General features: G+C 69.1%; 40 protein-coding genes. 21 read left to right on the top strand and 19 right to left on the bottom strand.

Annotated features, from left to right (window positions below; translation table 11 throughout):
* The 6 genes from Q8N19_RS05060 to Q8N19_RS05035 form a co-directional block, all read left to right on the top strand.
* Positions 1 to 1602, top strand: a 1602-nt coding sequence (locus Q8N19_RS05060; protein ID WP_305588527.1) for an ATP-binding protein, incomplete at its 5' end; no start/stop codon positions are given.
* A 251-nt stretch (positions 1603 to 1853) separates the two neighbouring features.
* Positions 1854 to 2810 carry a sulfate adenylyltransferase subunit CysD gene (gene cysD / locus Q8N19_RS05055; protein ID WP_305588526.1) on the top strand — a complete coding sequence of 319 codons (957 nt, stop codon included), beginning with the start codon at positions 1854 to 1856 and terminating at the stop codon, positions 2808 to 2810.
* Positions 2810 to 4699 (top strand): sulfate adenylyltransferase subunit CysN, encoded by a 1890-nt coding sequence (gene cysN, locus Q8N19_RS05050; protein WP_305588525.1) that lies wholly within the window; start codon positions 2810 to 2812, stop codon positions 4697 to 4699. Before cysD ends, cysN begins: the two co-directional genes overlap by 1 nt.
* A 124-nt stretch (positions 4700 to 4823) precedes the next feature.
* Positions 4824 to 5171 (top strand): helix-turn-helix transcriptional regulator, encoded by a 348-nt coding sequence (locus Q8N19_RS05045; RefSeq protein WP_305285334.1) that lies wholly within the window; start codon positions 4824 to 4826, stop codon positions 5169 to 5171.
* The gene (locus tag Q8N19_RS05040) at positions 5168 to 5647 is read left to right on the top strand and encodes an SRPBCC domain-containing protein (RefSeq protein WP_305285336.1); all 480 of its coding nucleotides are present in this window, start codon (positions 5168 to 5170) and stop codon (positions 5645 to 5647) included. Before Q8N19_RS05045 ends, Q8N19_RS05040 begins: the two co-directional genes overlap by 4 nt.
* A 90-nt stretch (positions 5648 to 5737) precedes the next feature.
* Positions 5738 to 7156: a response regulator gene (locus Q8N19_RS05035; RefSeq protein ID WP_305285337.1), complete on the top strand. Its 1419-nt coding sequence runs from the start codon at positions 5738 to 5740 to the stop codon at positions 7154 to 7156.
* Positions 7157 to 7180: 24 nt separating this feature from the next.
* Here the strand turns inward: Q8N19_RS05035 and Q8N19_RS05030 are convergent, their stop codons facing one another.
* Positions 7181 to 7648: a GFA family protein gene (locus Q8N19_RS05030; protein ID WP_305285338.1), complete on the bottom strand. Its 468-nt coding sequence runs from the start codon at positions 7646 to 7648 to the stop codon at positions 7181 to 7183.
* 172 nt (positions 7649 to 7820) lie between these two features.
* Between Q8N19_RS05030 and Q8N19_RS05025 the strand changes: the two genes are divergently transcribed.
* A complete protein-coding gene (locus Q8N19_RS05025) occupies positions 7821 to 10304 on the top strand; it encodes a TonB-dependent receptor (protein ID WP_305285339.1) in 2484 nt (827 codons plus the stop codon).
* 42 nt (positions 10305 to 10346) lie between these two features.
* Here the strand turns inward: Q8N19_RS05025 and Q8N19_RS05020 are convergent, their stop codons facing one another.
* Positions 10347 to 11363, bottom strand: coding sequence for an NAD(P)-dependent alcohol dehydrogenase (locus Q8N19_RS05020; protein ID WP_305285340.1), 1017 nt, complete (start codon positions 11361 to 11363; stop codon positions 10347 to 10349).
* A gap of 79 nt (positions 11364 to 11442) precedes the next feature.
* Between Q8N19_RS05020 and Q8N19_RS05015 the strand changes: the two genes are divergently transcribed.
* Positions 11443 to 12057: a hypothetical protein gene (locus Q8N19_RS05015; RefSeq protein ID WP_305285341.1), complete on the top strand. Its 615-nt coding sequence runs from the start codon at positions 11443 to 11445 to the stop codon at positions 12055 to 12057.
* Here the strand turns inward: Q8N19_RS05015 and Q8N19_RS05010 are convergent.
* Both Q8N19_RS05010 and Q8N19_RS05005 read right to left on the bottom strand, forming a co-directional pair.
* Positions 12038 to 13201 (bottom strand): MFS transporter, encoded by a 1164-nt coding sequence (locus Q8N19_RS05010; protein WP_305285343.1) that lies wholly within the window; start codon positions 13199 to 13201, stop codon positions 12038 to 12040. The two genes, Q8N19_RS05015 and Q8N19_RS05010, sit on opposite strands and share 20 nt — an antisense overlap.
* A 48-nt stretch (positions 13202 to 13249) precedes the next feature.
* Positions 13250 to 14281 (bottom strand): DUF1176 domain-containing protein, encoded by a 1032-nt coding sequence (locus Q8N19_RS05005; protein WP_305285345.1) that lies wholly within the window; start codon positions 14279 to 14281, stop codon positions 13250 to 13252.
* Positions 14282 to 14408: 127 nt separating this feature from the next.
* Here Q8N19_RS05005 and Q8N19_RS05000 point away from each other — a divergent pair, with 127 nt between their 5' ends.
* Positions 14409 to 14783 (top strand): DUF423 domain-containing protein, encoded by a 375-nt coding sequence (locus tag Q8N19_RS05000; RefSeq protein ID WP_305285346.1) that lies wholly within the window; start codon positions 14409 to 14411, stop codon positions 14781 to 14783.
* Here Q8N19_RS05000 and Q8N19_RS04995 read toward each other — a convergent pair.
* Positions 14780 to 15982 carry a multidrug effflux MFS transporter gene (locus Q8N19_RS04995; RefSeq protein WP_305285347.1) on the bottom strand — a complete coding sequence of 401 codons (1203 nt, stop codon included), beginning with the start codon at positions 15980 to 15982 and terminating at the stop codon, positions 14780 to 14782. The genes Q8N19_RS05000 and Q8N19_RS04995 overlap by 4 nt on opposite strands.
* Before the next feature lie 101 nt (positions 15983 to 16083).
* Here Q8N19_RS04995 and Q8N19_RS04990 point away from each other — a divergent pair, with 101 nt between their 5' ends.
* Complete coding sequence (locus tag Q8N19_RS04990; protein ID WP_305285348.1) at positions 16084 to 17079, top strand: alpha/beta fold hydrolase; 996 nt, start codon at positions 16084 to 16086, stop codon at positions 17077 to 17079.
* An 8-nt stretch (positions 17080 to 17087) separates the two neighbouring features.
* The gene (gene pip / locus Q8N19_RS04985; RefSeq protein WP_305285349.1) at positions 17088 to 18080 is read left to right on the top strand and encodes a prolyl aminopeptidase; all 993 of its coding nucleotides are present in this window, start codon (positions 17088 to 17090) and stop codon (positions 18078 to 18080) included.
* A gap of 19 nt (positions 18081 to 18099) precedes the next feature.
* On the opposite strand, the gene rodA is transcribed toward pip, so the two are convergent.
* The 9 genes from rodA to Q8N19_RS04940 form a co-directional block, all read right to left on the bottom strand.
* Positions 18100 to 19254, bottom strand: coding sequence for a rod shape-determining protein RodA (gene rodA, locus Q8N19_RS04980; RefSeq protein ID WP_305285351.1), 1155 nt, complete (start codon positions 19252 to 19254; stop codon positions 18100 to 18102).
* Positions 19251 to 21230 (bottom strand): penicillin-binding protein 2, encoded by a 1980-nt coding sequence (mrdA, locus tag Q8N19_RS04975; RefSeq protein ID WP_305588524.1) that lies wholly within the window; start codon positions 21228 to 21230, stop codon positions 19251 to 19253. Before mrdA ends, rodA begins: the two co-directional genes overlap by 4 nt.
* A 12-nt stretch (positions 21231 to 21242) precedes the next feature.
* A complete protein-coding gene (locus Q8N19_RS04970; protein WP_370868359.1) occupies positions 21243 to 21704 on the bottom strand; it encodes a hypothetical protein in 462 nt (153 codons plus the stop codon).
* Positions 21705 to 21751: 47 nt separating this feature from the next.
* Positions 21752 to 22864, bottom strand: a complete 1113-nt coding sequence (gene mreC, locus Q8N19_RS04965) for a rod shape-determining protein MreC (protein WP_305285355.1) — start codon at positions 22862 to 22864, stop codon at positions 21752 to 21754.
* Positions 22865 to 22928: 64 nt separating this feature from the next.
* Positions 22929 to 23972: a rod shape-determining protein gene (locus Q8N19_RS04960; protein WP_293319783.1), complete on the bottom strand. Its 1044-nt coding sequence runs from the start codon at positions 23970 to 23972 to the stop codon at positions 22929 to 22931.
* A gap of 301 nt (positions 23973 to 24273) precedes the next feature.
* Positions 24274 to 25155, bottom strand: a complete 882-nt coding sequence (locus Q8N19_RS04955) for a DMT family transporter (RefSeq protein WP_305588523.1) — start codon at positions 25153 to 25155, stop codon at positions 24274 to 24276.
* Between the two features lie 37 nt (positions 25156 to 25192).
* Entirely contained in the window at positions 25193 to 26767 is a 1575-nt protein-coding gene (locus Q8N19_RS04950; RefSeq protein WP_305588522.1) for a 2-isopropylmalate synthase, read from the bottom strand.
* 253 nt (positions 26768 to 27020) lie between these two features.
* Positions 27021 to 27749 carry a TVP38/TMEM64 family protein gene (locus Q8N19_RS04945; protein WP_305588521.1) on the bottom strand — a complete coding sequence of 243 codons (729 nt, stop codon included), beginning with the start codon at positions 27747 to 27749 and terminating at the stop codon, positions 27021 to 27023.
* Positions 27750 to 27812: 63 nt separating this feature from the next.
* A complete protein-coding gene (locus Q8N19_RS04940) occupies positions 27813 to 28214 on the bottom strand; it encodes a hypothetical protein (protein ID WP_305588520.1) in 402 nt (133 codons plus the stop codon).
* Between the two features lie 138 nt (positions 28215 to 28352).
* Here Q8N19_RS04940 and Q8N19_RS04935 point away from each other — a divergent pair, with 138 nt between their 5' ends.
* Positions 28353 to 29555: a pyridoxal phosphate-dependent aminotransferase gene (locus Q8N19_RS04935; RefSeq protein WP_305588519.1), complete on the top strand. Its 1203-nt coding sequence runs from the start codon at positions 28353 to 28355 to the stop codon at positions 29553 to 29555.
* A gap of 45 nt (positions 29556 to 29600) precedes the next feature.
* On the opposite strand, the gene Q8N19_RS04930 is transcribed toward Q8N19_RS04935, so the two are convergent.
* Positions 29601 to 29837: a DUF2171 domain-containing protein gene (locus Q8N19_RS04930; protein ID WP_305588518.1), complete on the bottom strand. Its 237-nt coding sequence runs from the start codon at positions 29835 to 29837 to the stop codon at positions 29601 to 29603.
* Between the two features lie 56 nt (positions 29838 to 29893).
* Entirely contained in the window at positions 29894 to 31603 is a 1710-nt protein-coding gene (locus Q8N19_RS04925) for a CHASE domain-containing protein (protein ID WP_305588517.1), read from the bottom strand.
* Positions 31604 to 31717: 114 nt separating this feature from the next.
* Between Q8N19_RS04925 and Q8N19_RS04920 the strand changes: the two genes are divergently transcribed.
* Entirely contained in the window at positions 31718 to 31912 is a 195-nt protein-coding gene (locus tag Q8N19_RS04920; protein ID WP_305588516.1) for a DUF4169 family protein, read from the top strand.
* Here Q8N19_RS04920 and Q8N19_RS04915 read toward each other — a convergent pair.
* Positions 31909 to 32679, bottom strand: a complete 771-nt coding sequence (locus Q8N19_RS04915) for a Coq4 family protein (RefSeq protein ID WP_305588515.1) — start codon at positions 32677 to 32679, stop codon at positions 31909 to 31911. The two genes, Q8N19_RS04920 and Q8N19_RS04915, sit on opposite strands and share 4 nt — an antisense overlap.
* Positions 32680 to 32779: 100 nt before the next feature.
* Here Q8N19_RS04915 and Q8N19_RS04910 point away from each other — a divergent pair, with 100 nt between their 5' ends.
* A complete protein-coding gene (locus Q8N19_RS04910) occupies positions 32780 to 33001 on the top strand; it encodes a ribbon-helix-helix domain-containing protein (protein WP_305588514.1) in 222 nt (73 codons plus the stop codon).
* On the opposite strand, the gene Q8N19_RS04905 is transcribed toward Q8N19_RS04910, so the two are convergent.
* Together Q8N19_RS04905 and Q8N19_RS04900 are read right to left on the bottom strand one after the other, a co-directional pair.
* Complete coding sequence (locus tag Q8N19_RS04905; RefSeq protein ID WP_305588513.1) at positions 32998 to 34632, bottom strand: amidohydrolase family protein; 1635 nt, start codon at positions 34630 to 34632, stop codon at positions 32998 to 33000. The two genes, Q8N19_RS04910 and Q8N19_RS04905, sit on opposite strands and share 4 nt — an antisense overlap.
* An 88-nt stretch (positions 34633 to 34720) precedes the next feature.
* Positions 34721 to 36328, bottom strand: coding sequence for an amidohydrolase family protein (locus tag Q8N19_RS04900; protein ID WP_305588512.1), 1608 nt, complete (start codon positions 36326 to 36328; stop codon positions 34721 to 34723).
* Between the two features lie 632 nt (positions 36329 to 36960).
* Here Q8N19_RS04900 and Q8N19_RS04895 point away from each other — a divergent pair.
* The 7 genes from Q8N19_RS04895 to Q8N19_RS04865 all read left to right on the top strand — a co-directional run.
* Complete coding sequence (locus Q8N19_RS04895; RefSeq protein WP_305588511.1) at positions 36961 to 39714, top strand: TonB-dependent receptor domain-containing protein; 2754 nt, start codon at positions 36961 to 36963, stop codon at positions 39712 to 39714.
* Between the two features lie 135 nt (positions 39715 to 39849).
* The gene (locus Q8N19_RS04890) at positions 39850 to 41475 is read left to right on the top strand and encodes an amidohydrolase family protein (RefSeq protein WP_305588510.1); all 1626 of its coding nucleotides are present in this window, start codon (positions 39850 to 39852) and stop codon (positions 41473 to 41475) included.
* A gap of 69 nt (positions 41476 to 41544) precedes the next feature.
* Positions 41545 to 42534, top strand: a complete 990-nt coding sequence (locus tag Q8N19_RS04885) for a MoxR family ATPase (protein ID WP_305588509.1) — start codon at positions 41545 to 41547, stop codon at positions 42532 to 42534.
* A gap of 9 nt (positions 42535 to 42543) precedes the next feature.
* Complete coding sequence (locus Q8N19_RS04880) at positions 42544 to 43452, top strand: DUF58 domain-containing protein (RefSeq protein WP_305588508.1); 909 nt, start codon at positions 42544 to 42546, stop codon at positions 43450 to 43452.
* Complete coding sequence (locus Q8N19_RS04875) at positions 43449 to 44474, top strand: VWA domain-containing protein (RefSeq protein ID WP_305588507.1); 1026 nt, start codon at positions 43449 to 43451, stop codon at positions 44472 to 44474. The genes Q8N19_RS04880 and Q8N19_RS04875 overlap by 4 nt, the downstream gene beginning before the upstream one ends.
* Positions 44471 to 46204 (top strand): VWA domain-containing protein, encoded by a 1734-nt coding sequence (locus tag Q8N19_RS04870; RefSeq protein ID WP_305588506.1) that lies wholly within the window; start codon positions 44471 to 44473, stop codon positions 46202 to 46204. The genes Q8N19_RS04875 and Q8N19_RS04870 overlap by 4 nt, the downstream gene beginning before the upstream one ends.
* A partial coding sequence (locus tag Q8N19_RS04865) for a BatD family protein (protein ID WP_305588505.1) occupies positions 46198 to 48018 on the top strand: 1821 nt, incomplete at its 3' end. The genes Q8N19_RS04870 and Q8N19_RS04865, both read left to right, overlap by 7 nt.

The raw sequence follows: 48018 nt of genomic DNA, 5'->3' as shown, positions 1-48018 counted from the left end.
GGGCCGCCTGAGAGCTATCGCATGTCGATCCCCGCCGCGCCCCAGGGCGACCTGAGCGATCTCGCCCCCTACGGCCTCGTGCGGCTCAGCCCGTCCTTCGACATCTTGCAGGCCAACCCCTACCTCCTCGACCTGGTGGGGGCGACCCAGGCGGACATCGACGCCGGGCTGAAGCTCCATCAGTTGCTCAGCGTCGCCGGAAAGATATTCCTCCAGACCCGGCTGCAGCAGGAACTCGCCCTGACCGGACGGCTGGAGGAGTTCGCCCTCGACATCGTTCGCCGTGATCGTGTGCGCATTCCCGTCCTGCTCAACGCCGTGCAGCGGCTGAACGAGGAGGGTCGTCCCAGCGAGATCGTCATGGCGCTGGGCCCGGCCGCCAGCAAACGCGCCTATGAGGCCGAGGTGCCCAAGGCCAGACTGGCCGCGCAGCAGGCGGTTCAGGTGAAGGCCGACTTCCTGGCCAATGTCAGCCACGAGATCCGCACGCCCCTGAACGGGGTGATCGCCGTGGCCGGGGTGCTCGGCCGCACGCCGCTCAACGCCGACCAGCGGGAGATGGTCGACCTGATCCAGTCCTCCGGCGCGATGCTGGAACGCCTGGTCTCCGATATCCTCGACCTGTCCAAGGTCCAGGCTGGCGGCCTGACCCTGGAGGCGCGGCCGTTCCAACTGTTCGAGGAATTCGGCGGCCTGATCGACATGATCCGCCTTCGCGCCCGGGAGAAGGGCCTGGACTTCCACCTGGACTGCCCGCCCGACCTGGACGGCCGCTATATGGGCGACGCCGTGCGGCTCAAGCAGGTGCTCGGCAACCTCACCGGCAACGCCATCAAGTTCACCGAACAGGGCGAGGTCCGCCTCACCGTGGCCAGGACCGCCGGCGGCCTGACCTTCGAGGTGCGCGACACCGGCATTGGCTTCGACGAAGAGATCGGCGACACCCTCTTCCAGCGGTTCCAGCAGGCCGACGCCGGCATTACGCGGCGGTTCGGCGGCACCGGCCTTGGCCTGTCGATCACCAAGTCCCTGGTCGACCTGATGGGCGGGTCGATCGCGGTGAAGTCCCAGCCCGGCCAGGGTAGCCGCTTCACCGTCACCCTCCCCCTCGAGCAGATCGAGGCGGGGCCCACGGCCCCGGAAGCCGGGACCCCGGTCTTGGAGAGCGACGCCGCAGACGCCCCCTTGCGGATCCTGCTGGTAGAGGACAACCCCACAAATCAGCGGGTGGTGCAGCTGATCCTGGCCCCATTCGATATCGCCCTCACCGTGGCCGACAACGGCGCCCTGGGCCTGGACGCCTGGCGAACGGGCGCGTTCGATCTGATCCTGATGGACATGCAGATGCCGGTGATGGACGGGCTGAGCGCCATCATCGAGATCCGCCGCCTGGAAGCCCAGTCCCCGGGACGTCCGCGGACCCCGATCGCCATGCTCAGCGCCAACGCCATGGACCACCATCGGCAGGACGCCGTGCGGGCCGGCGCGGACCTGCATCTGGCCAAGCCCATCACGCCCGAACGCCTGCTCGCCGGGATCAGCGAAGCCCTGGACCAGAGCGCCAGCGCTGAGAAGGGCGCCGTCAACGCCGCCCTGGGCTGATCGCCCCGCGCCCAGATCGGGCGCCTGCGTCATCGGACTGTGCGATTGACGCGCTATGGGACGGCGCCGCTCACCGGTCTGGCCTGGAACTTGAACTGGAGGTTGCGCCTGTTCTTGCTTTGGGCGCCGCTGTCCCTTAACTGACCGGTAAAGGGCCAGTGCGCGCGCCGAACACCAACGGCGGGCGGAATTACTTTGTACGTCGCAGCACCATTCAGGCCCAGATTCCACCCATGCAAGGTTCTAACGTCATGGACGCCCGCCAAGCCGAGGCCGCGAAATCGCGCCTCACGCCCGGCTTCGACGCCGATACGCTGACGCACCTCCAGCGCCTGGAGGCCGAAAGCATCCACATCATGCGGGAGGTGGTGGCCGAGGCCGAACGCCCGGTCATGCTCTACTCCGTCGGCAAGGACTCCGCGGTGATGCTTCACCTGGCGGCCAAGGCCTTCTACCCGTCCAAGCCGCCCTTCCCTCTGCTGCACGTGGACACGACCTGGAAGTTCCGGGCGATGTACGAGATGCGCGCGCGGATGGCCGAGACCCTGGGCTTCGAGCTGCTGGTTCACCGCAATCCCGAAGCCCTGGCCAAGGGCATCAATCCGTTCGACCACGGCTCGGCCCTGCACACCGACATGTGGAAGACCGAGGGCCTGAAGCAGGCCCTGGACAAGTACGGCTTCGACGCGGCCTTCGGCGGCGCCCGCCGGGATGAGGAAAAGTCCCGCGCCAAGGAGCGGGTCTTCTCCTTCCGCTCGGCCCAGCACCGCTGGGACCCCAAGAACCAGCGGCCTGAGCTGTGGAACCTCTACAACGCCCGCAAGGCGCAAGGGGAAAGCATGCGGGTCTTCCCGATCTCCAACTGGACCGAGCTGGACATCTGGCAATACATCCACTTGGAGAACATCCCCATCGTGCCCCTCTACTACTCGGCCGTCCGGCCGGTGGTGGAGCGCGACGGCGCCCTGATCATGGTCGATGACGACCGCATGCCGCTCCGTCCCGGCGAGACCCCGATGATGAAGTCGGTCCGTTTCCGCACGCTGGGCTGCTATCCGCTCACGGGCGCCGTGGAGAGCACCGCGGCCACCCTGCCCGAAATCATCCAGGAAATGCTTCTCACCACCACGTCCGAGCGCCAGGGCCGCGTGATCGATCACGACCAGGCCGCCTCGATGGAGAAGAAGAAGCAAGAGGGCTATTTCTGATGTCCCACCAGTCCGCACTCATCGCCGAAGACATCGAGGCCTATCTCAAGGCCCATGAGCACAAGAGCCTGCTGCGCTTCCTGACCTGCGGGTCGGTGGACGACGGCAAGTCGACCCTGATCGGGCGGCTGCTCTACGACTCCAAGATGATCTTCGAAGACCAGATGGCCGCCCTGGAGGCCGACTCCAAGAAGGTCGGCACCCAAGGGGGCGAGATCGATTTCGCCCTGCTGGTGGATGGCCTGGCCGCGGAGCGGGAACAGGGCATCACCATCGATGTCGCCTACCGCTTCTTCTCCACCGACACCCGCAAGTTCATCGTCGCCGACACCCCCGGCCACGAGCAGTACACCCGCAACATGGTCACCGGCGCCTCGACGGCGGACGCGGCCATCATCCTGATCGATGCGCGCAAGGGCGTGCTGACCCAGACGCGGCGGCACTCCTATCTCGTCTCGCTGCTGGGCATCCGCCACGTGGTCCTGGCCATCAACAAGATGGACCTGGTGGGCTGGAGCCAGGAGGTGTTCGACTCCATCCTGGCCGAGTATCACGACTTCGCCGCCCAGATCGGGATCAAGGCCTTCACCGCCATCCCCATGTCGGCGCTGAAGGGCGACAACATCACCGAGCCCAGCGACAAGGCGCCCTGGTACAAGGGCCCGCCCCTGCTGCCGCACCTCGAATCTCTCGATGTCGAGGACGACCTGCGGGAAAAGCCCTTCCGCATGCCGATCCAATGGGTGAACCGCCCGGACCTGGACTTCCGCGGCTTCTCCGGCCTGATCGCCACCGGAACCATCACCCCTGGCGACCGGGTCAAGGTGTTGCCGTCCGGCCGCGAAAGCACCGTGGCGCGCATCGTCACCATGACCGGCGACCTGCCCCGCGCGGTGGCTGGCCAGTCGGTGACCATCACGCTGACCGATGAGATCGACATCAGCCGCGGCGACGTGCTGTCCATCGCCGGCCAGCCGCCGGAAGTCGCCGACCAGTTCGAGGCGACCATCGTCTGGATGGATGACGAGGGCATGCTGCCCGGCCGTCCCTATCTGATGAAGATCGGCACGCGCATCGTCGGCGCCAGCATCACCGAGCCCAAGTACAAGGTGAATGTGAACACCCTCGAACACCTGGCCGCCAAGCGGCTGGAGCTGAACGAGATCGGCGTCTGCAACCTGTCGCTGGACGCCCCCATCGCCTTTGACGCCTACCAGGACAACCACACCCTGGGCGGCTTCATCCTGGTGGACCGGATCTCCAACCGGACCGTGGGCGCGGGCATGCTGCACTTCGCGCTCCGCCGCAGCCAGAATATCCACTGGCAGGCGCTGGACGTGTCCAAGGCCTCTCGCGCCGCGCAGAAGGGCCAGAAGGGCCGCGTGGTCTGGCTCACCGGTCTCTCGGGCGCCGGCAAGTCGACCATCGCCAACCTGGTCGAAAAGCGCATGCAGGCCGACGGCCGCCACACCTATCTGCTCGACGGCGACAATGTCCGCCACGGCCTGAACAAGGATCTGGGCTTCACCGAGGAGGACCGGGTGGAGAACATCCGCCGGGTGGCCGAGGTCTCCAAGCTGATGGTCGATGCAGGACTGATCGTGCTGGTCTCCTTCATCTCGCCCTTCCGGGCCGAGCGCCGGATGGCCCGCGAGCTGATGGAGGACGGCGAGTTCGTCGAGGTCTATGTCGCCACCCCGCTGGCGGTGGCCGAGCAGCGCGACGTCAAGGGCCTCTACGCCAAGGCCCGGGCCGGCGAGCTGAAGAACTTCACCGGCATCGACTCCCCTTACGAGGAGCCGGAACACGCCGAGATCACCGTCGACACCACCACCCTGTCGCCCGAACAGGCGGCCGAGGAAATCGTCGCCTGGCTGGCCAAGAACTAGGGTCAGGACGAAGCAGACGACAGAAGGGCCGGCGCCGCAGGGCGCCCGGCCCTTTTTCGTTTTGGGCGCCGTCTGCGATGCGTCGGGCTTGACTCCTGTCCGGGTCGTCGCAAAACTTAAGTGAATGCTACAGCATCAAGACAGCCCCCTCGACCTCGCCTTCCAGGCGCTCGCCGATCCCGGCCGCCGGGCCATGGTCGAACGCCTGAGTCTTGGCCCCGCCTCGGTGAGCGAGCTGGCCGAACCCCTGCCCATGACCCTGTCAGCGGTAGTCCAGCACCTGAAGATCCTGGAGGCCGCAGGCCTGGTGACGACAAAGAAGGTCGGCCGGGTGCGCACCTGCGCCCTGAAGGGCGAGGCCATGGCCAGGGTCGAGCACTGGATCGCCGAGCGCCGGCGGTTCTGGACGCAGCAGTATGACCAGCTTGAGGCCTACCTGGCCAACACCGCCCCCAAGACGAGGGACCCATGACGATCACCCATCACACCTTCACGCTGGAGCGGCGGCTGAACGCCACGCCGGCCCGGGTCTTCGCCGCCTATGCGACCCTTGAGGCCAAGAGCGCCTGGTTCGGGGCGATCGCCGACATCGAAACCCTGGACCGCGACTTCGATTTCCGGGTGGGCGGCAGGGAGCGCTTCCATGCCCGTTGGCCCGGCGGACGGGTCAGCGACTTCCAGGCCATCTATCACGACATCGTCGAGGCCCAGCGGATCATCCTGGTCTACGACATGTTCCTGAACGGTGAGAAGCTGTCGGTCTCCCTCCAGACGCTGGAGTTCCACAAGGAAGACGTCGGGACCCGGCTGATCCACACCGAACAGGGCGCCTATCTGATTGGCGGCCCGGAGGCGGCGCAGGGCCGCGAACATGGCACGGCCTGGGGCCTCGACAATCTCGCAGCCCTGATCGAAGGGCGCGCCCCGGAGCCCCTGGCTCCCACCTGAGCGCTGTCCGCGCGGCGGGACAGCTTCACCAGAAATTTAGGCTGGCAGGACCACGGTCGGGCTCACGTTCCATCAGCGGACACCGCAGACATGGCTCCACATCGGTTCGGCGCGGGATGGGACCGGTTGCGGCGGCCTGTCTGGCTGTATGATCCGCGGACCGGACAGAAGCCCTACGCCAATCCGGCCGCCCTCTCCCTTTGGGGGGCGGAGAGCCTTGCGGCCCTGGCCGACCGCGACTTCTCGGCGCAATCGCCGGCCATGAAGACCCGCATTCAGCGGCTTGTGGAGCAGACCGCCCAGGGCGCGGCGGTGAGCGAGCGCTGGGTGTTCTTCCCGCACGGCCAGCCGGTCACGACCCAGGCGGTTGTCTCAATGTTCGTCGATGACGACGGCCAGGCGTTGCTGCTGTTTGAAGCCACGGTTGAGGATGTCCCCGTCGAGGAGCGGCGGGCCGCCGAGGCCCTGCGGCACGCCTCCACCCTGATCAGCCTGTTCGACATCGATGGAACGAGGCTCTTTTCCAATCCTGCCGCCTTCCGCGCCTATGGCGACATGGAGGGTGATTTCGCCGCCCGCTTCGCTGTGCCCGAAGAAGGCCAGGCCATGCTCACGGCCGCGGCCGAGGGCTCGGTCTCAGAACTGCGCGCGGTGATCACCCGGGACGGCCCACGTTGGCACCATATGGGCGCCCGGCCGGTGCCAGACCCTGTGACCGGGCGCACCTGCATCCTGCTGGACGAGCAGGATGTGACGCTCCGGGTCGAGGCTGAGATCGCCAGGAGCGCGGCCGAGCAGAAGGCCAGCATGGCCGAGGCCCGGCAACAGTTCCTGACCGAGATGTCCCATGAGCTCCGCACGCCCCTGAACGCCGTGATCGGCTTCTCCCGGCTGCTGGCGGACGCCGATTTGCCCACCGCCGCCAGCGATCAGGCCCTTCGGATCCACGGCGCAGGCCTTGGGCTGCTGGAGGTGGTCAACCAGATGATCGCAGACCCCCTGGGCCAAACGGTTCAGCCCCTGCCGCACCCCGCGGCGTCCGCTGACATCCCCGGGGAGGAGGCCGAACAGGGCCTCTCCAACGGCGGCGAAACGGGTCTGCGAGCCCTCTATGTGGACGACAATGAAAGCAACCGCACCCTGGTCCAAGCCATGTTCGCCACCATGGGCTTCGTCTGCGAGACGGCTGTCGACGGCCGCGCCGGCGTCGAGGCGGCGAAGTCCGGGGACTGGGACGTCATCCTGATGGACATCCAGATGCCTGTGATGGACGGGGTGACGGCGACGCGGATGATCCGGGCGCTGGAGGGCGCTGCGGCGTCCACCCCCATCATCGCCGTGACCGCCAATACGCTGCCTGATCAGATTCAGACCTATGTCGAGGCCGGGATGGACGATTGCGTCGCCAAGCCGATCAACATGGTCGAGCTGCTGACCAAGGTCTCACACTGGGCGCAAGGGTGCTGGCGCGAGACGGCCTTGGCGGGACCGACCGCCACGGCGTCCTGATCCCGGCTCTTCCGCCGTCCGCCTTTAGCCCCTGACCTCCCACGCCTCCGTGTCGTGGTCGGGGTGCTGGTAGGACACGATGCCCGCCAGGTAGACCGCCGCCTTAGGCTCCTCCACAGGGTGGACCGGCAGGCTCGCAAGGTCGTCGAGCTCAGCGACCTGCGCCGGCGAGGCCAGTTGCTCGGTCAACCGCGCCTCGGCGGGTCGGTCCAGGGCGCCGATGGCCAGGCTGACATGCCCCTCTCCATATTCGAAGGTCAGCGGCGTGCCGCAATCGCTACAGAATCCGCGGCGGACCTTGTTGGAGCTCTGGAAGCGCTTGGGCTCGCCACGGGTCCAGACCAGGGCCTCGAACGGCGCCCCCACATAGGGCCCGAACAACCCGCCCGTCGCCTTCTGGCACATGCGGCAATGGCAGATGGAGCCCTCGCCGAGCTCACCCTCTACGCGGAACCGCACGGCCCCGCACTGGCATCCGCCGGTCATGGTCATCGGGACGCCTCTCTACCCCAAGGGCTTCAGACCCGATGGTGGCATAACAGCCCCGGACGTCAACGCCACCGCCTCGCTTGCGCCGTGATCGCGACGGATATGGCGGGGTCGTGCGTGACAGCTTCATGGGCGGTCTCCCCGCCGCCCGGGTCAGCATCAGGAATTAAGTGCTTTGCGTCTGCCTCCCCGTCGTCGTCCCCCCGCCCGCCTGCGCGCCAGCCTGCTGGCCGGCGCAGCCTTCGCCAGCCTGTCCGCCGCCGCCATGGCTCAGGAGGTGGGCGACTATGATGATGTGGAGGTGCAGGAGCTCGTGGTCAGCGGCGCGCGGCCGGCAGGCTCAGTGATCGGCGACATCACCCCCGAGCTCACCCTCTCGCCCCAGGAAATCCGCGCCTATGGGGCGGCCAGCGTCAGCGAACTGCTGGAGGCGCTCTCTCCCCAGATCGGCAGCGGCCAGGGCGGCGGGCGTCCCGTCATTCTGATCAATGGCGGCCGCATCTCGGGCTTTTCCGAGATCCGCGACCTGCCCACCGAGGCCATCGCCCGGGTGGAGATCCTGCCCGAGGAGCTCTCCCTGAAGTACGGCTATCCCGCCGAGCAGAAGGTGGTGAACATGGTCCTGCGGCCCCGGTTCCGCGCCACCCTGGTGGAGGGCACGGTCAGGACGCCGACCCAGGCCGGCGGCGGCGAGACCCTCGGCGCGCACGGCGCGCGGCTCGACATCCTGCAGGGCCGTCGCCTGACGGTGGACGGCAAGGCCAACTGGACCAGCTCCATCGAGGAGAGCGACCGCGACATCACCGGCGGCGAAGGCGCCTTCCGCTCGCTGCAGCCCCAGTCCAGCGACGTCGCCCTGAACGCTGTCTATGCCCGGCCGCTGGACAACGGCGTCTCGTTCTCGGTGAACGGCCTGTTGGAGACCAGCGAGAGCGAATCCCGCCAGGGCCTGTCGCCCTTTGGACCCGAAGCCCAGCTGAGAAACACTGAGCGCCAGACCGCCCGCCTGGCGGCCTCGGCCAATGGCGCCCTGGCCGGCTGGCAGTGGTCGACCACCGCCGAGATCGAGCGCGGCGAGGTGGAGACCGATACCGACCGGGCCTCGGGCGGGCGGGCCTTCCAGGACACCGCCCGCACGGTGACCACCTCCGGCGCGGCCGATCTGGTGCTGAATCGCGCCTTCGGGGAGCTGCCGGCCGGCCAGATCAGCACCGCCCTGACGGCCAGGGCCTCGGCCACCGAACTGGAGAGCGAGGCCACGCGACTCGGCGCCTTTCAGGCCAGCGATCTGTCGCGGACCGTGGGCGAGCTGCGCGGCAATTTCGACATCCCGCTGACCCGGGCCGGCGAAGGCCTGGGCGAGCATATCGGCCGCCTGTCGGCGAATCTGAACCTGGGCGTCGAGCAGGTCTCCGACTTCGGCGCCCTGGAGACCTGGGGCTATGGCCTGAACTGGCGGCCGACCCCGGAGCTGCGCCTGCTCGGATCCTTCAGCCGCAGCGGCGAGGCGCCGACCATGAACCAGCTGGGGGACCCCGTGACGGTCACCACCGGGGTTCGCGTCTTCGACCTGACCCGCGGCGAGACCACCGAGGTCGCCCGCACCACCGGCGGCCTGGCCACCCTGGACGCCGGCCAGAAGGACGTCTTCAAGCTTGGCGCCACCTACCAGCCTTTTGACGAGATCAATCTGCGGCTGCAGGCCAACTACGTCTCGAGCCGCACCCACGACGCCATCGTCGCCTTTCCCTCGGCCTCGACCCAGGTTGAGGCGGCCTTCCCCGACCGTTTCACCCGCGACACGTCGGGCGCCCTGACCGCCATCGATGCGCGGCCGGTCAACTTTGCCCTGCAGGCCCGGGACGAGGTGCGATGGGGCCTGACCTATTCGCGCCAGATCGGCTCAGAGCCCACCGCCGATGAACGGGCCGAGATGCGGCGTCGCTTCGAGGCCGCCCGCCCGGCCGCCGCAGCGGGAACCGAGGCTCAGACCCCCGCCCGGGGCGGCGCGCAGGCAACCGCCGAACGCCCGCCGTCCGGCGAGGGTCCGCCTGATGGCCCCCCGCCCGGCGATGGCGCGGGCCCTTCGGGTCCCCCCGGCGGCGGCATGGCCATGGGTGGTCGAGGCCCAGGCGGCCCTGGCGGCGGCTTTGGCGGCTTCGGCGGCGGCGGGCCCCGCAGCGGGGTCTTCCAGGTCGGTTTCTATCACACGCTCGCCCTGCGCGATGAGGTGCAGATCGGCGCCGGCATGCCCAAGCTCGACCTGCTGGATGGCGCAGCCCTGGGGTCGGGCGGCGGCTCGCCGCGCCATCAGCTGGAGCTGCAGACCAACTATTCCAAGGCAGGTGTCGGGGTGGCCATGAACGCCAACTGGCAGAGCGCCACCACGATCTCCGGCAGCACACCGGAAGGAGATCTGGAGTTCTCCGACCTGGCCACAGTCAGCCTACGTCTGTTCGCCGATCCCGGCCGCCAGCGCTGGGCGCGAGACTATCCCTGGCTGCGCGGCGCCCGGGCGACCCTGTCGATCGACAACCTCTTCGACGCCCGCCAGGAGGTGCGCACCGGCGACGGCGCGATCCCGATCACCTACCAGCCGGACCTGCTCGATCCTGTGGGCCGGACGGTTCGGCTGACCGTGCGCAAGCTGATCTTCTGAAGATAAGAGCGGCCGGCCTCAGCCGCCGGCCGCTCCCGCGCCCTAGAACTCCAGGACGATCTTGCCGAAGTGTTCGCCGCCGGCCATGGCCGCAAAGGCCGCCTTGGCCTCGGTCCAGGGGAAGACCTTGTCCACCACAGGGGCGATGCGATGGAGCTCGATCGCCTTGCACATGGATTCGAACATGTCGCGGGAGCCGACGAAGACCCCCTGCATCTTCGCCGCATTGCCGATCAGGACCGCCGGATTGATGCCGGCGCCGCCCTGGGCGACCACGCCGATGATGGCGATATGGCCGCCGATGCGGATGGCCTTTAGGCTCTGGTCGATGGTGCCCTGGCCGCCCACCTCCATGATGAAGTCCGCCCCCACCCCGCCGGTCGCCTCGCGCACGGGCTTGGCCCATTCCGGGGTCTGGCGGTAGTTGACCAGGTGATCGGCGCCCAGGTCCTTGGCCCGGGCGAGCTTCTCGTCGGAGGACGAGGTGATCAGGGCCCGCAGGCCCGCGGCCTTGGCGAACTGCAGGCCGAAGATCGACACCCCGCCGGTGCCCTGCAGGACCACCGTGTCGCCCAGCTGCAGGTCTGCGTCCTCGAACAGGGCCCGCCAGGCGGTCAGCGCCGCGCACGGCAGGGTCGCCACCTGTTGGTCGGTCAGGAAGTCCGGAACCTTGGACACACCTTCCTGGCTGAACACCGCCAGTTCACGCCCCGCGCCTGGGATCGGCGAGCCCAGCGCCGTCATCGCCTTTTCCAGGGTCGGCGGCCCAGACAGCCAGCCCTGGAAGAACAGGGTGGCCACCCGATCGCCGACCTTCACCCGGGTCACGCCCTCGCCCACGGCCTCGATCACCCCGCAGCCGTCCGAGAACGGGGTCACTGAGCCGCCGGTGGCCGAGCCGCGGCTGTACATGCCGTTGATCATCAGCCAGTCGCGATAGTTCAGGGAGACCGCCTTCATCCGCACCAGCACCTCGCCAGGGCCGGGCTTGGGCTCGGGCGCCTCGACGATCGTCAGGTGGTCCAGGCCCCACGGTTCAGCCGCTTGCAGTGCGCGCATGGTCTTCATCTCCACTGTTTTCGCCAGTTTCGTCGGGCGCCCCTGGGGCATTCAAGGCCGCGTGGGCTATATTGGCTCCATGTCCCCTCGCCTCCTCCTCGCCGGTTTCGGCAGTTTTCCGGCCGCGCCGCTCAATCCGTCGGCCGCCGTCATCGCCACCCTGGCCCGTGAGGGCTGGGCGCCGCCCGGCTCAGAGATCGACTACCTTACCCTGCCCGTTCAGTGGCAAGGCGCAGCCGAGACGATCCTGCGCGAGGTTCAGGCGCGCCCGGTTGGCGGCATTCTGGTGGTCGGCGTGGCGGTGGAGGCGCAGACCTTCCGCGTCGAGACCCTGGGTCGCAACTGCGCCAGTCCCGACCGCCCCGATCAGGCCGGCCGGGTCTGGGGCTCGGCCTGCGTGGCCGAGGCGGGTGAGGACGTGATCGCGTCCACTGCGCCCTGCCAGGCCATGGCTTCGGCCCTGGAGACCGAGGGCCTGCCGGTCACCCTGTCGGAGGATGCTGGCGACTATCTCTGCAACTTCACCCTCTACCGCCTGCTGCACACCAAAGCGGCCCCAAAGGTAGGCTTTCTGCATGTGCCCCAGGCTCGGGAGTGTGCGGAGACGGCGACCTTCGACCTCGCCCAGATCCGCCAGGCGGTGAGCGCCACAGCCGCCGCCTTCTGCGCCGAGCTCACCCGTCCAGCCGCCTGACTCCGTAGAGCCGCAGGGCGCCGGCCAGGCCCAGCGCCGACATGGCGGCCATGGCGAAATAGCCATAGGCGCCGACCGCGTCATAGAGGCCGCCGGAGACGATGGTGGCCAGGCCGATCAGCAGGCCGCCGGAAAAGGCCGAGTTCATGGTCTGGGCCGATGAGGCGTTGGCCGGGGTCGACAGCCGCTCCACCAGCTGCAGCGAGGCCATGAAGGTGGCGGCGAAGCTGAGCGCATGCAGGGCCTGGATGGGAAACAGCAGCCAGAGCGGCGGCGACAGGGCCAGCGTCCCCCAGCGCACCACCGCGGCCGCCCCGCCGATCACCAGCAGCCGCCGGGGCCCGATGGCGCGCCGCCAGGGCTCCATGAACCACAGGAAGCCGATCTCCACGGCGACCCCGAAGCCCCAGAGGACGCCGGTCAGGCTTTCGGGGATCCCCTGCGCCTTCCAGACCAGGGCCGAGAAGCCGTAATAGAAGGCGTGGGCCGATTGGATCAGTCCCACCGAGACCACCGCCAGCATGAAGCCGCCGTCGCGCACCAGGGAGCCGAGACCGGCCAGGCTTTCCGACAGGGCCGCGCGGCCGCCCTCCTCGCGCACCGGATCTGGGGGCAACAGGAAGCGGGTGCCCACCGCCGTCAGCAGGGCGGCCACGACGATCCAGATCAGCACCAGGTCGGCGGGTCCCTGAACCAGCATCACCCCCATGACCACATTGGCCAGGATGAAGGCGGCCGAGCCGATGCCCCGGGGCCAGCCATAGTTGAAGCCGTCCCGCCGGGCCCGGGCCAGCACGATGACGTCGGTCAGCGGCGAGACCGTCGAGATGGCCGAGGCGGCCACGAACCAGACGGCGAACCACCACCAGAAGCCGAACGGCGCGGCCAGCAGGATGTAGGCCACAGTGGCCAGCGCCCCCATGAGCATCAGCGGCGTGCGGCGCAGGGCAAAGCTGTCGGCCCAGACCCCGATGGCCGGCGCGGTGATCACACGCGCCATCATCGGCGCTGAGAGGATCAGGCCGATCTCGGCGCCGCTCAGGCCATGGCGGGCGAACCAGATGGGAATGTAGGGCGCGCTGGCGCCGGTGCCCACGAAGATGGCCGAATAGAACAGGCCCAGACGCAAGGGCAGCGAGGGCATGGGTCAAGCCTGTGGGGCGGTTGGCGCCCCTCAGGCTCTAATCTGAGTCTAGCGTGACCGGTAGCTGACCGGCCAATCGTCGCTCATCACCCCCTGGCACTCCGGCATCAGCACCTGATGGGCCACGGCGAAAGCTTCGCCGGTCCAGATCCACTCGGTGATCGCACCGCAGTCGCCCAGCCCGCGGCCCTTGTCGAAGTTCATCAGGGTCTGGGTCTTGGGGTCGAAGCTGATGTTCATCAGTTCGGACGTCGTCTCGTCGCTGGGATAGGAGAGCTCGAGGGGGCGGACATCGCCGCCGCGCTCATCGGTGAGAAACAGGCGGTAGATGACGTTGTAGGCCCCGCGGGAGCAGACCACCCCCCAGAATAGCCGCCCCTGGCCAAGCCTGGCCACCTCCGGCGCAAAACCCAGGTCAGCGATGTCGTCGTCGCAGTCGCGCAGCTGCGCCTGCATGGCCGGCGACGGGGTCGTGGGCAGCCGGGCCTGGCTGACGGCGGGCGCGGCCTTGATCGCGGGCGGCTGGGACGGCGCTGGAACGGCCGAAGCGGGCCGCGCCCCCCGGGCCACCAGGGCGGTGACCGTGCCGGCCCGCTTCTGGCGATCATCCATGAACCGCATGGCCGCGCTCGATCCTGCCAGGGAGATGGTGGCGGCGGGGTTCTGGCCCTCCATCAGGGTCAGGGTGCGACCATTGACGAGCACCGCCAGCAGGGCGCGGGTCTGGGCGGGCGTCAGTTCGGTCACGCGACGCTCGGGATCCTCCGCCATCGGCGTGGCGGGCACAGCGGCCAGGCCGCTCGGCGAGGCGCCGTCCACCGCCAGGCGCAGGGTGGCCGCCGCAGTTCCCGCGGTGATCACGCTGATGGTCGGCTCGGCGCCCGGTCCCGTCTCGCGGCGTAGCTTCAGCAGGGCGGAACTGCCCATCTCCCCCAGTTCGCCAAAACCCATGGCGGTGCAGACCTGGACATTGTCGCAGACCACGGCCCAGTGGCCGAAGCTGCCGCTGTCGGCGGTCGCGCCGCCGCCGAGGCTCAGGGTGAACGCCGCTGCGGCCAGTCCCAACTTCCGCAAGTCCATGACCTGTCTCCTTGCGCCCAGCGCGATTTCCTCAACCTATGGCGCAGGGCTGAGTCAGCCTTGCACCGTCCTTGGCGCGGCCGTCGCCGGCGCGCCTCAAGGCGCCCACATAACGCAGGAGGACGCCATGGGTGTCGACCGATTCTGGCTGGGGCTGGCGGCCCTCGGGGGCTTTCTGTCGGTGGCCCTCGGCGCCTTCGGAGCCCACGCGATTGCTGATCCTCAGGCCAAGGCCTGGATGGACACCGGCGCCACTTATCTGATGGTCCACAGCCTGGCGGTGTTCGCCGCCGCTATTGTTGCAGGTCAAGGCGGGTGGCTGGCCCGGATCGCGCCGCCCTTCTTCCTCGGCGGCGGGATCATCTTCTGCGGAACCCTGACCGCCATGGCGCTCGGCGCGCCGCGCATCCTCGGCGCCGTCACCCCGATCGGCGGACTGATGTTCCTGGTCGGCTGGCTCGTCCTGGCCGTGGCCGCCTTCCGCCTGAAGCCCGCAGCCTAGCTGCGCCCCGGCAGGGCCAGGGTCCGCAGGGCCAGCGCCGATCCCGCCAGGGCCAGGGCCATGGCGATCCCCATGGGACCGGGGGTGCCGTCATAGGCCAAACCCGTCAGGCTGGCGGCCACCGCGCCCACCCCGAAGGAGGCCCCGCCCATCAGGGCGGAGACTGAGCCCGAGCGGCTGGCATCGACGCTGAGCGCCCCGGCCATGGTGTTGCCCTGGATGAAGCCATAGGTCGCCAGGATCAGGAACAGCAGGGGCAGCACGGTCCAGCGCTCGCCAATCCCGGTCACCGCCGCCAGGGCCAGCAGCGCCCCGAAGCCCACGGCAATCAGGCTTGCCCGCGCCAGGACCTGATCGGGCCCGACATACTTCAACAGGTAGCGGTTGGCCTGGCTGGCCCCGATGACGCCGGCGGCGTTCAGCCCGAACACCCAGCCGAAATTGGCCGGCGAGATCCCATAGACCTCGATCAGCAGGACCGGCGAGGCGGCGATATAGGTGAACAGGGTCGCCCCATTGAGCGCGCCGGCCAGGGCGTAGCCCACCAGGCGGCGCTGGCGCAGGAGGGCTGCGAAGGCGGCGAACGGGTTCTCCGCCCGGGCCTGGACGGCGGTGGCCTCCGAGCGGCTCTCTTCCAGCCGCAACAGCGCAAAGGCGCCGACGATCAGGCCAAAGGCCAGCAGCACCCAGAAGATGGCCCGCCAGCCGGCGACCTGCAGGATCACGCCTCCCACCAGCGGCGCGACAATGGGGGCGATCCCCATGATCAGCATCAGCAGGGACAACATCCGGGCCGTCTCGGTGTGATCGAACCGGTCGCGGACAATGGCCCGGGCCACCACCCCGCCAGCGCATCCGCCGAGCGCCTGGACGAAGCGGGCGGCGATCAGCATGTCGGGGCTCGTCGCCAGAGCGCAGGCTATGGTGGCCAGGGCGTAGACGGCGATGCCGGCCAGGATCGGACCCCGGCGGCCAAAGCGGTCCGAGGCGGGGCCATAGATGAACTGGCCGATGGCCATGCCGGCGAAGAAGGCGGCCACCGTGGCCTGGGTCTGGGCGGCGCTGGCTCCCAGGCTCTGGCCGATCTGCGGCAGACTCGGCAGATACATGTCGATGGACATTGGCGCGAACGCCGTGAGCGCGCCGAGCAGGATCACAAGACCCCAGGGGGTGGGCGCGGCGGCGGCGGCTTTGGTCATGCCCCTATCTAACCCTCCGGCCCCACAGGGGAAGGGCGCAAGGCTTGCCTCCCCGCCCATATCCCCCCAAATGCCGGGATCAGACCTGTCCGGAGCCCCCCATGGCGATCGCCCTGCCCCCTGCCCTCGCCGCCGCCATGCCCCCGGTTCAGACCGCCCAGGTGAACGGCATCGAGATGGCCTATTACGAGGCCGGCCCCAAGGATGGTCCGGCCATCGTGCTCTGCCACGGCTTCCCGGAGACCGCCTTTTCCTGGCGCCATCAAATCCCGGTCCTGGCGGAGGCGGGCTACCACGTCATCGCGCCAGACCAGCGCGGCTATGGCCTGAGCTCGGGTCCGGAGGCCGTGGCCGATTACGACATGGAGCACCTGACCGCCGACCTGGTCGCCCTGCTCGATCACCTGGGCCTTGAGAAGGCGGTGTTCGTCGGGCACGACTGGGGCGGCTTCGTCGTCTGGCAGATGCCGTTGATGCATCGCGAGCGCTGCGCCGGGATCATCGGCCTCAACACCCCCTACCAGCCCCGCTACCGGGCCGAGCCCATCGAACTGTTCCGCCAGGTCTATGGCCCGGACATGTACATCGTCTGGTTCCAGACCCCGGGCGAGGCCGACCAGACGCTAGGCGCCGACGTCAACAAGACCATGCGCTTCTTCCTGCGCAAGCCTGCGGCCCTGCGCCAGTCCAGCGAGACCAAGAAGGGCGGCTCCAGCTTCGCGTTCGCCGCGGGCCTGGCGGCCTATGACCCGGCCGCTGATCAGAGCCAGTTCCTCAGCGACGAGGAGATGGCGGTCTATGTGGCCCTGTTCGAGCACAGCGGCTTCACCGGCCCGATCAACTGGTACCGCAACTTCACCCGCAACTGGGAGCGGGGCGCCGACCTGCCCACCCGGATCGATGGCCTGCCCTGTCTGATGATCATGGCCGAGAAGGATGCGGTCCTGCCGCCCGCCATGGCCGACAAGATGGGCGACTACATTTCCGACCTCGAGAAGGTGCTGGTGACCGACTCCGGGCACTGGACGCAGCAGGAGCAGCCAGAGGCGGTGAACCGCTACATCCTCGACTGGATGCGCAGGCGTTTCCCGGCGTAAATACAGACATGGATCGCCCCTCCCCTTTCACCGCCGTCTCATCGCCCGCCCAACGTCGTGGGCTGTTCCCCGAGAACGAGCCCTTCGCCCATGGCTGGCTCGCCACCGAGAGCGAGCACGAGGTCTATTATGAGGAGTGCGGGAACCCCGACGGTAAGCCCTGCCTGATCCTGCACGGCGGCCCGGGCGGCGCGATCAACCCGACCATGCGGCGCTTCTTCGATCCCTCGAAGTGGCGGATGGCGCTGTTCGACCAGCGGGGCTGCGGCCGCTCTCACCCCAACGCCCGGCTGGAGCACAACACCACCTGGACCCTGATCGCCGATATCGAGCGGCTGCGGGTCAAGCTGGGCGTCGAGAAGTGGACCGTGTTCGGCGGCTCCTGGGGGTCGACCCTGGCGCTCGCATACGCCATCACCCATCCCGACCGGGTCGAGGGCCTGGTCCTGCGCGGGGTCTTCCTGCTCACCGAGAAAGAGCTGCGCTGGTTCTATCAGGACGGCGCCTCCATGCTGTTCCCCGACGCCTGGGCCCACTTCCTGGCGCCGATTCCGGAGGAGGAGCGCCACGATCTGATGGGCGCCTATCACCGGCGCCTGACCCATGCCGACCGCCGGGTGCAGGCCGAGGCGGCGACGGCCTGGAGCCAATGGGAAGGCGACACCATCTCCATCCGCGGGCCCGAGGCGCGGCCCTCCAAGTTCAACGAGGTGGACTTCGCCATCGCCTTTGCGCGGATCGAATGCCACTACTTCGTCAATCGCGGTTTCTTCCCGGAAGACGGCTGGATCCTGAAGAACATCGACAAGATCCGCGGCATTCCCGGCTGGATCGTCCAGGGTCGGTTCGATGTCGTCACGCCGATGGACGCCGCCTGGCGTCTGAGCCAGGCCTGGCCAGAAGCTAAGCTGGACGTGGTCTGGGATGCCGGCCACGCCTCCACGGAGCCCGGCGTCGTGGACGCCCTGGTGCGCGCCACCGACCAGGCCCTGGCGGGTTAGCGCCAGCCGGCTAGCGCCTTTAGACGAACGCGCCCTTGCCGCTGGTGACCTCGGTATAGCGGTGCACCCGCACCGACTGGACGAGCCCCCAGCCGATCATCACGGTCAGCATCACCGTGCCGCCATAGGAGAGCAGCGGCATGGGCACCCCCACCACCGGCGCCAGACCCATGACCATGGCCCCGTTGATCAGCACATAGAGGGTGAAGGTCGCCGTCACCCCAGCGGCCGCCAGCCGTCCGAAGTGGCTGTGGGCCAGGGAGGCGGTGCGCAGGGCCATGAAGATGACCGCCGCGAACAGGGCCAGCACCAGGGCGCACCCCAGGAAGCCGAACTCCTCGGCCAGGGTGGCGAAGATGAAGTCGGTGTGCTTCTCGGGCAGGAAGTTGAGCTGGCTCTGCGAGCCCAGCCCATAGCCCTTGCCGAAGAAGCCGCCGGAGCCCAGCGCGATCTTCGACTGCAGGATGTGATAGCCGGAGCCGGACGGGTCGCTCTCCGGATCGAGGAAGGTCAGCACCCGCGCCCGCTGATACTCGTGCAGCACGAACATCACCATGATGGGTACGGCCGCGACGAAGGAGATCACGGCTGCGCCGATGATCTTCCAGGACAGCCCCGCCAGGACCACCACCGCGGCCCCGGTCAGCGCGATCAGCATGGCGGTCCCCAGGTCCGGCTGATGGGCGACCAGCAGGACGGGGGCGGCGATCATCAGCGCCGGGATAATCAGCCACCAGGACAGGCGCGCGTCCTCAGCCGAGATACCGTGATAGAACCGCGCCAGGGCGAGCACGATGCCGACCTTCATCACTTCTGACGGCTGGAAGCTCATGAAGCCGAGATCCAGCCACCGGGTCGCGCCCATGCGCGTGTCGCCCACGAACTCCACCGCCAGCAGCAGCAGCAGCCCCAGCCCGTAGATCGGATAGGCGAGCGCGAACCAGACCCGCACGTCGAACAGGGCCAGCGCGATCATCAGGACGAAGCAGAAGCCGAAGCGGAACAGATGCGGCCCCGCCCACGGCTCCCAGGAGCTGCCGGCCACCGAGAACATCATCAACGCCCCCGTCCCGGCCAGCAGGCAGAGCGCAATGGCGAAGGTCCAGTCGATCTGGGTGAACTTGACCACCAGGCGGTCGCGTTCGCCCGGACGGCTCAGCGCGCTCATGGTCATGTGGGTTCACCTGGATCAAGGGGCGGCGGCGCGGCCACCGCGCCTTCCGGCGCCTCCCCCACGGGAGGCAGGTCGGTGACATCAGGCAGCGGCATGGGCTGGACGATACGGGCCCGGATCTCCGGGTCTTTCAGCAGGGCCACCCGCATGACCTCCCGGGCCCGCGGCGCGGCGGCCGTGGCGCCGCCCAGCCCGCCGTGCTGGATGATCACCGAAATCGCGTAGCGCGGCTGGTCGATGGGCGCGAAGGCGACATAGAGGTTGTGGTCCTTCAGCCCCCAGCGGACGCTGCGGCTGTCACGGTTGGCCACCCCGTCATAGCTGCGGACCTGGGCAGTGCCGGTCTTGCCGGCCATCAGCACGTCGCCGAGGCCCAGTTGGCTCTGCCGAAAGGCCGTGCCGCTGCGGTCGTTGGCCACGGCGATCATGCCGGCGCGCACATAGTCCAGATGCTCCTGCGAGAACGGCAGGTTCGGCACCTCGTCCCCAGGCGGCATCTCGACACCGCCCACCGACTTGACCAGTCGTGGGTTGAGCTGTTTGCGGCCATTGGCCAGTCGGGCGGTCATCACCGCCAGCTGCAGGCCGTTGGCGGTGATGTAGCCCTGGCCGATCCCGTAGCTGACCGAATCGCCGGGATGCCAGGTGGGGTCGCGCTTGACCTGGGTGCGCTTCCACTCGGTAGAGCCCACCACGCCGGTGCGCTGACCGGGTATGCCGATGTCGAAGGCCTGGCCGAAGCCCAGGGCCTTGGCCGCCCGAGCGATGTGGTCGGGGCCCATTCTGAGGGCCACCTGGTAGAAGTAGACGTCGCACGAGTTCTTGATGGCGTCGTGCATGTTCTGGGCGCCGTGCCCGCCATGGCGCCAGCAGCGCCAGGTCCGCCCCCCGAACCGCCACCCGCCCGAGCAGTGAATCCGCTCCTCAGGATTGATGCCGGCCGCCAAGGCCGCCAGCGCCGTGGTCATCTTGAAGGTCGAGCCAGGCGGGTAGGTGCCGCTCATGGCCTTGTCGAGCAGGGGCCGGCGCTCATAGTCCGCCAGGGCCCGGTACTCGGCGGTGGAAAGGCCGCGCACGAAGCGGTTGGCGTCGAAGCTGGGCGCCGACACCATGCACAGCAGGTCGCCCGACCGGCAGTCCATGACGACGATGGCGCCGCTCTCGTCGCCCATCACCTCCAGAGCCCGGTTCTGAATGTCCACATCCAGGGTCAGCTCGACCGTCTTGCCTGGGGCTGCGGGGATGTCCCCGTCGGTGTCGTTGCGGATCTCGCGGCCGCGGGCGTCCACCTCGACCTTCCTGGCGCCGGTGCGACCGCGCAGGTCCAGATCAAAGGCCTTCTCCACCCCCTGACGACCGATCCGGAAGCCCGGATGCAGCAGGATGGCCTCCGAATTCGGGCCGGTCTCGGTGAGGTCCTCGCGGTTCACCTTGGCTACATAGCCGATGACGTGGGCGAAGGCGCCGCCGTGCGGATAGACCCGCACCTCGCCCATATCCGCGGTGACATTCGGCATTTCCGGCGCGCGGACATTGATCGCCGAGAACTGCTCCCAGGTCATGTCCTCCATGACCGACACCGGGGTGCGGTTGGGGGTGCGCTCGAACTCGCGCATCAGGCGCTCCTGGCGGGCCTCGTCCAGGGGCACGAAGTGGGCCAGGGTCTTGAGCGTCTCGCCAGGCTCGTGCTCCCCGTCCTTGACCACCAGGAGGCGGAAGTTGGGGCGGTTGGTGGCCAGGACCGCGCCGTTGCGGTCGACGATCAGCCCCCGCGGCGGCGGCACCAGACGAAAGTTGAACTGGTTGGAGGCCGAGAGCTTCTGATAGCGCTGGGCTTCCAGGAGTTGCAGGTGGGCCAGACGTCCGCCCAGGGCCAGCAGCCCGGCCCCGGCGAACCCGCCCAGCAGGAAGCTGCGGCGGTGGAAGGCCCCCTGCCGTTCATTGACCTCGGAGAAAAAGATGGACGGCTCGCTCAACGCCGTCGCCCCCTATCGGAACCGCACGTCGGCGTCATCGAACCTGTCGATCAGCCGGTGCGCAAATGGATACAGCAGGATTGTGGCGAGGAATTGCCAGAGCATGGCCAACAGGTTCGGGGTCGCCCGGACATCGAGCTGGGTGACCAGGAAGCCCACGGTCTGGGCCACGGCGCAAGCCGCCGCGAACCAGATCCACATCATGGGCCGGCTCTGTCCCACCATCATGTTCCGCGCGCCCAGCACCGCGCCATAGGCCACCAGCAGGGAGAGCGCCCAAAGTCCGAGCGGGCCGCCCCAGAAGATATCCAGGAACAGGCCCATGGTCAGCACCCCGAAGGGCGCGGCGATGGAGGGCCGGATCATAGCCCAGGCGAAGGCCGGCGCCATGCAGAAGACGGGCTCGGGCAGACCCCAGCCGAACACCCGGATTGGCAGGCTGAAGAGGATGGTGGCGGCCATGCACTGGAGCATCGGCGCGCCGAGCCAGCGCCAGGGGTCAAGCCTCGTCGCCGTCAGGCTCAAAAGACCGGCTCCTCGACCGGCGGCGGCGCGGCGGCTTCAGGGGATGGCGCAGGCTGGTTCGGCGCCGGCGCAGGCGCCGCCTTGGCGGCCGGCGCCTTGGGCGCGGGGGTCCTGGGGGCTGGGGCCTGGGCCGCAGGCGGGCGGGCGGCTGGCGCAGACGTTGCCGGCGCAGGGGTCGGCGGCGGCGGCGAGGTCACGCCCACGGCCGGCAGGACGCCATCGGCGGGGGGCTCGCTGCGGGCGTTCAGTTCGTCCTGGTCGACCAGCTGGGCGAAGTCCTCGAACAGCAGGATGCGCACGAAGTCGATGGCGCCGGCCTCAGAGCTCAACACCACCCGCCAGGCGCCGTCGACGCCCTTGACGGCGACGCCCACCGGCAGGCCCCGGGGCATCAGCCCCCCGTCGCCGGAGGTGACAATGCGATCGCCTTCCTTCACCGGGTCATGGCCGCGGAGATATTCGAGCTTGGGGTTGGGGCCGCCGTCTCCGGCCAGGATGGCCCGGGCGTTGGTGCGGTCAACCATCACCGGCGTGCGCGAGGCGATATCGGTGAGCAGCAGGACGCGGCTGGCGCCCCGGGTCACACCCACCACCCGACCCACAAGGCCATATTCGCTCATCACCGGGTTGCCCACCCGCACCTGCCGCTCGCGCCCGGCGTTGGCCAGGCGGGTGTTGGCGAAGGGTCCCCGGGAGTCGCTGACCACCCGGGCCGACACCATGGGGATCGGCGGATCGGTCTGCAGGCCCAGCAGGTCGCGGTAGCGCTCGTTCAGGTCCCGCAAGCCCAGGACCTCCTGGCGCAGCTGGGCGGCCTCTTCCAGCTCGGCGCGCAGGCGGCGGTTCTCGGACACCGCGAAAAAATACTGGCTGATCCCGTCCGAGAGGGCGCCGAACCAGTGGACGGGCGCCGACACCACCCCCGACACAGGCGCGGCTACGGCGTCGCTGACCTCGCGGGTCACGCCATAGGCCTCATTGCGCAGGGTCTCGCGGCGGTCGCCGAGCAGCAGGGTCACCGCCACGACGACGGCCACGACCAGGGCGACGCCGGCCGTCCAGACCAGCGGCACCCGGATTTCACCCAGAGGATTGTCCCGGAAGGACACCTAAGATCGTCTCCCCGCCAGAGGCAATTGGGCTGTGGCCGTACCGTCTTCGATCAAGCAAGTCCTAGGCCAGGGTAGATTCCAGAACGCCCTTCATCCACTTGGGATGTTCCAGGACCTTGCCGCAGCCCAGAGCCACGCAGGACAGGGGATCGTCGGCCACCGTCACTGGCAGGCCGGTATGGTCGCGGATCTCGGCGTCCAGGCCGCGCAGCAGGGCGCCGCCGCCGGTCAGCATGATGCCCTTGTCGGCGATGTCGGAAGCCAGTTCCGGCGGGGTGGCTTCCAGCGCCATCTTCACCGCATCGACGATCTGACCAACGGGTTCCGACAGGGCGTCGGACGCCTGCTTCTCGCTGATGCGGACCTCGCGGGGCACGCCCTGCATCAGGTCGCGGCCCTTGACCTCGATGGACAGGCCTTCGCCGTCAGCCGGCGCCCGGGCGGTGCCGATCTCCTTCTTGATCCGCTCAGCCGTGGTCTCACCGATCAGCAGATTATGGTTGCGGCGCATATATGAGATGATCGCCTCGTCCATCTTGTCGCCGCCGACGCGGACCGAGCGCGAATAGACGATGCCCGACAGGGACAGCACCGCCACCTCGGTGGTGCCGCCGCCGATATCGACCACCATCGAGCCGGTGGGCTCATGAATAGGCAGACCCGCCCCGATGGCCGCGGCCATGGGCTCGTCGATCAGGCCCACGCGACGGCCGCCGGCGTTCAGGCAGGAGTCGTTGATCGCCCGGCGCTCGACGGCGGTGGCGCCTGACGGCACGCAGACGATGACCTTGGGGTTCACAAAGCCCTTCCGGTTGTGAACCTTGCGGATGAAGTACTTGATCATCTCCTCGGCGACTTCGAAGTCGGCGATGACCCCGTCGCGCATGGGACGGATGGCCTCCATGTGGCCCGGCGTCCGGCCCAGCATCTGCTTGGCCTCGATGCCCACGGCGTGGACGACCTTTCGGCCGCCGATATTTCGCAGCGCCACCACGGAGGGCTCGTTCAGAACGATGCCCTTGCCCTTCATGTAGATGAGCGTGTTGGCGGTGCCGAGATCGATGGCGATGTCGTTCGAGATAGCGCCGAAGAGGGACGAGATCATGCAGTGCCCTGATGACTGGGGGGCTTTAATGGGCGACTCGGGCGAAATCCGGATCCGTCGCGCGCCGGGGGGCGAACGGGCGGAACAGGCTGTCGCGAGAAGGACTTGTGGTTCGTGTGCCCCGCCCCTTTGTTGATTTCAAGGCTTATTCACCTAACGCCCCGAGACCAGCGTTCTGCGGCCATGCCAGGCCCCTTCGATTCAACCCTCGGGGGATTTGAGCGCGCGTTCATGACGCGGCGGGTTGAGCCGCCCGGCGAGGTGATTCTCCGGGCGCAGGCGCCCGCCGACGGAGCTGCCCCTAGCCCAGAGCCGTCAGAATCACGCCGAGGGCGGTGGCCGATCCCGCCAGAACCTGGCGCAGGCTGAGGGTCTCCTGAAACAGTCGCCGGCCGGCGGCCGCGGCGATCGGCGCTTCAATGACGCCCACGGCGCGGACCATGCCGGCCGGCGCCAGGGCCAGCGCCGAGAACCAGCAAGCCGAGGCCGCCGCCCCGAAGAAGCCGGCGCCCAGGGAGGGCCGCCAGGCCCGCGCCACCGCCCGCAGGGCCTGGGGACGGGCGATGGCCAGCCAGACCCCCAGGACGAGGGTCTGCAGGGTCTGGGCGACGCAGACGGCGGCCGTGGCCGCATAGATCGGATAGTCCGGCTCCAGGGCCAGACCCGCCTGGCGATAACCGTTCAGCGCCACCGCGAAGGCCGCGCCCGACGCCAGGCCAAGCGCGCTGCCGACCAGGGCCCCGCGCGACGCCGCCCGCCCGGGCCAGGACAGGGCCGCCAGGCCCGCCGTGGTCAGGGCCACGCCGCCCCAGGCCTGGAGACCCATCTGATCGCCGAACAGGACCAGCCCCATGAGGGCGGCCAGCGGCAGGGAGGCCTGTTGCATGAAGGTGGCAACCGCAAAGCCGGCCCGCTTCATGGCCCCCAGCAGGGCGGCGGTGGCCAGCACCTGGCCCAAAGCCCCAGCGCTGACCGTAACCCAGAACCTGGGCGTCGCGGTGGGGTCGGCCGCAGGCGTCAGGCCGGCGACCACAGCGAAAATGGCCAGGGCGAACGGCAGGCCGAACAGGAAGCGAACGAGGGTCGCGCCCCACGGCCCAGCCTCGGCCATCAGGCCGCGCTGCAGGGCGTTGCGCGCCACCTGCAGGGGCGCGGCCGCGATCGTCAGGGCGATCCAGAGCATGGGAAATCAGGGGCGCCGGCGAGGGCCGGCCCGCCCCCTAGAACCCGCTAGCGATCGCGTCGGGGGCGGTCTTTTCCTTGCGCGCAAAGAGGTTGTTCAGCGCATTCACATAGGCCTTGGCCGAGGCGGTCAGGGTGTCGGTGTCGGCGGCCTGGCCGGTGGCGATGCGGCCATCCTCCTCCAGACGGACCGAGACCTGGGCCTGAGCGTCGGTGCCCTCGGTCACCGCATGCACCTGGAACAGACGCAGGATGGCGGTGTGCGGCACCACCTGGTGAATGGCGTTGAACACCGCATCCACCGGGCCGTCGCCCGTGGCGGTGGCGGCGCGCTCGACGCCTTCGACGGTCACCGTCAGATGGGCTTCCTGCGGACCTTCGGTGCCGGCGATCACCCGCAGATGCTTGACCTGGATCCGGTCGGCGCCGGAGGCCAGGGCGTCGTCCACCAGGGCGACGATGTCGTCGTCGAAGACGTGCTTCTTCTTGTCGGCCAGGTCCTTGAAGCGCTGGAAGGCCTCGTTCAGGGCGTTCTGGCCCAGCTCATAGCCCAGGGCCTTCAGCTTCTCGCGGAAGGCGTGGCGGCCCGAATGCTTGCCCATCACCAGGTTGGAGCCGCCCTGCCCGACGCTTTCCGGCGTCATGATCTCGTAGGTGCCACGGTCCTTCAGCATCCCGTCCTGGTGGATGCCGCTCTCGTGGGCGAAGGCGTTCTTGCCGACGATCGCCTTGTTGAACTGCACCGGGAAGCCGGTGATGGCCGACACATAACGGCTGGCCCGGGTGATGTGCTGGGTCTCGGCGCCGGTGAAATAGGGCAGCCGGTCGCCGCGCACCTTCAGCGCCATGACCACTTCTTCCAGGGCCGCATTGCCGGCCCGCTCGCCGATGCCATTGACCGCCACCTCAACCTGACGCGCCCCGCCCTGCACGCCGGCCAGGCTGTTGGCCACGGCCAGGCCCAGGTCGTTGTGGCAGTGGGTGGACAGGATGATGTTCTCGACGCCGGGGACGTTCTCCACCAGGTCGCGGAAGATGGCCTCGTATTCCGAGGGATAGGAATAGCCCACCGTGTCGGGGATGTTCACCGTCTTGGCCCCGGCCTTGATGGCGGCCTCGACGCAGCGGCGCAGGAAGTCCTGCTCGGTGCGGGTGGCGTCCTGGGCCGACCATTCCACATCGTCGCACAGGTTGCGGGCATGGGTCACCGAGCGGGTGATGGCCTCCAGGATGTCCTCCTGGCTCATCTTCAGAATGTGGTCGCGATGCGAGGGGCTGGTGGACAGGAAGGTGTGGATCCGGCCGCGCTTGGCCGGACGGATCGCCTCGGCGCAGCGTTCGATGTCGATGGCCGCGGCCCGCGCCAGACCGCAGACCGTGCTCTCGGTGACGATTTCGGAGATCTGCCGTACCGCCTCGAAGTCGCCGTTCGAGGCGATGGGGAAGCCGGCCTCGATGACGTCGACCCGCATTTCCTCGAGGATCTTCGCCAGCTCCAGCTTCTCCTCCAGGGACATGGAGGCGCCGGGCGACTGCTCGCCGTCACGCATGGTGGTGTCGAAAATGATGACGCGGTCGCGTTCAGACGCGGCGGTGGAAGCTTGGGAAGTCATGTCAGGATCTCTTCGCGGGAGCTCATTCTAGGAAGGTCGGGCGGCGGGGTCATCCCCTGAGCGCCCGGCTCCGCGAGGTTTCGCGCAAGCCTACAGGGGCGCCCAGGGGCGGCTAAGCCCCAGCGGAAGGCCAAGAAGCAGGCTGTGGAAACCGTTGGTCATGGACGTTTTCTACTCAAGAACGCACTGCGCCGCAACGCTCTTGCGTCGATCCGGCCAAAATCGCCCTCTGACGGCAAGAAACGTGCGCCCCTCAAGCCGCCCGGTCGCCCTCGCCTGCGGCCGCCTCGCGGGACTTGAGCCATTTGCGGGCGAACCAGCCCATGAGAATCCAGCCCGCGGCGATGGCGACGAGGAGGGCGATGTGCCCTGACCCGCCGCCGCGCATGGCCTGGGCGATGGTGTTGCCGGCGAAGGCTGTGACACCGATCTTGGGAATAATGCCCAGGGCGGTTCCGGCCGCGAAGTGGGTCAGGCGCATGGGCGTGACGCCGGCGGCCATGTTGACCACGATGAAGGGGGCAGACGGCACCAGCCGCACGATCAGGCTGGCCCAGAAGCCGTTGCGCCCTACCAGCCGCATGAACTGGCGAACCCCTTCGCCGGCAAACGCGTCCAGGGTCCGCGCGCCCGCCAGCCGGCCGAGATAGAAGCCCACCAGCGACGAGACCATGGTGCCGATCCAGCTGTAGGCGAAGCCGGTCCAGGCCCCGAACGCCACAACGGCGGCGGCGATCAGCACGAACTGCGGCACCCCGACAAAGGCCAGGATGGCGAAGGCCGCCACCGCGCTCGGCAGGGCCCAGGGACTGTGGGCGGCCATGCCCAGCCAGTGCTCGACCGTGGCCTCGCCATCAAAGCCCAGCACCTGGGCGCCGAACAGGAAGACGAGCCCTACCCCGCCGAACAGCACGAAGGAGACCGCCACGCCCCGCCAGGCGCGCGCGTCCATATTGGTCAGAAAGCTGATCAGGCGGCGCATGGCGCACGCCTCGCCGATCCGCGGGCGCGGGTCAAGTTAGGGCCGGGCCTGCCTCCACTGCGATCAGGGACAGCGGCTGAGCGGCGGGGGATCGTCGAACGGGCCGCCGCGAACGCGCAGGGTCTGCCCATTGGCCCCGAGGCTGAGGTTGAGGCGATGGGACTGGGGCGGCCCTTCAGCGGTGCACGCGGCGGCGATCTCGTAGCCATCATCGAGCGCGGCGACCCCTTCGAACCGGCAGGAGACCTCGCCAGCCGTGCTCAGGCCGTCATGCCGGAAGGTCCAGGCGCCGTCCGAACAAAGAGCCTGTGTCGCGGCCCAGCGGCCGACATAGGCCGGCATGGCCGCGTCGGGCGCTTCGGCTGGCGGGGTCGCAGCCGGGGCCTCAGCAGGCGCGGCGGGCTCTTGCGCCCCGCAGGCCGAAAGGGCGGCGGCCAGGGCGAATGTCAGGACAGGTCGGATCACGGGAGGCCCCCTTCTGTGGCTCCGGTGCAAACGGGTCAGCTTAACTGGTGTTCCGCCGAGCGCCGGGTTTGCGGCGCGGGGGCCTTCAAGTTAAACCCCGCACTCCTTCCCCACCCGCTCCAAAGGGAGTCTGCGCCCATGTCGCTGCAATCGTCCACGCTCGCCCGCGTAAAGCCGTCCGCCACCATGGCGACCGACCAGAAGGCGCGTGAACTGAAAGCCCAGGGCCGCGACATCATTAGCCTCGGCGCCGGGGAGCCCGACTTCGATACGCCTCAGAATATCAAGGACGCGGCGATCAAGGCCATCCAGGACGGCAAGACCAAGTACACCACCGTCGACGGCGTGCCTGAGCTGAAGGAGGCCATTGTCGCCAAGTTCGCCCGGGAGAACGGCCTGACCTACAATACCAGCCAGGTGAACGTCTCGCCCGGCGGCAAGCCGGTGATCTTCAACGCCATGATGGCGACCTTGAACCCCGGCGACGAGGTGGTGATCCCGACCCCCTACTGGGTCAGCTATCCCGACATGGTGCTGCTGGCCGGCGGCACGCCGGTGTTTGCGCCGACCACGGCGGAGACCGGCTTCAAGCTGCGACCCGAGGATCTCGACAAGGCGATCACGGCCAAGACCCGCTGGGTCTTCCTGAACTCGCCGTCCAACCCCTCTGGCGCGGCCTATACGCGGGCCGAGCTGAAGGCCCTGGCCGATGTGCTGATGCGCCATCCCCAGGTGTGGATCCTCACCGACGACATGTACGAGCACCTGCTGTTCGACGACATGGAATTCACCACCATCGCCCAGGTGGAGCCCGCCCTCTATGAACGCACCCTGACCATGAACGGGGTCTCCAAGGCCTATGCGATGACGGGCTGGCGCATCGGCTACGCCGCCGGGCCAGAGCCGCTGATCAAGCTGATGGCCAAGGTGATGAGCCAGTCCACCTCCAACCCCTGCTCGATCTCGCAATGGGCGGCGGTGGAGGCCCTGAGCGGGCCGCAGGATTTCATCAAGCCCAACGCCAGGCTGTTCCAGGGCCGTCGGGATCTGGTGGTGTCGATGCTGAACCAGGCCACCGGCCTGAAGTGCCCGACGCCGGAGGGCGCCTTCTATGTCTATCCGTCCTGCGAGGGGCTGATCGGCAAGACCGCGCCCAGCGGCAATGTCATCGCCTCGGACAAGGACTTCGCCAACGAGCTTTTGGAGGCCGAAGGCGTGGCGGTGGTGTTCGGCGAGGCGTTTGGCCTGTCGCCCTTCTTCCGCATCTCTTACGCCACCAGCAATGCGGTGCTCGAAGACGCCTGCGGCCGCATCCAGCGCTTCTGCGCGTCGGTGAAATAGGACGTCAGCCCCTCCAGCGATGGAGGGGCCATCCTACGCCTTGCCTCAGGCCTTTTCGCGCCAGGACGACTTGGCGGCGTCCTTCGTCAGGTTGAGGCAGACCTTGTCGTCGGCCACCCGGTCCACCCAGGTCATCGGGATCATGTGGTGCTTCAGGCCGGCGCCCATGTCGAACTTGGCCAGCTCGATCTCGGTCTCAAGGACGAGGTCCACCCGACCGACGTGCCCGCCGTCCGAGCCGACGACTTCCATGTGTTCCTTGATTTCAGAGGCTTGGATCATCGGGGGTCTCCTTCTGAGGTCTGGAGACCAGGGAACGGCTCAACCCGCCCGCGGGTTCACGCCGCAGCGCCCACCGAGAGCATATCGCTGTCCACCTGGCGGGGAACATCGAAGCTGATCGTGCAGCGCACGCCATCGGGGGCGAAGTCCAACTTCACATCCCCGTCCAGCTGATGGGCCAGGCCCCCGACGATCAGACGCGTGCCGAACCCTCGGCGCGTGGGCGGCGTCACCGGCGGCCCGTCCATCTCGCGCCAGCTCAAGGTCAGGCGCTCGGCGTCCGCATTCAGCTCGGCCAGGACCCAGTCGAGAACGATCCTCCCTTCCGGAACTGACAGGGCGCCGTACTTCACCGCATTGGTGGTCAGCTCATGCAGGGCCATGCCGAGCGCCACGGCGGTGTTGGGCGCGAGCCAGACGGCTGGACCCTGCATCTCGATCCGGTCGTCGGCCGGGCCGCAATAGGGGCGCAGTTCGGTCAGCGCCAGCTCGGCCAGATTGGCGCCGCGCCAGCCGTCTCGGGTCAGCAGGTTGTGAGCCTGAGACAGGGCGATCAGCCGGTTCTCGAAATTGGCCCGCACGCTCTCCACATCGCTGGCCTCGCGCAGGCTCTGGGCGGCGATGGACTGGACGGTGGCCAGGGTGTTCTTCACCCGGTGATTCAGTTCGTCGAGCAGCAGTTTCTGGCGGGCCTCGATCGCCTTGCGGGCGGCGACCTCCCGCTCGGCGGCCATCCGCGCCATGCCTTGCCGCCAGGTCGCCGCCGCCACCAGGATCGTGGCCAGGACACCCCCGAACAGGAAGGCCCAGACAAGCTGGCGCGCGGCGCTGGCCACATAGTCGGGTCCGGCTCGGTAGACCACCGTCCAACTGCCGCCTGCCACCTCGATCTGGCGGATCGCCAGCGGGCCGAAGTCCACCCAACCCGCCCCCGGATCTGACCGGAAAAGCAGATTCTCCGGGCGAACCGGGCCGTGATAGACGGCGTAGCGATAGGGACGATGCGAAATGGTGTCGAACACCGCCTGGAGCAGGTCGCCCGCGCGGAACGGCGCATAGACGAAGCCGATCAGATCCTCTCGTCTGGCCTCCACCGTCGGAGGAACACGACCCCCAGCATAAACGGGCTCATAGATGAGGAACCCCGCCTGCGGGTTTTCATCGATCTCCTGGACCAGCCGCACCTTGCCGGACATGGCCGCCTGGCCGCTGTCCCGGGCGCGGGCCATGGCTTCGCGCCGCACGGGCTCGGCATACATGTCAAAGCCCAGGGCGAGCTGGTTGCGCTCGTCCTCCGGCTCCAGGAACAGAATGGCGTGACGTTCCTCCTCCCCAGCCCGGGGCGGAGGCTTCAGGGTGAAGTCGGCGCGGCCGGCGGCGCGCATCTCCGCCTGCAGCGGCTCGGCGCCGCCCGCCGGGATACGGGCCGAAAAGCCGATCCCCTGGATGCCCGGATAGCGCTGCGTCAGCTGCACCCGGTCGGCGAAGCTCCGAAACTCTTCATGATTGACCCGCTCGCTGGCGGCGAACAGGCCAGCGCTGGCCTGCAGCACCGCCACATAGGTGGCCAGCCGATCGGCGATCGTGCCGTTGGCCTGGTCGACCAGGGACGCAAACCGCTGCCGTTCGCGGGCCTCGGCCAGCCGCTCGATCACCAGGGCGCCGGCGACACTGGCGACGAGACCAAGCACCAGGATCAGGACCGGCAGGCCCGGGACCCTGGACCTCAGGCGCGCCCAGGGCGCCATGGGTGTCGTCTTGGCCACATCGGCCCCCTCGCTACACCCCTTCTGACTGCCCTATTCGTCCGGGACTGTCGAGAACGGCGCCCTGGTCCCGCTTGCCCGGAGCCGGCGACTGGCGCAGGATTTCACCCACCGATGGAAAGGGTTCCCATGGGCGAGATCGTCAATCTGAACAAGGTTCGCAAGGCCCGCGCCAAGGCCGCGGCCGGCGACCAGGCCAAGGTCAACCGGGCGAGTCACGGCCGCACCAAGGGCCAGACCCTGGCCGAACAGCTGGAGGCCGAGCGCCAGCGCCGCAAGCTCGACCAGGCCCGTCGCGACGACGACTAGGTCTTCGGCGCCTCATCCCGCGCTTCGGGAGGAATGGCGTCATAGATGGTGGGCGGGGTGATGTTCAGCCGTCGCCGGGCGGCGTCCAGGGGCTCGGCCATCAGGGCCTCGTAGTCCTCGCCCAGCAGCCAGGCGGCCGCCTTGCCCCGCTGATAGCCCTGCCAGATCGCTCTGGCGTAGGGGTGCTTGGCGTTGCGGCCCCGCAAGGCGCCGCCCACCGCGATCAGCGCCCAGCCCAGGCCGCGGGTCTGGGCATAGGAAAAGGCCACCAGGCACCCCTCCCCCAGACCGTCGCGGTGATAGCCGCTGAGCACGTGCCAGATGTCGTGGACATCGCGGGTGCGGCGGCCAAACCAGGCATAGGGATGCATGACCTCGATCGGCTTAGCGCCCTGGCGGCTGATCTGCGCCAGACCCTCGGCCGACAGCTGCTCGCTGCGGATGAAGTCGCGATAGGCGTGACCGACGGAGCCCTGCGGGAGGCTGTCGAGCCAGGCGTCGTCCATCAGTCGGGCCTCCAGCTCCACGCGCTCATAGGCGATGCGGCCGCCCTGCGGGGTCTCCAGCAGGCGCTGATAGCCCCAGGCCGAGGCGCCGCCGTTCAGGGCGCGCATGATCTCGAAGACCTGGACCGTGTCTTCCTTGTCCGCCAGCAGCCGGCGGAGCGCCTTCAGGGCCGCACCCCATTGCAGGCGGGGCTTGGGCAGCCGCTGGGCCGCGGGCGCCCGGGCGGTATGCGGGGCGTAGCTGTCGGTGGCGAGGCTCATGGTCGTCTCCCGTCGCAGGCGGCAAAGATGACGCGGGCGTCAGGCTCAATCAATGCCCTGCGAACCTTGCCGCGGCGTTTCCCGTGCGCAAGAAAGGACCATGGCGCGCCTGAAGAAGCGATCAATCCTGCTGGCCGGCCACGCCACCTCCGTGGCGCTGGAGCCCGCCTTCTGGGCGGCCCTGGAGGACCTGGCCTCAGATCGCGGCCTCAGCCTGTCCGCCCTGGTCACCGAGATCGACCTGGCCCGCGGCGACCAGGGCCTGGCCTCATCCTGCCGCCTGGCCGTGCTGGATCACCTGATCGCGCAGCAGCGTCCCTAGGAGGTTGGACACCCCGGCGTCGTCGGATCGGGCCGCACGGCGTTCGGACGCGCAGGCCCCAGCAGCGGCCGGCCGGGCATGGCGCCGGTCAGGGCGCCTGAGCGGATCACGGGCGCGCCGTTGATGACCACATGTCGGATGCCGACGGCGTACTGGTGCGGCTCATCGAAGGTGGCCTTGTCGGCGATGGTCTCGGCGTCGAAGACGGTGATGTCGGCGAACATCCCCTCGGCCAGGCGCCCGCGCTCCGTCTGGCCGATCTGGTCGGCGGCGAGCGAGGTCATGCGGCGCACGGCGTCCTCCAGGGTGATGACCTTCTGCTCGCGAACATAGCGGGCCAGCACCCGGGGAAAGGCGCCATAGGTGCGCGGATGCGGGAAGCCGTCGCCGAAGCCCACCGGGTCGCCATCGGTCTCGATCATGGCCAGCGGGTGCTGCAGGATGCGCACCACATCGGCCTCGTCCATCACGTGATAGATGGCCGTAAACCCGCCCTTGAGCTGCAGCTCGATCAGCAGCTGGATCGCGTCCTCCGGCGTACCCGCCAGCCCGCGATCTCTGGCCAGATCGGCCAGGGTCTTGCCGTTATAAGCGGGGTCGGCGGCGAGGCTGCGGAACTGCAGGCGCGTCAGGTCGGCCCCGCCCCGCTGGACCATCAGGATCCGCATCATCTCGGCCTCGACCCTGGCCCGGACCTCCGGATCCTCCATCCGCGCCTTGAAGCCGTCTGGGCCGCCGGCCAGGGCCCAGGCGGGGAACATCACCGCCGAGGAGGAGCTGGAGGCCGCATAGGGATAGAGGTCGTGGGTGATGTCGAGGCCCCGGGCGCGGGCCGCGTCGATCATGGCCAGGGTCTTGACGCTCCAACCCCACTGGGTGGAGCCCATGGCCTTGTGGTGGTTGATCTGGCCCGGCAGCCCGGCCTGTTCGGCGACGTCGATCACCTCGGCCACGGAGTCCAGCACGCCGGCGCCTTCATCACGCATGTGCGAGACATAGATCCCGCCCCAGCAGGCGGCGACCTTGGCCATGGCGATGACCTCTTCGGGCCGGGCGTAGTTGGCCGGCACATAGACGAGGCCCGTGGACATCCCCAGGGCCCCATCGGCCATGGTGTCGGCGATGATCTTCTGCATCCGCGCCAGCTCGGCAGCGTCCGGCGCCCGGTTGGCCATGCCCAGCACCTGGGTGCGGGCGAAGCTGTGGCCGGCGAAGAAGCCGACATTGGGGGCGACCTTCAGGGCCTCCAGATAGGGCTTGAGCGGATAGGGCTGCGGCCCGCTGTGCAGGCTGGCGATGATGCTGGTTATGCCCTGGCGGACGAAGTTCTCGGCCAGGGGAAACTCGTGGATGTTGTCGGCGATGTGGGCATGGTTGTCGATGAAACCGGGCGCCACGATCAGGCCGCGGGCGTCGAGGGCAGCGTCGCCATCCTCGGCCTTGAGCCCGTCCGGGGCGATCTTCACGATCCGGTCGCCCTTGATGGCCACGACGGCGCGATAGGCAGGCTTGCCTGTGCCATCCACCACCTGCCCGCCCAGGATCACCAGGTCGAACTCGGCGGCCTGGACGCCGCCCGCCCCCATCAGGGCAGTGGCGAGCAGCAGGGATCTCAAGGTCGCGCGGCGCATCGGCGGGCTCCTGGACTGAAGGGGTGTCGAAGAAGGTTCGGACCGGCGCCGCCTGTGGGGGAGACGGCGCCAGCCCTGGCCGGCGCGGCTAGCGGCCGCGCAGGATCACCCGGCCGGCGCGTTCGGCGGTCACTTCGCCTTGCGCCAGGGCCGCCTTGCCGTTGACGAAGACGTAGGTCATGCCTTCCGAATAGGCGTGCGGCTTGGGATAGGTGGCCACGTCGCGCACCGTCTCCGGATCGAAGACCAGCACATCGGCGTAGTAGCCAGGCTTGATCAGCCCGCGATCGGGGATGGCGAACACCTGCGCCGGCAGGCCGCTCGACGAGTGGATCGCCTGGGCCATGCTGATCACGTTCCGGTCAAGCACATAGCGCCGCAGCTTGCGGGGATAGGCGCCATAGGCGCGGGGATGCTCAGCCCCCTCGCCAAAGGTCACCAGGGCGCCATCGGACGAGGTCATCATCCAGGGCTGCTTCATCAACAGCTCCAGGTCTTCCTCATTCATGTTGAACGAGACGATACCGGCCCCGCCCTTGATCAGCAGGTCGATAGCGGTGTCCAGCGGGTCCTTCAGGTTGCGCCGCGCGATCTCGTCCAGGCGCATCCCCTCCAGGGACGGATCGGCGCTGTAGCTCGAGATCATGATGGCGTTGGCGCCGGCCCGGCGGGCCAGATTCTCGACCATGCCCTCGCGGATCAGGGCCCGCTGCTCGGGGTTCTGCAGGCGCTTGGACAGGGCGTCCTGCCCGCCCTCCTGCGCCCAGCCGGGGATCAGGGCCGCCGAGAGGCCGGTGCTGGAGGCGGCATACGGATACTGGTCGGCCCAGATGGACAGGCCCTCGGCCCGGGCGGCCTCGATCATCTCCACCGCATCGTCCGACAGACCCCACACCGTGGGGCCCAGCATCTTCATATGGCTGACCACGCCGGTGATCCCGGTCTGGCGGGAGACCTCGATCAGTTCGGCCACCGAGGCCAGCACGCCGATGTCATAGCTGGACTCATCGCGGATATGGCTGGTGTGAAAGGCGTTCGGAAACTCCGCGGCCACCTTGGCTAGGGCGGCGATCTCGGACGTGTCGGAGTACTTGCCCGGCACATAGAAGGGACCGCTGGACATGCCGAGCGCGCCAAAGGTCATGGCCTCGCGCACCAGGCCCTGCATTTCCGCAAGCTCCGCGGCCGTGGGCTTACGGTTCTCAAGGCCCATCACCTCGCGGCGAACCCCATTGTGGCCGATCATCGGGATGACGTTGACGCCCGGCTTGTTCGCCTCGATGGCCGCCACCTGTGGGCGCAGGTCAGCTGGGCCGCCGCCGTCCGGATTGATCATCGCCGTGGTGATCCCCTGGGTGAGGACCGAGATGGCCGGCGCCAGTTCCGGAGTCTCGATGCCGGGGGCGGCGTGGGAATGGGTGTCGATGAAGCCCGGAGAGACGTACTTGCCCGAGGCGTCGACCACGGTGGCGGCCGTCGCGCTCGCCGCAATCTCGCCCACCTCGACGATCCGGTCGCCCTTGATGGCCACGTCGGCCACGCGGCCCTCCGCGCCCGTGCCGTCGAACAGCAGGCCGCCGCGGATCAGGACGTCATAGTCCTGGGCCTGGGCGAGCGAACCGCCCGCCGACAGGAGCCCGACGGCGAGGCCGGCCGCCATCAGCCGGCGGCGAAGGGATTGGGGCTTGGTCGTCATCATCGATCCTCGTCCAGGTTCGCCGGCCCGCGCCAGTCACCGCACGCTGCGGCGCTATATTGACATCGGGCATGCACGAATCTTCTCGCGCCATCGCAACAAGGACGAACGTCCGTCCCCGAAGTGTTCGCAGCGTGTCAGCGGGCTGACTCTAGTGTCAATCAAGATAGCCCTTCCGAATATTGCGCCATCAATAGCCTGACGACATGGCGGCCAGGTCCGGCGTCGCCGGCGCCCTGACCCGCAGCCGGCCCCGCATTCAGCCCCCGCGCGGTCCCAGGGCGAGGCTATATGGCCCCCCAGGGGCGGGCGACTCCGCGAAATCGGAAGGTGTCGAAACCGAGGCGGCGTAAGGCGCAACGCAGTGTCGCGGGTCATCCGGGCGTCTCCACCCATGACTGAGGGTTATGGGCCGCGCAATATTCCGAAGGGGAGCCGGCGTTGACACCCGCGCAGGGGGCCGACAACCTCATATCGAATACGAACGCAGATCGTCGCTATGCCGGGGATGCATAATAAACCGGGTCGCGAAAAGAACAATCTGCTTATCGTCAATTCCGAGGGGGCTAGTCATGTCAAGAAATGTTCAAATGCGCGTTGCGCAGACTCAGGGCTGGAAATCTGCTCAAAAATTGGGCCTGGCCAGCGGGGCGTCGCTGATCGCCCTGGTGATCGGAGCTGCGGCGGCCGGCTCGGCCCAGGCCCAGACGGCCCCGGCCAGCGTCGAAGAAGTGGTGGTCACCGGCACCCGGGTCGTCCGTGACGGCTATCAGGCGCCGACCCCGCTCACCGTAATCAGCGAGACCGAAATCCTGGCCGCGGCCCCCTCCAACGTCGCCGACTTCGTCAACGACATCCCCTCCATCGTCGGCAGCGCCACGCCGCAGACCTCCAACGCCTCGATCAGCGCCGGCACGTCGGGCGTGAACGCGCTGAACCTTCGCGGCCTGGGGGGCACCCGGACCCTGGTGCTGCTGAACGGTCAGCGGTCGGTGGGCTCGACCATCACCGGCGCGGTGGACGTCAACACCTTCCCGCAGGGGCTGATCAGCGGCGTGCAGATCGTCACCGGCGGCGCCTCGGCGGCCTATGGCTCCGACGCCGTGAGCGGCGTGGTCAACTTCATCCTCGACACCAACTACCAGGGCTTCAAGGGCTCCATCGAGGGCGGCCAGACCACCTATGGCGACGATGACCAGTATCGGGTCAACCTGACCTATGGGACCGCCTTCGCCGGCGGCCGCGGCCAGCTGCTGCTCAATGGCGAGATCGCCGACCGCGAGGGCATCTACGGGGTGCCGCGGGACTGGAACAACGACGGCTGGTACATCATCACCAACCCGGCCTATGTCCCCGGCAACGGCCAGCCCGAGCGTCTGGTCACCAGCGGGGCGGGCCTGTCCAACGCCAGCCCGGGCGGCATCATCGTCAATACTCCCCTGCGCGGCACCACCTTCGGGGTTGGCGGCGTGGTGGGCCAGCAGGCCTACGGCGTCACCCGCGATCCGTGGATGATCGGCGGCGACTGGCGCGCGGTCCAGGTGAACGACAAGCAGTCCCTGAACGCCGACGACCGCCGCAAGGGGATCTTCGCCCGGGTCAGCTATGACATCACCGACAATATCGAGGTGTTCGCCCAGGCGTCCTACAACACTCACGCCTCCCTGGGCTGGACCGGCGTCCAGTTCAATCAAGGCAATGTCACCATCCGGTCGGACAACGCCTTCCTGCCGGCCAATATCCGCCAGCAGCTGGCCGCCCTGAACATCGCAAGCTTCAGCCTCGGGACCACCAACGCCGACCTGCCGATCCGCAAGACCGACAATGAGCGGACGGTCACCCGTTATGTCGTCGGCGCTGAGGGCGACTTCACCGCCTTTGATCGCGCCTGGCGCTGGGACGCCTATTATCAGCGCGGCGAGACCGAGACCCTCGAGATCGCCCGGGACATCACCAACAACGCCCGCCTGGCTCTGGCCCAGGACGCGGTCTTCGCCCCCAATGGCCAGATCGTCTGCCGCTCGACCCTGACCAACCCGACCAATGGCTGCGTGCCGTTCAACCGGATGGGCATCGGCGTCAATTCCCAGGCCGCCCTGGACTACATCCTGGGCAACCCGCAGCGGGAGCAGTTCTTCACCCAGCAGGTCGCGGCCGCCAACATCTCCGGCGACCCCTTCTCCACCTGGGCGGGTCCGGTCTCCATGGCCGCAGGTATCGAGCACCGGAAGGAAGAGGTGTCCGGCTTCGTGCCCACCGAGTTCCAGTCGGGCTGGTTCGTGGGTAACTATCGCCCGACCTTCGGCTCCTACACGGTGACGGAAGCCTATGTCGAAGCGGTCATCCCCCTGGCCGAGGGCTTCGATCTGAACACGGCCATCCGCGGCACCGACTACAGCACCTCGGGCTATGTCACGACGTGGAAGGTGGGGGCAGTCTACTCGCCGATCCCCGACCTGCGCTTCCGCATCACCCGCTCGCGGGACATCCGGGCGCCGAACCTTAATGAGCTGTTCGCCGCCGGCACCAGCCGCACCAACACCCTGCTGGACCCGTTCAACAACAACCAGGCCACCCAGTTCCTGGAGCTGACCACCGGCAATCTGAACCTGGACCCCGAACTGGCCGACACCTGGGGCGTGGGCGTCGTCATCCAGCCCAGCTTCCTCCCCGGCTTCGCCGCCGCCATCGACTATTTCGATATCCAGATTGAAGGCGCCATCGGCTCGGTGACCGCCGCGACCATCGTCGACCGCTGCTTCCAGGGCAACCAGACCTATTGCGCGGCGATCACCCGGTCGGGCAACCAGATCAGCCAGGTGTCGGTGAGCCCCTTCAACTTCGCGGTCCAGAAGTCCCGCGGGGTCGACCTTGAGGCCTCCTACCGCTTCGACCTTGGCCCCGGCGCCATGGCCCTGCGGGCGGTGGGCACCTACTACCTGGAAAACTATGAGGACAACGGCATCGACGTTCCGACCGACACGGCCGGTTCGATCACCCTGCCGGAGTTCATCTACCGGGCCACGGCCACCTATACGGCCGATCCCTGGACCATCCAGCTGACCGGCCGCGGCGTCAGCGAAAGCACCTATGACAACGCCTTCATCGAGTGCACCACCGGCTGCCCGGCCTCGACCATCGCCAACCGCACGATCAACAACAACAAGATCGACGGCGCCTTCTATGTCGACCTGGCGATGACCTACGACCTGAAGCTGCTGCAGAAGACCGAGGCCTTCGTCAGCATCTCCAACCTGTTCAACCGCGACCCCGAGATCGTCGCCTACGGACCGGCCGGGACCGCCTATGGCAACCCGTCCACCAGCCAGGGCGTCTACGACATCCTCGGCCGCGTGTTCCGGCTGGGCGTGCGCTTCGAGTACTGATCCAACCTCAGCGAGGCTCGCTCCTTCGGAGCGGGCCTCGCACCGGATGTCCCGCGCGACAGGACAGGCCAGCCCTCCAGGCCAGACCGGTTCTGAGACCACGGCGCCAACCTGCCCCAGATCGTGGAGCCACCCATGTCCCGAGACCATCGCTCAGCAACACCGCCGCGCCTTGGCCGCCGCCGCTTCCTGGCCGCCGGCTTCGCGCTCAGCCTGATGGCCGGGGTCTCGGCCCAGGCGCTCGCCCAGGAATATGATGTCCTGATCCGCGGCGGCATGGTGTTCGACGGCACCGGCGCCGAGGGCAAGGTCGCCGACGTGGCGATCAAGGGCGAGCGGATCGTCGAGGTCGGCGCCATCGCGGCCACCGCCACGGCGACCACGGTGGTGGACGCCACCGGCAAATATGTCTCCCCCGGCTTCATCGACCCCCATTCCCACGCCGCCCCGGCCATCGGCACGGCCGAACTCGCCGCCGCCGTGCCGATCCTCTACCAGGGGATCACCACGGTGATGATCAATCCCGATGGCGGCGGACCTGGCGATCTCGCCCCGCAGATCGCCGACATCGAGACCCACGTCCCCGGCGTCAACGTCATCCCGATGATCGGCCATAATGGCGTGCGCCGCGACGTCATGGGCCTGGAGAACCGCAAGCCCACGCCGGCCGAGCTGGCGAGCATGGAGGCCCTGGTCAAGAAGGCCATGGACGAAGGCGCCTTCGGCCTGTCCACCGGCCCCTTCTACATTCCCGGCAAATACTCCGAGACCTCTGAGCTGGTGGCCCTGGCGCGGGTGGCGAACACCTATCCCAACGCCTTCCACATCAGCCACATCCGCGATGAGTCCAGCTATGACGTGGGCGTGCTGGGGGCGATCAAGGAGCTGATCGACGTCTCCCGCCAGACCGGCATCATCGGCGTGGTCACCCACATGAAGATGCTCGGCCCCAGCGTCTGGGGCCAGTCCGAGCCGGCGGTGGAGATGATCAACGCCGCCCGGGCCGAAGGCCTGTCCATCTGGGCAGACCAGTACCCTTACGCCGCCTCCGGCTCGTCCCTTCAGGCCTCCCTGGTGCCCGGCTGGGCGCAGGAGGGCGGGCCTGAAGCGACCGCCGAGCGCCTGCAGAATCCCGAACAGCGGGCCCTGATCCGGCAGGAGATGGTGGCCAATCTGGAACGCCGGGCCGGCGCCAACGCCATCATGATCCGCAACTACCGGGCCGATCCCTCCCTGAACGGCATGCGCCTGGACGAGATCGCCCGGCGCAACCTGCAGGACCCTCTCGACACAGCCATCGACATGCTGATCAAGGGCGGCTCGAGCATTGTCTCGTTCAACATGAACGAGAAGGATGTGGAGCGGCTGATGCAGCAGCCCTGGACCATGACCTCGTCGGACGGGGCGCTGGTCGCCTTCGGAGTCGGCGGCGAACACCCCCGGGCCTATGGCGCCTTCCCCCGCAAGTTCCGCCGCTATGTTGTCGAGCGGGAGGTGATCAGCATGGCCCAGGCCATCCACACCTCCACCGGCCTGCCGGCCCAGGTCTTCTCCATCAAGGACCGCGGCGTGATCGCGCCGGGCGCCTTCGCCGACGTGCTGGTGTTCGACCCCGAGACCATCCGCGATGTGGCCACCTACCAGGACCCACACGCCTATTCCGAGGGGATGGAGTACATCTTCGTCAACGGTCAGACCGCCGTGGCTGACGGCAAGGTGACCGAGGCGCGCCATGGCCGGGTGCTGCGGCGCGGCCAGTAGTTTAGTTCGAGACCCGGCGCGCCTGGCATGGGGCGCGCCGGTCAGATTTGTAACGCGTGGATGGTCCTGATGAGTCTCCCCGAGCCCGCCGCGCCGCCGTCACAGCCTGGCCCCGCCTGGGCGCAGCGGCTGTCGACTGAAATCGGCAAGGCGGTGCTGGGCCAGACCGCGGTGGTCGAGCGGCTGCAGATCGCCCTGCTGGTGGGCGGCCATGTCCTGCTTGAAGGCATGCCGGGCCTGGCCAAGACCCTGCTGGTCAAGTCCCTGGGCCAGGCCATGGGGCTGGACTTCGAGCGCATCCAGTTCACGCCTGACCTGCTGCCCTCCGACGTGGTCGGGACGCTCGTCTATTCCCCCCATGACGGCAGTTTCACCCCCCATCTGGGGCCGGTTTTCGCCAATATTGTCCTGGCCGATGAGATCAACCGCTCACCGGCCAAGGTGCAGAGCGCCCTCCTGGAGGCCATGCAGGAGCGGCAGGTGACCATCGGCGGAACCCGCCATCCCCTGCCCAATCCGTTCCTCGTCCTGGCCACCCAGAACCCGGTGGAGCATGAGGGCACCTATCCCCTGCCCGAGGCCCAGACCGACCGCTTCCTGTTCAAGCTGCTGCTGGACTATCCCTCCAGCGAAGACGAGTTGGAGATGCTGCGCCGCTGGGGCTCGGCCGTCCGCTCGCCGACCGTGGAGGCCGCCTCCAACGGTCCGGAGTTGCTGGCCCTGCGCCAGGCGGTGGATGAGGTGTTCGTGGCCCCGGAGATCCAGGCCTATCTGCTGGCCCTGGTGCGTCACACCCGCGACCTGGCCGCCGCGCCGGCCGGAGGCCCTCGTCCCCTGGCCTTCGGCGCCTCGCCCCGGGCGACGCTCGCCCTCTACCAGGCCAGCCGGGCGCTGGCCTTCCTGCGGGGGCTTGAACAGGTGACGCCCAACCTGGTTCAGGAGGTCGCCCCCGACGTGCTGCGCCACCGGATCGGCCTGACCTATGAGGCCGAGGCTTCGGGCCTCACCGCCGACGCCATCATCAAACAGGCGCTGGCCGCCGTCGACGTGCCCGGCTGACCCCAGCCCATGAACGCGCCCTCGCCGGTGATCGACCCGCGGGCCCAGAGCGCCCTGCGACGGCTGGAGTGGCAGTTGCGCCGCCGCTCGGTGCAGACCCTGCTGGGCGGGGCCCACCGCTCGGTGTTCCGGGGCCGGGGCATGGAGTTCGACCAGGTCGTCCGCTACGCCTATGGGGACGACATCCGCGACATCGACTGGAACGTCACCGCCCGCCTGGGCGACCTCTATCGCAAGGTCTTCGTCGAGGAGCGTGAGCTCACCGTGTTCGCCGTGGTCAGCGACGACCCGGCCCTGCAGTTCGGCTCCGGCGCAACCAGCAAGCGCGAGGTGCTGCTGCAACTGGCCGCGCTGGTCCTGATGCTGGCGGTGGTCAATCGCGAGCGGGCCGGGCTGCTGCGCCAGACCCCTGTCGGCGAGAGCCTCCACACCCCCACCCGCAGGCGGGCGCGCCTCTTGTCCACCCTGGCCGAGCTGTTCGCCGCCGAGGCGCCTGACCCCGCGCCGGCCCAGCCGTTTCGTCCCTCACCGCTCCTGACGGGGCCTGTGCCCCAAGGCGCCCTGGTGGTCTGGTTCGGCGAGATACCGCCCGAGCCGCCGCCGCCGGAATGGGCGGCCTTCCGCCGCCGTCACCCCGTGATCGGGGTCCGGGTCGAGGACCCCTGGGAACGGGCCCCGCCCGCCAGCGGCGGCTTCACCGCCTTTGATCCTGCCGCCGGTCGCCTCGCCTGGGTGGAGACGACGCCGGCCAGCCGGGCCGCCCACGCCGCCTGGCGGGCGGCCCGGGAGGAGATCTGGCGCGCCTGGTGGCCCAATCCCCTGGACCGGCTGGTGGTGGATGCGGCCGAGGATCCGCTAGCGGCCCTGGTCGGCTTCCTGCGCGCCCGGCGGGCGGGCGCAGCCCACGGCGCCCCATGAGCGGGTTTCAGTTCGCCGCTCCCGGCCTGCTTGGCCTCCTGCTGCTGATCCCGGCCCTGGCGGCCTGGCGGCGATGGCGCGGGAGGGCGCCGGTGTGGCTCGCCCCCTATGCCGCGGCCTGGAGCCCGCCCCGCGCCCTGCCCGGCGGACCCTGGAGGATGCTCTTTCTCTATGCCGTGCTAGCCCTGCTGATCGTGGCGCTCGCCCGACCGCAGCGGATCGACGAGCGGCAGGACCTGGTGTCCCGCGGCTATGACCTGATGCTGGCCATCGACCTCTCCAGCTCCATGCTGGCGGAAGACTATGTGGGCCCTGACGGCCCCATCAACCGGCTCGAGGCCATCCGCCCAGCCCTTCAGGCCTTTGTCACCGAGCGGCCCAATGACCGGATCGGCGTCGTGCTGTTCGCCGCCCAGGCCTATACGCTCGCGCCCCTGACCACCGACCATGCGTGGCTCGCCGAGCAGCTCTCGACCCTGCAGATCGGTCTGCTGGAGGACGGCACCGCCATCGGCGATGGCCTGGGGATAGCCCTGGCCGGTCTGGAGCGGCCCCGGGCGACAGAAGACGAGGCGGTGGGCCAGTTCGTGGTGCTGCTGACCGACGGCGCCAACACCAGCGGCAGCCTCACCCCGCCCCAGTCCACGGCGCTCGCCCGCTATCGAGGGGTCCCCGTCTACGCCATCGGCGCGGGTCGCAACGGCATGGTCCCCTTCCCCATCTTCGATGACCAGGGCCGGCGGGTCGGCACCCGGCAGTTTCCCTCGGCCCTCGATATCGAGGCCTTGCAGCGCATGGCCCGCGAAACCGACGGCCGCTTCGTCCAGGCGGGCGACACCGCCGCCCTGGCTGAGGCCTTTTCCGCCATCGACGCCGCCCAGAAGACCGAGTTCCAGGTCAGGACCCGCCGGGTGACCACCGAGCTCTTCCCCTGGCCCCTGGCCGGCGCCTTCGCGCTGCTGCTAGCCGCCGCCCCGGTGTGGGGCGCGGGCGTCGCGCGGCTGAGGCGGGCGCGCCCATGAGCTTTCTCTGGCCTCACATGCTGTGGCTTAGCCTGCTGCTTCCGGTCCTGATCGGCCTTGAGCTGTGGGTCGACCGCCGCCGGGAAGGCCCGGACGGGCGCGCCGGCGGCAAGATCCGGCGCGGCGCGGTGCGGGGCGGGCGGGTGCGGTTCGACCCCGGCGCGGCGCGCCCCATGGCGCGGCCGTGGAGGTTCTGGCTGGCGGTCCTGCTGCTGGCGACCGCCCTGGCGAGGCCGCAATGGGGCCAGGCGCCGCTCGCCCCGGACGATCAGGCGCCGGGCGAAGTGGTCATTGCGCTGGATCTCTCCCGCAGCATGCTGGCGACCGATGTCTCGCCATCAAGGCTGAGCCGGGCCCGGGCCCTGGCGACCGCCCTGGCCGACGACCTGCCCGAGCGGCGGATCGGCCTGATCGGCTATGCCGGCGCCGCCCATGTCCTGGCCCCGGTCAGCGAAGACCAGGCCATCCTTAGGACCTATCTGCCGCAGATCGGTCCCGAACACATGCCGGTCGCGGGCAGCAATCTCGACGCCCTGCTGGAGACCGCCCTCAACAGCTTCAGCGATACGCCCCAGGGCCGGGCCCTGGTGATCCTGACCGATGGCGAGGCCGAGCCCGGCGCCTGGCGCGAGCGGCTCGCGCCCCTGCGCAGCCAAGGGGTCCGCGTGATCGCGGTCGGCTTCGGCACGGAGGCCGGCGCCACGCCGCCGGGGCCAAGGGGAGCGCCCATGCGTCGGCCGGACGGCGCGGCGGTGGTGTCCCGGCTCAATCCTGGCCTGCTGGCCGAACTGGCGGCCGGCGGCGCCGAGGGCGGTCAGGCGCTCGACCTGGCTGGCGCGGCCGACCTTTCCGCCCTGGTGCGGACCGCCAGCGCCACTGCGCCCGAGGCCGCCGGGACCGAAGCCGGCCGCGCCCAGGGGCTGGCTGACCAGTTCGTCTGGTTCATCGCCGCCGCCCTCATCCTGCTGGCCTGGAGCGCGGCGAGCGAGGTTCCAGCCCATCCTCGCCTGCGGACGCCGCAGACGCCGGCCCCGAGCCGCGCCCTCCTACTGGCGGCCTTCGCGCTCACCCTGACGCCGGCCGGCCTGTCCCTGGCCCAGGGACCGCTGCTCACCGAGGCCGACCTGCAGGGCGAGGAAGACCCGCTCTTGCAGATGCGCGGTCTGGCCGAGGAGCTGGTGGGCCGCCGGAGGCTGAGCGCCGCCGACTACCTGCGGATCAGCGAGGTCGCCATCCGCTATGGCGAGGTCCATCGCGGCCACGGCCATGCCCTGGAGGACGGGGTCATGCGGGACGGCCTCGCCGCCGTTGTCCAGGGCCGGCGACTGGATCCTGACCTGGCCGACTGGGCGGCCGCCGAGGCCCGGTTGAACCACCTCCTGACCCCGCCGCCGCCGGTTCCCATGGAGGATCCCGGGCCTGCGGACCCCGCCAACGAGCCCATGGGCGCCACGGGCCAGCAGCCGGTGGCCGGCGAGGATGCGGGGCCTGGTGGCGATGAACCGGGAGAGGATGGCCAACAGGAGCCCACGGCCGGCGAACAGGGCCTGCAGAATGTGGGCGGCTCCACCTCCGATCAGTTTGACCCCGCCGAGTGGCGCAATCCGGCCCTGGTCCAGCCGCTGGATACCCTGCGCCGGTTGCGGGCCGCAGATTCCCCCGGCGAGCTCTTCCTTCGGCGGCAGGCGGCCCAGGCCGCCCCGCGTCCGGCGGGAGCCCAGACATGGTGAGCCCTCTCAGGTCGACCTTCGTTGGACTGGCCCTGGCCGCGGGTCTGGTCCTGCCAAGCCACGCCCAGCCGGTGACCGGCGCCTTCGAGGCGCCAGCCAAGCCCCTCTGGGCCGGGGAGGTCTTTGACCTGACCCTGGCCTGGACCGTGGACTGGAGCACCTTCGGCAATCTCGAAGGCGAGCTGGAATGGGAGTCCGCGCCATTGGCCGCCGAGCCCTGGGGCGCGCCAGCCCTGCGTGCGCCGCCGGCGCCCGGCGCCTCGCGGGCGGTGATCGAGTTCAAGACCCGGGCCATGGCCTTGGCGCCCGGCCTGACGCCGGTGGCGCCGGCCCGCCAGGTGATGCGGCTGCAGACCGGGGTGGTGGACATGGAGGAGTATCAGCGGGCGATCACCGAAACCCGGACCATCGAAAGCGCGCCCGGCCTGTTTCGCATCCGGCCCCTGCCACCGGCGCCTCAGGGCTTCCTGGGCGCGGTCGGTCAGTTCGAAGTGGAGTCCGCCGTGGAGGCCGAGGAGATCCGGGTGGGGGAGAGCCTCACCTGGCGCGTGACCCTCACAGGAACCGGCAACTGGCCCGCCATCTCCGGTCTGCCCGCCCGGCAGGTCTCCCGCGACTTTCAGGTGATCGGCGAACCGGAGCAGACCGAAGGCGCGGACGGGACCCTGTTCGAACGCACCCTGAGCGAGACGGTCACCCTGGTTCCCCAGCGGGCCGGGCGCTACGTCCTGGGCGCCTTCGAGGTGGTGGCCTTCGATCCCGACACCGGCCGCTATGTCCGCCATGTGGCCCCGCCCATCACCCTGGAGGTCCTGCCCGGCCCCCATGGCGACCTGCTGCCGCCGGAGGTCCCGCCCGGCGCCCTCCCCGATGAGGAGGCGCCCCTGCCGCCCATGCTGAAGGGCGAGGCCTCTGCCCTCGCCCCGCCATCCGACCGCCTTTTCGGCCTCGCGCTGCTGGCGGCGCCCCTGGGCCTGCTGAGCCTGTGGCTCGGACTGGCCTTCCGACGGGCCTATGAGGCTGATCCCTACCGACGGGCCCGCGGGGCCCACCGGCGCCTGGCGCGGACCCTGGCCGGTCTGGCGAACCACTCCGACCCCGCCGAAGCGCGCACCCTGGTGCGGGACTGGCAGCGGGACGCAGCCCTTCGCCTGCGCCTGGGCCTGGCCGCGCCCACCCCAGACGCCTTCGAAGACCCCCGATGGCGCGCGCTTTGGGCGCAGGCCGACCGCTTCCTCTATGGCCGGGCAGGCGTGTTGCCGCAGGACTGGACCACCCGGGCCGCCGAGCTTCATGCCGCCCTGGGGCCACCCCCGCCTTTCCGGCCGGCGACGGCGCTGCGTCGGCCCAACCTGCTGCCGGCGGCTGCGGGCCTCGCAAGCCTCGCCCTGATCCTGATGACCGGCGGGGTCCACGCCCAGGAGATGACCGCCAAGGCCCTGACAGCGCGCGTCGCCGAAGCGCCCCTGGACTGGCGGGCGCGGCACAATCTGGCCATCGCCCTGGCCGCCCAGGACCGCTGGGAGGAAGCCGCCGGCCACGCCGCCGTCGCCTTCGTGCAGAACCCCTCTGACCCGCAGGCCCGCCGCCTCTGGCTGACCACCGGCGCCAAGGCCGGTTACAGCCTGGAGCCCGGCGCCAGCGTGCCCCGGCCCCGGGACTGGCGCGGCCAGGCGATCGCGGTCGCCTCACCGGCGGTCTGGCGCTGGTTGTTGCTCGGCTTTGCAGGTCTGACCGCCGTGGGCCTCGGCGCAGGCCTCTACGCCCGTTACCGGCCCGTCCGCCATCTGGTCCGCGCCGGCCTCGGCCTGGCC

The organism is Phenylobacterium sp. (assembly GCF_030693405.1).
Classification (GTDB): Bacteria; Pseudomonadota; Alphaproteobacteria; order Caulobacterales; family Caulobacteraceae; genus Phenylobacterium.
This window is presented reverse-complemented; position numbering and strand designations above follow the sequence as displayed.

Coding starts and splice junctions, on each gene's coding strand:
- cysD (WP_305588526.1), top strand. CDS start 1,854: ATGGACGCCCGCCAAGCCGAGGCCGCGAAATCGCGCCTCACGCCCGGC.
- cysN (WP_305588525.1), top strand. CDS start 2,810: ATGTCCCACCAGTCCGCACTCATCGCCGAAGACATCGAGGCCTATCTC.
- Q8N19_RS05045 (WP_305285334.1), top strand. CDS start 4,824: ATGCTACAGCATCAAGACAGCCCCCTCGACCTCGCCTTCCAGGCGCTC.
- Q8N19_RS05040 (WP_305285336.1), top strand. CDS start 5,168: ATGACGATCACCCATCACACCTTCACGCTGGAGCGGCGGCTGAACGCC.
- Q8N19_RS05035 (WP_305285337.1), top strand. CDS start 5,738: ATGGCTCCACATCGGTTCGGCGCGGGATGGGACCGGTTGCGGCGGCCT.
- Q8N19_RS05030 (WP_305285338.1), bottom strand. CDS start 7,648: ATGACCATGACCGGCGGATGCCAGTGCGGGGCCGTGCGGTTCCGCGTA.
- Q8N19_RS05020 (WP_305285340.1), bottom strand. CDS start 11,363: ATGCGCGCACTGCAAGCGGCTGAACCGTGGGGCCTGGACCACCTGACG.
- Q8N19_RS05015 (WP_305285341.1), top strand. CDS start 11,443: ATGTCCCCTCGCCTCCTCCTCGCCGGTTTCGGCAGTTTTCCGGCCGCG.
- Q8N19_RS05010 (WP_305285343.1), bottom strand. CDS start 13,201: ATGCCCTCGCTGCCCTTGCGTCTGGGCCTGTTCTATTCGGCCATCTTC.
- Q8N19_RS05005 (WP_305285345.1), bottom strand. CDS start 14,281: ATGGACTTGCGGAAGTTGGGACTGGCCGCAGCGGCGTTCACCCTGAGC.
- Q8N19_RS05000 (WP_305285346.1), top strand. CDS start 14,409: ATGGGTGTCGACCGATTCTGGCTGGGGCTGGCGGCCCTCGGGGGCTTT.
- Q8N19_RS04995 (WP_305285347.1), bottom strand. CDS start 15,982: ATGACCAAAGCCGCCGCCGCCGCGCCCACCCCCTGGGGTCTTGTGATC.
- Q8N19_RS04990 (WP_305285348.1), top strand. CDS start 16,084: ATGGCGATCGCCCTGCCCCCTGCCCTCGCCGCCGCCATGCCCCCGGTT.
- pip (WP_305285349.1), top strand. CDS start 17,088: ATGGATCGCCCCTCCCCTTTCACCGCCGTCTCATCGCCCGCCCAACGT.
- rodA (WP_305285351.1), bottom strand. CDS start 19,254: ATGACCATGAGCGCGCTGAGCCGTCCGGGCGAACGCGACCGCCTGGTG.
- Q8N19_RS04970 (WP_370868359.1), bottom strand. CDS start 21,704: ATGCTCCAGTGCATGGCCGCCACCATCCTCTTCAGCCTGCCAATCCGG.
- Q8N19_RS04960 (WP_293319783.1), bottom strand. CDS start 23,972: ATGATCTCGTCCCTCTTCGGCGCTATCTCGAACGACATCGCCATCGAT.
- Q8N19_RS04955 (WP_305588523.1), bottom strand. CDS start 25,155: ATGCTCTGGATCGCCCTGACGATCGCGGCCGCGCCCCTGCAGGTGGCG.
- Q8N19_RS04950 (WP_305588522.1), bottom strand. CDS start 26,767: ATGACTTCCCAAGCTTCCACCGCCGCGTCTGAACGCGACCGCGTCATC.
- Q8N19_RS04945 (WP_305588521.1), bottom strand. CDS start 27,749: ATGCGCCGCCTGATCAGCTTTCTGACCAATATGGACGCGCGCGCCTGG.
- Q8N19_RS04935 (WP_305588519.1), top strand. CDS start 28,353: ATGTCGCTGCAATCGTCCACGCTCGCCCGCGTAAAGCCGTCCGCCACC.
- Q8N19_RS04930 (WP_305588518.1), bottom strand. CDS start 29,837: ATGATCCAAGCCTCTGAAATCAAGGAACACATGGAAGTCGTCGGCTCG.
- Q8N19_RS04920 (WP_305588516.1), top strand. CDS start 31,718: ATGGAAAGGGTTCCCATGGGCGAGATCGTCAATCTGAACAAGGTTCGC.
- Q8N19_RS04915 (WP_305588515.1), bottom strand. CDS start 32,679: ATGAGCCTCGCCACCGACAGCTACGCCCCGCATACCGCCCGGGCGCCC.
- Q8N19_RS04910 (WP_305588514.1), top strand. CDS start 32,780: ATGGCGCGCCTGAAGAAGCGATCAATCCTGCTGGCCGGCCACGCCACC.
- Q8N19_RS04905 (WP_305588513.1), bottom strand. CDS start 34,632: ATGCGCCGCGCGACCTTGAGATCCCTGCTGCTCGCCACTGCCCTGATG.
- Q8N19_RS04900 (WP_305588512.1), bottom strand. CDS start 36,328: ATGACGACCAAGCCCCAATCCCTTCGCCGCCGGCTGATGGCGGCCGGC.
- Q8N19_RS04890 (WP_305588510.1), top strand. CDS start 39,850: ATGTCCCGAGACCATCGCTCAGCAACACCGCCGCGCCTTGGCCGCCGC.
- Q8N19_RS04885 (WP_305588509.1), top strand. CDS start 41,545: ATGAGTCTCCCCGAGCCCGCCGCGCCGCCGTCACAGCCTGGCCCCGCC.
- Q8N19_RS04880 (WP_305588508.1), top strand. CDS start 42,544: ATGAACGCGCCCTCGCCGGTGATCGACCCGCGGGCCCAGAGCGCCCTG.
- Q8N19_RS04875 (WP_305588507.1), top strand. CDS start 43,449: ATGAGCGGGTTTCAGTTCGCCGCTCCCGGCCTGCTTGGCCTCCTGCTG.
- Q8N19_RS04870 (WP_305588506.1), top strand. CDS start 44,471: ATGAGCTTTCTCTGGCCTCACATGCTGTGGCTTAGCCTGCTGCTTCCG.